Origin of the sequence: Burkholderia ubonensis, from assembly GCF_001718695.1 — a bacterium.
Taxonomy (GTDB): Bacteria; Pseudomonadota; Gammaproteobacteria; order Burkholderiales; family Burkholderiaceae; genus Burkholderia; species Burkholderia ubonensis_B.
In genome coordinates this window covers 450209-506228 of record NZ_CP013421.1, presented here as the reverse complement: position 1 = coordinate 506228, position 56020 = coordinate 450209, and the positions used below count along the sequence as shown (strand labels likewise).

51 protein-coding genes and 3 pseudogenes (2 of these 54 cut by a window edge) are annotated in these 56020 nt (G+C 69.2%); 33 read left to right on the top strand and 21 right to left on the bottom strand.

What is annotated here, in order from left to right; genetic code table 11:
* A protein-coding gene (locus tag WJ35_RS31365; protein ID WP_155121938.1) for a hypothetical protein crosses the window boundary here: on the top strand, positions 1-171 show its 3' portion. The gene continues 612 nt to the left of window position 1, outside the view; only the last 171 of its 783 coding nucleotides appear in the window; its start codon lies beyond the left edge, outside the window; the stop codon is at positions 169-171.
* Between the two features lie 756 nt (positions 172-927).
* Here WJ35_RS31365 and WJ35_RS17135 read toward each other — a convergent pair.
* Complete coding sequence (locus tag WJ35_RS17135) at positions 928-2373, bottom strand: MBL fold metallo-hydrolase RNA specificity domain-containing protein (protein ID WP_069239567.1); 1446 nt, start codon at positions 2371-2373, stop codon at positions 928-930.
* 285 nt (positions 2374-2658) lie between these two features.
* Here WJ35_RS17135 and WJ35_RS17130 point away from each other — a divergent pair, with 285 nt between their 5' ends.
* Positions 2659-3099: a hypothetical protein gene (locus tag WJ35_RS17130; RefSeq protein ID WP_069239566.1), complete on the top strand. Its 441-nt coding sequence runs from the start codon at positions 2659-2661 to the stop codon at positions 3097-3099.
* 44 nt (positions 3100-3143) lie between these two features.
* On the opposite strand, the gene WJ35_RS17125 is transcribed toward WJ35_RS17130, so the two are convergent.
* From WJ35_RS17125 to WJ35_RS17085, 9 genes are all read right to left on the bottom strand, one after another.
* Entirely contained in the window at positions 3144-4646 is a 1503-nt protein-coding gene (locus WJ35_RS17125) for an efflux transporter outer membrane subunit (RefSeq protein ID WP_011880381.1), read from the bottom strand.
* On the bottom strand, positions 4624-5709 hold the full coding sequence (locus tag WJ35_RS17120) for an HlyD family secretion protein (RefSeq protein ID WP_011880380.1): 1086 nt from the start codon (positions 5707-5709) through the stop codon (positions 4624-4626). The genes WJ35_RS17125 and WJ35_RS17120 overlap by 23 nt, the downstream gene beginning before the upstream one ends.
* Complete coding sequence (locus WJ35_RS17115) at positions 5706-6410, bottom strand: ABC transporter ATP-binding protein (RefSeq protein ID WP_172820474.1); 705 nt, start codon at positions 6408-6410, stop codon at positions 5706-5708. Before WJ35_RS17115 ends, WJ35_RS17120 begins: the two co-directional genes overlap by 4 nt.
* The gene (locus WJ35_RS17110; RefSeq protein ID WP_011880378.1) at positions 6407-7543 is read right to left on the bottom strand and encodes an ABC transporter permease; all 1137 of its coding nucleotides are present in this window, start codon (positions 7541-7543) and stop codon (positions 6407-6409) included. Before WJ35_RS17110 ends, WJ35_RS17115 begins: the two co-directional genes overlap by 4 nt.
* A gap of 36 nt (positions 7544-7579) precedes the next feature.
* Positions 7580-7759: a DUF2964 family protein gene (locus tag WJ35_RS17105; protein WP_069239565.1), complete on the bottom strand. Its 180-nt coding sequence runs from the start codon at positions 7757-7759 to the stop codon at positions 7580-7582.
* 150 nt (positions 7760-7909) lie between these two features.
* Positions 7910-9034, bottom strand: a complete 1125-nt coding sequence (locus WJ35_RS17100; RefSeq protein ID WP_069239564.1) for an ABC transporter permease — start codon at positions 9032-9034, stop codon at positions 7910-7912.
* A gap of 2 nt (positions 9035-9036) precedes the next feature.
* Positions 9037-11853, bottom strand: a complete 2817-nt coding sequence (rbbA, locus tag WJ35_RS17095; protein WP_069239563.1) for a ribosome-associated ATPase/putative transporter RbbA — start codon at positions 11851-11853, stop codon at positions 9037-9039.
* Positions 11850-12923, bottom strand: a complete 1074-nt coding sequence (locus WJ35_RS17090; RefSeq protein ID WP_069239562.1) for an HlyD family secretion protein — start codon at positions 12921-12923, stop codon at positions 11850-11852. Before WJ35_RS17090 ends, rbbA begins: the two co-directional genes overlap by 4 nt.
* The gene (locus WJ35_RS17085) at positions 12920-14416 is read right to left on the bottom strand and encodes an efflux transporter outer membrane subunit (protein ID WP_069239561.1); all 1497 of its coding nucleotides are present in this window, start codon (positions 14414-14416) and stop codon (positions 12920-12922) included. The genes WJ35_RS17090 and WJ35_RS17085 overlap by 4 nt, the downstream gene beginning before the upstream one ends.
* A 404-nt stretch (positions 14417-14820) precedes the next feature.
* Here WJ35_RS17085 and WJ35_RS17080 point away from each other — a divergent pair, with 404 nt between their 5' ends.
* The 3 genes and pseudogenes from WJ35_RS17080 (at position 14821) to ftsH (ending at position 17989) form a co-directional block, all read left to right on the top strand.
* Complete coding sequence (locus WJ35_RS17080; RefSeq protein ID WP_069239560.1) at positions 14821-15468, top strand: BON domain-containing protein; 648 nt, start codon at positions 14821-14823, stop codon at positions 15466-15468.
* Between the two features lie 71 nt (positions 15469-15539).
* Complete coding sequence (locus tag WJ35_RS17075) at positions 15540-16049, top strand: BCAM0308 family protein (protein ID WP_011880370.1); 510 nt, start codon at positions 15540-15542, stop codon at positions 16047-16049.
* A 33-nt stretch (positions 16050-16082) separates the two neighbouring features.
* Positions 16083-17989, top strand: a pseudogene (ftsH, locus tag WJ35_RS17070) (ATP-dependent zinc metalloprotease FtsH).
* Between the two features lie 88 nt (positions 17990-18077).
* Here ftsH and WJ35_RS17065 read toward each other — a convergent pair.
* Positions 18078-19873, bottom strand: a pseudogene (locus WJ35_RS17065) (adenosylcobalamin-dependent ribonucleoside-diphosphate reductase).
* A gap of 195 nt (positions 19874-20068) precedes the next feature.
* Between WJ35_RS17065 and WJ35_RS17060 the strand changes: the two are divergent.
* The 4 genes from WJ35_RS17060 to WJ35_RS31360 all read left to right on the top strand — a co-directional run bounded on the left by WJ35_RS17060 (position 20069) and on the right by WJ35_RS31360 (position 23359).
* A complete protein-coding gene (locus WJ35_RS17060) occupies positions 20069-21004 on the top strand; it encodes a 1-phosphofructokinase family hexose kinase (protein WP_069239559.1) in 936 nt (311 codons plus the stop codon).
* Between the two features lie 78 nt (positions 21005-21082).
* Positions 21083-21880, top strand: coding sequence for a polysaccharide deacetylase family protein (locus WJ35_RS17055; protein ID WP_080484366.1), 798 nt, complete (start codon positions 21083-21085; stop codon positions 21878-21880).
* On the top strand, positions 21873-23138 hold the full coding sequence (locus WJ35_RS17050; RefSeq protein WP_069239558.1) for a putative glycoside hydrolase: 1266 nt from the start codon (positions 21873-21875) through the stop codon (positions 23136-23138). The genes WJ35_RS17055 and WJ35_RS17050 overlap by 8 nt, the downstream gene beginning before the upstream one ends.
* Before the next feature lie 74 nt (positions 23139-23212).
* Positions 23213-23359, top strand: coding sequence for a hypothetical protein (locus WJ35_RS31360; RefSeq protein ID WP_155121937.1), 147 nt, complete (start codon positions 23213-23215; stop codon positions 23357-23359).
* A 13-nt stretch (positions 23360-23372) separates the two neighbouring features.
* On the opposite strand, the gene WJ35_RS17045 is transcribed toward WJ35_RS31360, so the two are convergent.
* Positions 23373-23849 carry a lecithin retinol acyltransferase family protein gene (locus WJ35_RS17045; protein ID WP_011880364.1) on the bottom strand — a complete coding sequence of 159 codons (477 nt, stop codon included), beginning with the start codon at positions 23847-23849 and terminating at the stop codon, positions 23373-23375.
* Between the two features lie 106 nt (positions 23850-23955).
* On the bottom strand, positions 23956-24291 hold the full coding sequence (locus WJ35_RS17040; protein ID WP_069223609.1) for a hypothetical protein: 336 nt from the start codon (positions 24289-24291) through the stop codon (positions 23956-23958).
* 24 nt (positions 24292-24315) lie between these two features.
* Here WJ35_RS17040 and WJ35_RS17035 point away from each other — a divergent pair, with 24 nt between their 5' ends.
* The gene (locus WJ35_RS17035) at positions 24316-24789 is read left to right on the top strand and encodes a hypothetical protein (RefSeq protein ID WP_011880362.1); all 474 of its coding nucleotides are present in this window, start codon (positions 24316-24318) and stop codon (positions 24787-24789) included.
* Positions 24790-24908: 119 nt separating this feature from the next.
* On the top strand, positions 24909-27305 hold the full coding sequence (locus WJ35_RS17030) for a serine hydrolase (RefSeq protein ID WP_196222103.1): 2397 nt from the start codon (positions 24909-24911) through the stop codon (positions 27303-27305).
* A 115-nt stretch (positions 27306-27420) separates the two neighbouring features.
* Here WJ35_RS17030 and WJ35_RS17025 read toward each other — a convergent pair whose 3' ends face one another.
* Positions 27421-27894: a hypothetical protein gene (locus WJ35_RS17025; RefSeq protein WP_011880360.1), complete on the bottom strand. Its 474-nt coding sequence runs from the start codon at positions 27892-27894 to the stop codon at positions 27421-27423.
* 399 nt (positions 27895-28293) lie between these two features.
* Between WJ35_RS17025 and WJ35_RS17020 the strand changes: the two genes are divergently transcribed.
* The 5 genes and pseudogenes from WJ35_RS17020 to WJ35_RS17005 all read left to right on the top strand — a co-directional run bounded on the left by WJ35_RS17020 (position 28294) and on the right by WJ35_RS17005 (position 31955).
* Positions 28294-28650: a DUF1924 domain-containing protein gene (locus WJ35_RS17020; protein ID WP_014725997.1), complete on the top strand. Its 357-nt coding sequence runs from the start codon at positions 28294-28296 to the stop codon at positions 28648-28650.
* A 12-nt stretch (positions 28651-28662) separates the two neighbouring features.
* A complete protein-coding gene (locus WJ35_RS17015; RefSeq protein WP_011880358.1) occupies positions 28663-29172 on the top strand; it encodes a diheme cytochrome c in 510 nt (169 codons plus the stop codon).
* Entirely contained in the window at positions 29138-29875 is a 738-nt protein-coding gene (locus WJ35_RS17010) for a cytochrome b/b6 domain-containing protein (RefSeq protein WP_043292681.1), read from the top strand. Before WJ35_RS17015 ends, WJ35_RS17010 begins: the two co-directional genes overlap by 35 nt.
* A gap of 28 nt (positions 29876-29903) precedes the next feature.
* Positions 29904-30570, top strand: a pseudogene (locus WJ35_RS30360) (response regulator).
* Complete coding sequence (locus WJ35_RS17005; RefSeq protein ID WP_069239798.1) at positions 30567-31955, top strand: ATP-binding protein; 1389 nt, start codon at positions 30567-30569, stop codon at positions 31953-31955. The pseudogene WJ35_RS30360 and the gene WJ35_RS17005 overlap by 4 nt, the downstream one beginning before the upstream one ends.
* Before the next feature lie 135 nt (positions 31956-32090).
* Here WJ35_RS17005 and WJ35_RS17000 read toward each other — a convergent pair whose 3' ends face one another.
* Entirely contained in the window at positions 32091-32516 is a 426-nt protein-coding gene (locus tag WJ35_RS17000; protein ID WP_069239557.1) for a hypothetical protein, read from the bottom strand.
* A gap of 221 nt (positions 32517-32737) precedes the next feature.
* On the opposite strand from WJ35_RS17000, the gene WJ35_RS16995 reads away from it, so the two are divergent.
* Both WJ35_RS16995 and WJ35_RS16990 read left to right on the top strand, forming a co-directional pair.
* Entirely contained in the window at positions 32738-33085 is a 348-nt protein-coding gene (locus WJ35_RS16995; protein WP_011880354.1) for a carboxymuconolactone decarboxylase family protein, read from the top strand.
* A gap of 120 nt (positions 33086-33205) precedes the next feature.
* Positions 33206-34102 carry a cation diffusion facilitator family transporter gene (locus tag WJ35_RS16990; RefSeq protein WP_085954532.1) on the top strand — a complete coding sequence of 299 codons (897 nt, stop codon included), beginning with the start codon at positions 33206-33208 and terminating at the stop codon, positions 34100-34102.
* Between the two features lie 44 nt (positions 34103-34146).
* Here the strand turns inward: WJ35_RS16990 and WJ35_RS16985 are convergent, their stop codons facing one another.
* Positions 34147-34764, bottom strand: a complete 618-nt coding sequence (locus WJ35_RS16985) for a VTT domain-containing protein (RefSeq protein ID WP_014725991.1) — start codon at positions 34762-34764, stop codon at positions 34147-34149.
* Positions 34765-34981: 217 nt separating this feature from the next.
* Here WJ35_RS16985 and WJ35_RS16980 point away from each other — a divergent pair, with 217 nt between their 5' ends.
* Positions 34982-37273, top strand: coding sequence for a heavy metal translocating P-type ATPase (locus WJ35_RS16980; RefSeq protein WP_069239556.1), 2292 nt, complete (start codon positions 34982-34984; stop codon positions 37271-37273).
* A 12-nt stretch (positions 37274-37285) separates the two neighbouring features.
* On the opposite strand, the gene WJ35_RS16975 is transcribed toward WJ35_RS16980, so the two are convergent.
* From WJ35_RS16975 to WJ35_RS16960, 4 genes are all read right to left on the bottom strand, one after another.
* Positions 37286-38236, bottom strand: a complete 951-nt coding sequence (locus tag WJ35_RS16975) for a universal stress protein (RefSeq protein ID WP_059463982.1) — start codon at positions 38234-38236, stop codon at positions 37286-37288.
* A 152-nt stretch (positions 38237-38388) separates the two neighbouring features.
* A complete protein-coding gene (locus WJ35_RS16970) occupies positions 38389-38973 on the bottom strand; it encodes a hemerythrin domain-containing protein (RefSeq protein ID WP_069239555.1) in 585 nt (194 codons plus the stop codon).
* A gap of 283 nt (positions 38974-39256) precedes the next feature.
* On the bottom strand, positions 39257-39823 hold the full coding sequence (locus tag WJ35_RS16965; protein WP_069239554.1) for a cytochrome b: 567 nt from the start codon (positions 39821-39823) through the stop codon (positions 39257-39259).
* A 38-nt stretch (positions 39824-39861) separates the two neighbouring features.
* On the bottom strand, positions 39862-40236 hold the full coding sequence (locus tag WJ35_RS16960) for a cytochrome b562 (RefSeq protein WP_011880347.1): 375 nt from the start codon (positions 40234-40236) through the stop codon (positions 39862-39864).
* A gap of 163 nt (positions 40237-40399) precedes the next feature.
* On the opposite strand from WJ35_RS16960, the gene WJ35_RS16955 reads away from it, so the two are divergent.
* From WJ35_RS16955 to WJ35_RS16920, 8 genes are all read left to right on the top strand, one after another.
* On the top strand, positions 40400-41062 hold the full coding sequence (locus tag WJ35_RS16955; RefSeq protein ID WP_011880346.1) for a response regulator transcription factor: 663 nt from the start codon (positions 40400-40402) through the stop codon (positions 41060-41062).
* On the top strand, positions 41062-42414 hold the full coding sequence (locus tag WJ35_RS16950) for an ATP-binding protein (RefSeq protein WP_045579780.1): 1353 nt from the start codon (positions 41062-41064) through the stop codon (positions 42412-42414). Before WJ35_RS16955 ends, WJ35_RS16950 begins: the two co-directional genes overlap by 1 nt.
* 421 nt (positions 42415-42835) lie before the next feature.
* Positions 42836-43642 (top strand): transporter substrate-binding domain-containing protein, encoded by an 807-nt coding sequence (locus WJ35_RS16945; protein WP_060234237.1) that lies wholly within the window; start codon positions 42836-42838, stop codon positions 43640-43642.
* Between the two features lie 89 nt (positions 43643-43731).
* A complete protein-coding gene (locus tag WJ35_RS16940) occupies positions 43732-44418 on the top strand; it encodes an amino acid ABC transporter permease (protein ID WP_010097592.1) in 687 nt (228 codons plus the stop codon).
* Positions 44415-45065: an amino acid ABC transporter permease gene (locus WJ35_RS16935; RefSeq protein ID WP_010097593.1), complete on the top strand. Its 651-nt coding sequence runs from the start codon at positions 44415-44417 to the stop codon at positions 45063-45065. The genes WJ35_RS16940 and WJ35_RS16935 overlap by 4 nt, the downstream gene beginning before the upstream one ends.
* On the top strand, positions 45052-45801 hold the full coding sequence (locus WJ35_RS16930) for an amino acid ABC transporter ATP-binding protein (protein WP_069239553.1): 750 nt from the start codon (positions 45052-45054) through the stop codon (positions 45799-45801). Before WJ35_RS16935 ends, WJ35_RS16930 begins: the two co-directional genes overlap by 14 nt.
* Positions 45802-46148: 347 nt before the next feature.
* Positions 46149-47714, top strand: coding sequence for a methyl-accepting chemotaxis protein (locus WJ35_RS16925; RefSeq protein WP_045579777.1), 1566 nt, complete (start codon positions 46149-46151; stop codon positions 47712-47714).
* A 341-nt stretch (positions 47715-48055) separates the two neighbouring features.
* On the top strand, positions 48056-49069 hold the full coding sequence (locus tag WJ35_RS16920) for a hypothetical protein (protein ID WP_045579776.1): 1014 nt from the start codon (positions 48056-48058) through the stop codon (positions 49067-49069).
* A gap of 446 nt (positions 49070-49515) precedes the next feature.
* Here the strand turns inward: WJ35_RS16920 and WJ35_RS16915 are convergent, their stop codons facing one another.
* Positions 49516-50370 (bottom strand): LysR family transcriptional regulator, encoded by an 855-nt coding sequence (locus tag WJ35_RS16915; protein WP_069239552.1) that lies wholly within the window; start codon positions 50368-50370, stop codon positions 49516-49518.
* A 169-nt stretch (positions 50371-50539) separates the two neighbouring features.
* Here WJ35_RS16915 and WJ35_RS16910 point away from each other — a divergent pair, with 169 nt between their 5' ends.
* From WJ35_RS16910 to dld, 6 genes are all read left to right on the top strand, one after another.
* Positions 50540-50854: an EthD family reductase gene (locus tag WJ35_RS16910; protein ID WP_011880337.1), complete on the top strand. Its 315-nt coding sequence runs from the start codon at positions 50540-50542 to the stop codon at positions 50852-50854.
* Between the two features lie 57 nt (positions 50855-50911).
* Positions 50912-51610 carry an alpha/beta fold hydrolase gene (locus tag WJ35_RS16905; protein ID WP_196773734.1) on the top strand — a complete coding sequence of 233 codons (699 nt, stop codon included), beginning with the start codon at positions 50912-50914 and terminating at the stop codon, positions 51608-51610.
* Positions 51611-51622: 12 nt separating this feature from the next.
* Entirely contained in the window at positions 51623-51925 is a 303-nt protein-coding gene (locus WJ35_RS32220) for a hypothetical protein (protein WP_196480568.1), read from the top strand.
* A complete protein-coding gene (locus WJ35_RS16900) occupies positions 51922-52815 on the top strand; it encodes an NAD(P)-dependent oxidoreductase (protein WP_230459712.1) in 894 nt (297 codons plus the stop codon). Before WJ35_RS32220 ends, WJ35_RS16900 begins: the two co-directional genes overlap by 4 nt.
* Positions 52816-53119: 304 nt before the next feature.
* Positions 53120-54031, top strand: a complete 912-nt coding sequence (locus tag WJ35_RS16895; protein ID WP_011880333.1) for a LysR family transcriptional regulator — start codon at positions 53120-53122, stop codon at positions 54029-54031.
* A 334-nt stretch (positions 54032-54365) separates the two neighbouring features.
* A protein-coding gene (gene dld, locus WJ35_RS16890; protein ID WP_069239550.1) for a D-lactate dehydrogenase crosses the window boundary here: on the top strand, positions 54366-56020 show its 5' portion. 94 nt of this gene lie beyond the right edge of the window; only the first 1655 of its 1749 coding nucleotides appear in the window; it begins with the start codon at positions 54366-54368; its stop codon lies off the right edge, out of view.

Below are 56020 nucleotides of genomic sequence, written 5' to 3'. Positions count from 1 at the left end.
AAAGCGACAGATGTTCCATTCGATGCGCCAACGGATAGCGAACCGAAGGCGAGTGATCTCTATTTTGGATTGCCAAATGGAGCCAGACGCTGGCGTACGATAGCAGATTTTACGAAATATAATGAAATTGACCTTCACGCAGCATGTTTATCGGGGGCTAAACCGAGGTAGGACGTGATCCTGAAATTATACTTATTTTTCGTAACTGAGCGCCTTGATTGTCGCTTCCGGGTCCGATTTATGCTTCTTATGCATCACGCGCATAGCCAAGATGGTAGTCACGCTCGATCATGGAACGTTGGCCGGCAGGGCCAATATCGCATTCGTTCCTGTCGTCACGACGCCGTCGACAGTGCCTGCCGTTTCGCCAGTATTGCCACCCGTAGAGCAAAGCAAAGATGTCAATTCGAGGTGCCCATCGCACGTGGCTCTTGGCTCCCGAGTTGACGACATCATCGACAATCTCTCCGAAATAATGCCGTCACTTCGTCTATGTCCGAAGCAACGTCGTCAATTCACGTCGCACACTCCCCTGCACGACCGTAGAGGCATGATTTATATACGATTCTCGGTATGCGAATCGTTCACACGCCCTGGACGACTGCATGGGCGGTGGCGGCTCGGCCGCTACCGACGGCTTCCGGCCGAGGCTATGTGAAAACTCGAAACTATCCGGTTTTCGAGTGTCGCTTTACCCCTCCCGAACCGCTTCGAAACCCGTACGTGGCGATCTGGCGAGCCGAGTTTGTCGGCCGGTGCGTTCGGCGCGGGTTGCTGACCGAAACCCGAACGGCTGCAATGGGTCGATCACCGCCAACGGCGACGAACAGTCGTATTGTCCGAGACTTAACCTGACGTTGACTGACCGGTCAGGTCTCGGCCTATACGCGTCATGCGTATGCGGCGCTTCACCGGCGCCGCTAAGCGTCAGGACGAGCGCGCAGCGGGCTGCTGCGTGCCATCGGCCGGCGCGGCTGCGGTTCCGCCTTCGTCGCGCCCGCCCATCTCATCCCCCTCATTCAAATCGACACACTGCTCATAAACCGGCACCTCACAAGTCCAGTGCAGCGTATCAGCGATGCGCCGGCGCAGCGCATCCGCGGCGGCCGGCTCCCCATGTGTGACGAAGGTTCGCACCGGCGCACCCTGCATCGTGCCGAGCCATTTGAGCACGTCCTCGTAATCGCCATGAGCCGACAGCGTCGTGATCGATTCGATCTGCGCGCGCACCCGCACGTATTCGCCGTGGATCTTCAGGGTCGGCTCGTGTGCGGCGAGCGCCGCGCCGCGCGTGCCGGCGGCCTGGTAGCCGACCAGCGCGATCGTGTTCCGCGCGTCGGGGGCGTAGCGGGTCAGGTGATGCAGCACCCGCCCGCCCGTCGCCATCCCGCTTCCGGCAATGATCACCATCGGGCCTTGGTGCCCGGCGATGGCCTTCGACTGATCGACCGTGCGCACCATGGTCGCCGCATGGCCGAGCGCGTCCGATTCGGACAGGGTCAGCCGGTGCTCGAGAAGGTGATGGCGATAGACCTCGGTCACGTCCGTCGCCATCGGGCTGTCGAGATACACCGGGACGTGCGCCATGCGGCCGGTCGCCTTCAGCCGGGCGATGTAATGCAGGATCTGCTGCGCCCGGCCGACGGTGAAGCAGGGCATCACGACCACGCCGCCCCGCGCGAAAGTCTTCTCGAACAGCGCGGCCAGTTCGCTTTCGGGATCCGAATCGGGATGCAGACGGTCGCCGTAGGTCGACTCGACGACCACGTAGTCCGCATGGGCCGGCGGCGTCGGCGCGCGCATGATCGGGTCGTGGCGGCGGCCGAGGTCGCCAGAGAAAGCGAGCACCTTGTGATTCCAGTTCATCACGACGCTCGCCGCGCCGAGAATGTGGCCGGCGGGCAGCAGCCGGAACGACAGCGCGCCGCCCAGCGGCACGCATTCGTCGAACGCGCGCGGCGTCAGCAGGCGCAGCGCGCGCAGCGCGTCGTCCATCGTGTAGAGCGGCCGCGCCGGATGGTGTTTCGAGTAGCCGTGGCGGTTCGCGAAATCGGCTTCCTCCTCCTGCAGCCGCGCGCTGTCGCGCAGCATGATTTCGCACAGTTCGGCGGTCGCCGCCGTGCAGTACACCGGCCCGTGATAGCCGTCGCTCGCCAGCACCGGCAGGTAGCCGCTGTGGTCGAGGTGCGCGTGCGTGAGAATGACCGCGTCCAGCGTGTCGGGCGGGAACGGCAGCGGGCTCCAGTTGCGCAGGCGCAGGTTCTTCGTGCCCTGGAACAGGCCGCAGTCGACCAGCACGCGCCGGCCGCCATGCTCGACCAGGTATTTCGAGCCGGTGACGGTTTCGGTCGCGCCGAGAAAAGTCAGTTTCATGAGATAGCCTCGCCGGGAATCGACGGATCGGTAAGGCGATTACAGCGCGAACGCGCGGGCGCCGCTTGACCGAAGTCAGCAATTGCAGGATTCCATGCCCCGCCGGCCGTACCGCCGGCGCCGCCCAATGAGGCTGCTCGCGCGGTTTGACTACGATCAATCGTCAGTCGCGTCGGCCCGCGCATGGCGGTCCGGCGCGCGGACGCGGTGTCATGATTCGATGATCCGCGCCTGCCGTGCGCGCGCTGCGCATCGGCATCGCGAGTCTCTCGGGATCGATCCATCATGACGCTGATCGCCAATCTGGACGGCGCCGCGCACCTGTACCGGTTGTGCTTCGTTCGTTCGCCATGGGCGTGGTTTACGTGCCTGCCGCTCAATCAGCAATGCGGCGAGAACTGGGCCGACGTGCCGTATCAGAACGCGGCGAAGCCGCCTTACAGCGATTCGCGCACGCAGGTGCTGAAGGTCGCGTTCGACGCGCCCGGGCTGTTGTCACCCGAAGCCGGCCGCCACGCCTGCGCGTGCAGCGTCGAGCAGATCAATCGCGGCGCGGCGCCGTGGCTGCGCAGCGAGGATTTCGTCGATGCGACCACGCTCACGGTACCGGCCGGCGCGACGCTCGCCGCATTCGTCGAAACGATCGACGCGGCCGGCGGCACCGTGTACGCGCCGCTCGGCTGGGCCGAACTGCCGCGCTGGGAACGGCCCGACATCATCGCCTGAGCGCATCGCACCGTCGAGCAGCCGGCCGGCCCGCGCCATGTCCGTCAACCAGCTTCGCCCCAGCCGCCGCCGAGCGCGACGTAGAACGCGACCGTATCCTGCAGGCGTTGCGCGAGCGCCTGAAGCCACGCGATGCGGGCCTGGTGATATTGCACGTCGGCGACCAGCAACGGCACGTAGCCGGTGATCCCCGCGTCGTAGCCGGCCTGCGCGAGCCGCAGCGCATCGCGGGCGGCGGCCATCGCGCGAGCCTGCGCATCGAGCGCCGCGGCGTCGTTCGCGAGCGCGCGCAGCGCGTCGGCCACCTGGGAGAACGCGGCCAGCACGACCTGCCGGTAGGACGCGTCGGCCTCGTCGTAGGCATCCTGGGCGGCGCGCCGCTGGTTCAGCAGCGTGCCGCCGTGAAACAGCGGTGCGGTGACGCCGGCGCCGACGCTCCAAGCACGGCCGGCCGGCGAGAACAGATTGGCCGCGACGCCGCTGTCGAAGCCGCCCGACGCGGACAGCGTCAGGTTCGGGTAGAGCGCGGCGGTGGCGACGCCCACCTGGGCGCTCGCCACGTGCAGTTCGGCTTCCGCCTGCTGAATGTCCGGACGGCGGCGCACCAGCGACGACGGCGCGGTATCGGGCAGGCTCGCCGGCAGTTCGATCGCGGCGAGCGACAGCTCCGGCGTCCGCCAGTCGGCCGGATATCGGCCGGCCAGCAGCGCCAGCAGATCGTCGGCTTGCGCGCGCTTCTGGTCGAGCGCCGGCAAGGTTGCCTGCAGCGTCGCCCGCTGCGACTCGAGCGTCAGCACCGCGACGTAGGCCGCCGCGCCGGCCGTCACCTGCGCGCGCGTCAGGCGAATCTGCTCGTCGACGAGACCGATCGTCTCGCGCGTGGCGGCGGCTTCGTCGCGATACGCGGCGCGCGCGATCATCGTGTTGACGACGTTGGCGCTCAGCATCAGATACGCGCCGGCCAGCGCGTGGCGCTGCGCGTCGACGCCGGCGGCCAGCGCCTCCACCTGGCGCCGTTCGCCGCCCCAAAGGTCGAGGGTGTAGCTGACGGTCGCCGACAGCGTAAACAGGTTGAAGATCGACGCCGGCAGCGCCGGGCCGCGCGACGGCGTCGCGCGCTCGCGCGCCGCGCCGGCCTGCGCGTCGATCTGCGGGAAGAACACGCCCTGGCCTGCGCGCAACGCGTGCTCGCTGCGCCGCAGCGTCGCTTCGGCGAGCGCGAGCGTCGGGCTGCCGGTCAGCGCGGCGTCGACGCTCGCGTCGATCGCGCGGCTGCCGAAGCGCGTCCACCAGTCGCGCGTGAGCGGCGCGTCGGGCGACAACGCTTGCGTGCGGCCGTCGCCGGTCCACGGGCCGGACGCCGCGTGCGGATCGTCGGGCGCGATGAAGCGCTCGACGCGCGGCGCGGGCGGTGGCACGAAGTTCGGCCCGACCGTGCAGCCGCCCGCGAGCAGCGCGGCGAGCAGCCCGGCGGCCAAGCGCGCAGCGGTTCGGCGCCGCGACGTACGGCCGCCGCACGCGCGGTCATTTGCCGGCGACGTACACATCGACGATCTGCCCGGGGAACAGCCGCACGTTGCGGTTCGGCACGATACGGAAAATCAGCGGCAGCACGCGCACGTCGACGCGCTCGGTGCGCTGGTCAGACAATTCGATCTTCGGCGTCACGTACGGCTGCACGCGCACGAACTGCAGATCGGCCTCGACCGACGTGCCGCGCACGAACATGTGCGCCTTCAGCGCATGCAGGTCGGGCAGTTGCGGGATCAGGATCTCGTCGATGTAGCAGCGCACCTGCAGCCGGTCGACCGGCGCGCCGAGCACCGCGACCGGCGCGCTGGCCCGCGTGTAGGTGTCGTAGATCCCCTGCGGGCTCAGGTACGAGCCGAGCGCCGCGTTCATCGCCAGCACGATGCCGTCCGCCGGCGCGCGCAGCGTGTAGCGGGCCAGCAGCGCGGCGGCCGCATCGGCCGCGCGCCGCAGCGCGACGACCTGCGCACGCTGGTTGCGCACGTCGTAGCTCCATGCGCCGGCCTTGGTCAGACGATACTGGCGCGTCACGACGTCCAGGTTGGCGGCCGCGACGCGCACCGCGTTCGCGGCCGTATCGAGCGCGTCGCGGCTCACTGCTTTCGGATCGATGTCGTACGCGCGCCGCTGCTTGTCGTACTGATCCTGCGCGAGCTTGAGGCTCGCCTGCGCGGCCCGGGTCTGCGCACCGGCCACGTCGAGCACCTCGCGGCGCGGCTGCGCGTTCAGCTCGTCGAGCAGCGCAGCCGCCGCATCGGCCTGCGCTGCGAGCTGCGCGGCGCTCGCGCGCTGCACGGCGTCGTCGATCGTCAGCAGCACGTCGCCGGCCTTCACCGGATCGCCGTCGTGCACGTAGATGCGCGTCACCGCTCCCGACACGTCCGGATAGACGTTCACGTTCGCGCCGGCCGGCTGCTCGCTTTCGACGATGCCGTTCGCATAGACGCCCCGCGCGTACGGATTGGCGGCCGGCTTGAACACCGGCGGCTGCGGCGGCTCCTGGCGGCCGTAGAGCCACGCGGCGACGACGCTCGCCAGGAAGCCGAGCACGGCCGCGACGAACACGAGCCGGCGCTTCATCGCACGCCTCCGCGCTCGATGCCGGTCAGCTTGCCGTCTTCCATGCGCAGGATGCGATCCGCGTATTCGAAGATCCGCGCGTCGTGCGTGACGATCACGATGCAGCGCGTGTCGTTCAGCACCTCGTGCTTGACGAACTCCATGATCATGCGGCCGGTGTCGCCGTCGAGCGACGCGGTCGGCTCGTCGAGGATCAGCAGGTCGGGCTGGCTGACGATCGCGCGCGCGATCGCCACGCGCTGCTGCTCGCCGCCGGACAGCTTGACGGGCGGCAGCTGCGCGCGATTGGCGAGGCCGACGACGCCCAGGTAGGTGTGCGCGGCCTGGATCGCGTCGTCCCACGGCTGGCGCTTCAGGATCAGCGGAATTGCGACGTTCTCGGCGGTCGTGAGCCGCGGGAACAGGTGGTAGTCCTGGAACACGAAGCCGATCCGGTTGAGCCGGAACTCGGCGATCGCGTCGTTCGGCTGCGCCCACAGGTCGACGCCGTCGATCGACACCGAGCCGCCGTCCGGCCGCAGGATGCCGGAGATTACGCTGAGCAGCGTGGTCTTGCCGCTGCCGGATGGTCCGACGATCAGCAGCATCTCACCGAAGTGCGCCTGCATCGACACGTCGCGCAGCGCTTGCGTGCGTGCTTCGCCTTCGCCGAACCATTTGTCGACGCCGCGCGCGTCGATCGCGATGCCGGCCATCGTCAGCCCCGGAAGATGTCGAAGGGCTCGATGCGCAGCACGCGCCGCACGCCGAGATAGCTCGAGATCGCCGCGATCACGACGACCATCCCGAACGCGAGCGACAGGTTGCCGTACGTGATGAGCGCCGCGTAGTCGGGGATGCGCAGCTTGGCGAGCGAGATCATCAGCACGCACAGCCCGACGCCGATGCCGTAGCCGGTCAGCGCGGTGAAGGTCGCCTGGAACAGGATCATCGCGACCAGCTCGCGGCTCTTCGCGCCGATCGCCTTCAGCGCGCCGAACTTGTCGAGGTTCTCGACGATGAACGCGTAGAAGGTCTGCCCGGAAATCGACAGGCCGATGATGAAGCTGATGATCGTCATCAGCATGATGTTGGTGCCGAGCCCGGTTTCGTACTTGTAGAAGCGCGAGATCTGCGCGATGAACTCGTCGCGCGTGTACGCGCGGTAGCCGAGCGACTTCACGACGGCCTGGATGTGCGCGATGTCCGCATCGGACTTCGGCTCGACGAGGATGTACGAGGTCGTGAAGCGCGGCGACGGGATGTAGCGGATCGCGCGTGCGTAGGTGGTGTAGAGCGTCGGCGTGCCGAACAGGCCGCTCGCGGCGACCTTCGCGATGCCGACGATCACGCCGCGATGATCGTTCAGCTCGAAATCGGTGCCGATGGTCGGGTTCTCCAGCTTCGCGAACTCCGGGTCCTGAATCGCGATGAAGCCGTTTTCCGCGTAGATGTCTTCGATGCGGCCCTGGAGCATCGTGGGCCGGCCGAGCAGGCTCGCGTCGTCGAGGCCGACCACCGTGACCGCCTGATACGCGCCCGAGCGCAGCTTCACCAGCGCGCCGCCGGAGTAGAGCGGAACCGCGTACTTGACGCCGTCGATGCTGCGCACGGCGTCGAGCACGTAGCCGGGCATGCCGATGCTGTTCGCGATCGTCTTGACGGCCGGGTCCATCACCCAGACCTTCGCGCCGATGTTGATCACCGACGCCGACGACTTGTTGAGAATGCCGGCGAACAGCGACGTCATCTCGATCATCAGCAGCACCGAGAACGTGATGCCGACGATCAGCGCGGTGAACTTCGCGCCGTCGTTGACGAGCAGCTTGAAGGCGAGGCGCAGGATGCCGTTCATGGTGCCGGTGCGAAGCGCGCAGCCGTCCGGCTAGCGCTAGCTCGACGCCGGGTTCAGCTGGGCGACGAAGCCGACGATGCCCGACACCAGCGCGACGATCGCATACGGCGCGACCTGCTCGTCGATCAGCATCGCGTGGACGACGCCGAGCAGCGATGCGAGCGCGATGAACACGCAGGACGTCGCCAGCGTGCTTCGATATTGCAGTCGAATCATGACGTTCTCCGGTTGAGCGGCGGCCGATGGCACGGCGGGGCCGCAGGCGATGGCGCCGCTGGTTGCGGCACATGGCGTCATGATCGCGTGCGGCGTCGCGTCGCAGTTGATCTGTGTCAACGGACCCGGGGGCGCCGCGCGCCGGACCCCTCAGGCCATCTGGCCGATCGTCTTGCGAAAGCGCGTCAGCGACAGCAGGAACAGTGCGCAGCCGATCGCGAACAGCGCGGCAAACTGCATCCACACCGCGTCGAGGCCCGCGCCGCGATAGAGGATGCGCTGCGCAAGCTCGACGAAATGGGTCGTCGGCGCGGCGAACATCACGTCCTGCACCGCCTGCGGCATGCTCTCGCGCGGCGTGAGCCCGCCGGACAGCAACTGCAGCGGCAGCAGCACCAGCACGAGCAGCATCCCGAACTGCGGCATGCTGCGCACGAGCGTCGCGAGGAAGATCCCCATCGACGTCGTCGCGAACAGGTGCAGCGCCATGCCGGCGACGAACAGCCCGAGCGAGCCCGCGATCGGCACCTGCAGCGCGCCGCGCACGACGAACACGAGCGAGGCCAGCGCCGCCACCGTCACGACGAGCCCCATCGACCAGACTTTCGCGAGCATGATCTCGGCGGGGGTGACGGGCATCACGAGCAGGTGCTCGATCGTCCCGTGCTCGCGCTCGCGGATCAGCGCCGCGCCCGTGAGGATCATCGACAGCATCGTGACGTTGTTGATGACTTCCATCAGCGCGCCGAACCACACCTCGTCGAGATTCGGGTTGAAGCGCATGTGCACCGCGAGATCGACCGGCAGGTCGGGGCCGCCGCGATAGCGGCGCACGAACGCGTCGATCTCGCCCGACACGATCTGCTGCACGTAGCCGCTGCCGGTGAACGCCTGGCTCATCCGCGTCGCGTCGACGTCGAGGCGGATCGTCGCCGGGCGTCCGGCCAGCACGTCGCGCTGGAAGTTCGGCGGGATGTCGAGCGCGAACGTGTAGTCGCCGTCGTCGAGGCCGCGATCGACCGACGCGGCGCCGACCATCGCGGGCAGCGTGAACTGCGGCGGAAAGAACGCGGACGCGATGCGCGCCGACAGCGGCGACGCGTCCTCGTCGACGATCGCGATGGGCGCCTTGTGCAGGGTGTCGGGCCGCGCGGTGGCGGCCGCGTAGATCGACGCGCTGAACGTGTAGACGATCAGCACGAGCATGATCGGGTCGCGCGCGAGGCTCCACAGTTCCTTGACGCCGAGCCGGTAGATCGTGAGCAGACGCTGCATGGTCAGGTTTCCTGCTTGCGGAGCAGCGCGACGGTGGCGGCCAGCAGGACCGGCACCGACGCGAGCATCGGCCAGAACTGCGGCCACAGGTCGGCGAGGCCGAGCGCCTTGTTGTACACGCCGCGGCTGATCGCGAGCATGTAGGTGGCCGGATAGAGCGTGCCGATCCACTTGCCGGCGCCTTCGAGCGACGACAGCGGCGTGAGCAGCCCGGAGAACTGCACGACCGGGATCAGCGTGCCGATGATCGTCATGAAGATCGCCGCGATCTGGCTGCGCGTGAACGTGGACGCGAGCAGCCCGACGCCGGTCGCCACCACGTTGAAGATCAGCACGGCGAGCAGCAGCGTCGCGAAGCTGCCCTTGATCCGCACGCCGAACGCGAGATCGGCGAGCACCACCATCAGCAGGAAGTTCAGCATCGCGAGCACGATGTACGGCGCCTGCTTGCCGATCAGGAATTCGGTGCGCGTGACGGGCGTCACGTACAGGTTGACGATCGAGCCGAGCTCGCGCTCGCGCACGACGGCGAGCGCGGTCAGCATCGCCGGCAGCATCAGCAGCAGCATCGGCATGATGGCCGGGATCATCGCGGGCAGGCTCTTCACGTCGGGGTTGTAGCGATAGCGCACCGCGATCTCGACCGCCGGCGCGAGCGACACGCCGAGCCGGCGTTTCGCCTCGTCGCGCAGCCAGTTCTCGTGCATGCCCGCCACGTAGCCGCGGATCGTCTCCGCGCGCAGCGGCATCGCGCCGTCGATCCACATGCCGATCTGCACGCGCCGGCCGCGCGCGACGTCCCGCGCGAAATCCGGCGGAATCTCGATCGCGAGCGACAGCTGCCCGCTGCGCATGCGCCGGTCGAGGTCGTCGTAGCCCGTCAGCGCGTCGCGCTGCACGAAGTAGCGCGAACCGGCGATGTTCTGCGTGTAGCCCTGGCTCAGCATCGTCTGGTCGCGATCCAGCACCGCGAACGTGAGGTTGTCGACGTCGAGGCTGATGCCGATGCTGATCACGCACATCAGCACCAGCGAGCCGAGCAGCGCGAGCGTCGCGCGCACCGGGTCGCGGCGCAGCTCCAGCACTTCGCGCCACGTATAGCTGCCGGCGCGCGCGAGGCTGAAGCGCGGCGCGGGCCGGGCGGCGGCGGTGGACGGCGGCGCGCCGGCATCCCCGCCGGCATCCCATGAAGCATCGTCCGGCGCGGCCTGCGGCGCGTCGCCCGCGCGCTGCGCGTCGACGAGGTAGCCGATGAACGCTTCCTCCAGCGTGGCCGCGCCGCGCTGCCGCACCAGCTCGGCGGGCGCATCGCTCGCGAGCACGCGGCCCGCATGCATCAGCGAAATGCGGTCGCAGCGCTCGGCCTCGTTCATGAAGTGCGTCGAGATGAAGATCGTCACGCGGTCGCGCCGCGCCAGCTCGATCATCAACTGCCAGAAACTGTCGCGCGCCACCGGATCGACGCCGGAAGTGGGCTCGTCGAGAATCAGCAGCTCCGGCTTGTGCACCATCGCGACCGCCAGCGACAGCCGCTGCCGCATGCCGAGCGGCAGGCGCTCGGGCAGCGCGTCGAGCGCGTCGGCCAGGCCGAAGCGCGCGGTCATCTCGGCCACGCGCGCGGCGACGTCCGCCTCCTGCACGCCGAACAGGCGTGCATGCAGCACGAGGTTCTGCCGCACGGTCAGCTCGCCGTACAGCGAGAAGCCCTGCGACATGTAGCCGACCCGGCGGCGCGTGTTGATGTCGCCGGCCGCGACGGGCCGGCCGAACAGCTTCGCGTCGCCCTCGGTCGCGGGCAGCAGGCCGGTCAGCATCTTCATCGTCGTCGACTTGCCGCAGCCGTTCGAGCCGAGAAAGCCGAAGATCTCCCCGCGCCGGATCCGGAAGCTCACGTGATCGACCGCGACGAAATCGCCGAACCGCATCGTCAGGTCGCGCGCCTCGATCGCGTAGCCGGCGGCGTCGTCGGCCTGCAGCGGCGTCACCCGCACCGGCACGTAGCCGCGCCGCTTCTCGTCCGGCAGCAGCGCGATGAACGCCGATTCGAGCCGGTCGCAGCCGGTGCGCGCGAGCAGCTCGTCAGGCGTGCCGGTGGCCAGCACGCGGCCGGCGTCCATCGCGATCAGCCAGTCGAAGCGCTGCGCCTCGTCCATGTAAGCGGTCGCGACCACCACGCTCATCGCCGGGCGCGCCGCGCGGATCCGGCCGATCAGCTCCCAGAACTGCGCGCGGGCGAGCGGGTCGACGCCGGTCGTCGGCTCGTCGAGGATCAGCAGGTCGGGATCGTGGATCAGCGCGCAGCACAGGCCGAGCTTCTGCTTCATGCCGCCCGACAGCTTGCCTGCCGGGCGGTCGAGGAACGGATCGAGGCCGGTGCTGCGCGTCAGGCTGTCGATCCGGCGCCGCCGCTCGGCCGCGTCGTGGCCGAACAGCCGCGCGAAAAACTGCAGGTTTTCCTCGACCGACAGCGTCGCATACAGGTTCTTGCCGAGGCCCTGCGGCATGTACGCGATCCGGCCGCACACGCGATCGCGGTGCGCGGCCGACGCCATGTCGCCGCCGAGCACGCTCACCTGGCCTTGCTGGATCGCCCGCGCGCCCGACGCGAGCGCGAGCAGGCTCGACTTGCCGACGCCGTCCGGGCCGATCAGCCCGATCATGCGTCCGGCGGGCACCGCGAGCGTCACGCCGTCGAGCGCCGCCTTGCCGCCGTAGCGCAGCGACACGCCCGACAGCCGGGCGACCGGCGCCGGGCCGGCCGCGCCCGGCGCGCCGTCGGTCGCGCGGCTGTCGGTATCTGCGCGCGTCGTCGTGTTCACTGCGGCACCTTGATCGCGAGGCGCTCGGGCCACGCCGCGTGCGAATCGGTCTTCAGCCACGCGACACCCGGCAGCCCGGTCTTGACGAGCCGGAGATGGCGCAGCAGCAGGTCGCGGTCGATGCGCGCCTTCACGCGGAACATCAGCTTCTGCCGTTCGTTGGCCGTCTCGACCGTCTTCGGCGTGAACTGCGCGGTGCTCGACACGAACGACACCCGCGCGGGGATCACGTACTGCGGCGCGGCGTCGAGCACGATCCGCACGTCGGCGCCGAGCGGCACCTTGCCGACCACGGTCTCCGGCAGGAAGAACGTCATGTACACGTCGGACAGGTCGACGACGTTGAGCACCTTGCCGCCGGCAGGCAGCACTTCGCCGGCCTCGGCCACCCGATACTGCACGCGGCCGTCGCGCGGCGAGGTCAGCTCGCTGTCAGAGAGGTCGGCCTGCACCCGCGCGACGGTCGCCTGCGCGGCCGCGACGGCGGAGTGCGCGGCGACGAGCTGCGCCTTCGTCGCATCGATCGCGGCCTGCGCCGCATCGACCTGCGCGCGGGCGGCCCGCACGGTCGCCTCCATGCTGCGCGCGCGGGCGCGATCGTCATCGAGCTCCTGCATCGACGACGCGCCTTCGCGCGACAGTGTTTCGGAGCGCGCGAGCCGGCGCCGGGCGGCGTCCAGCTCGCTTTCGCGCTGCACGACGGCCGCCTCGGCTGCCGCCTTGTCGCTGCGGCGCTGCGCGACCTGCGCGTCGACGCTCGCGGCCGTGTTCAACGCCTGCTGCTCCTTCGCGCGCGCCTCGTCGAGCTGCGCGTGCAGCACGAGCACGTCCATGCTGGCGAGCGGCTGGCCGGCCTTCACGAAATCGCCTTCGTCGACGAGCATCGCGCCGACGCGCCCCGGCAGCTTGGTCGCGACGTCGATCTCGGTCGCCTCGATGCGGCCGTTGCCGCTCACGAGCCCCGCGTCGGCCCGGCCGTCGCGCCAGCGCGACCAGCCGTAATAGGCGACGCAGACGGCGAGCACGGCCGCACCGGCACCGATCAGAAGAGGGCGCGGGATGGTTTTCATTGTCTGTTTTCCGAGTCAGTCGAATGGATAGGCTGCTGCGCCGTCGGCGGCACGCGCGGATCGTCGGGGCCGCCGCCGAGCGCGCCGTACAGCGCGACGCGGCTCGACAGCAGCGCGCGGCGCGTCTGCACGAGCTGCTGCTCGGCATTCAGCAGGTCGCGCTGCGCGTCGAGCACTTCGAGAAAGCGCACCGCGCCGCTGTCGTAGCGCAGCTTCGCGAGCCGCGCGCGCTCCGTCTGCGACGCGAGCGTCGCGCGTTCGACGCGCAGCTGCTCGGCCAGCCAGTCGCACGCCGCGAGCGCGTCGGACACGTCGCGGAACGCGCTTTGCACGGTTTTCTCGTATTGCGCGACGGCCTCGTCGCGCTGTGCGTTCGCGAGTGCGAGGTTCGAACGGTTGCGGCCGCCGTCGATGAGCGGCAGCGTGGCGCTGGGGATCAGCGACCACACGCCCGTTCCCGACGTCAGCAGGTCGTGCAGCGCCGAGCTGCCCGAGCCGATCGCGCTCGTGAGCGCGATGCGCGGGAAGAACGCCGCGCGCGCCGCGCCGATGTTCGCGTGCGCCGCGCGCAACTGGTGCTCGGCCGCGATCACGTCGGGACGGTTTTCGAGCAGCGCGGACGGCAGCCCGGGCGCGAGCGCCGGCATCACGGCCTGGTCGTCGAGCGTGAGCGGCGTGGCGGGCAGCTCGGGCGACGCGCCGACCAGCAGCGCGAGCGCATCGGCCGCCGTGGCGCGCGCCTGCTGCAACTGGACGCCGAGCGATTCGGCCTGCTGCAGCAGGATTTCCGATTGCGTCAGGTCCAGCCGCGAGATCGCGCCGGCCGCGTAACGCAGCCGGAAAATCCGCAGCGACTCGCGCCGGCTGTCGATCGTCGCGCGGGTCAGCACGATCCGCTCGTCGATCTCGCACAGCGTCAGATACGCGTTCGCGACGCCGGTGACGACGCTCAGCGTGGTCGCCTGGCGGGCCGCATCGCTCGCCAGATACCGTTCGCGCGCCGCGTCCTTCAGGTTGCGCACACGGCCCCAGAAGTCGATCTCCCATTGCGTTTCCGCGAGCTGCACGTCGTAGAGCCGGCCGATGAACGGCGACGGCGCGAGCAGGCCGCCGGGCGTGCGAAAGCGCGCGTACGCGGCGCCGGCGTTGATCGACGGCCATTGATCCGCGCGCCGGATGCCATGGACGGCGCGCGCTTCCTCGACCCGCGCGACGGCTGCGCGCAGGTCGCGGTTGTTCGCGAGCGCCTGCTCGATCAGCGCCTGAAGGCGCGTGTCGACGAAGTAGGCTTGCCAGTCGGGCGCCTGCGCGGCGGGCGCCGCGGCGGCCGACGGATCGGGGAAGGCGGCGGGAATCGGTGCGGGCGGGCGCGTGTCGGCAGGCGCGAGCGACAGGCAGCCCGACAGCAGTCCCAGGCCCGCCAACAGCACGGCGACACGCATGCGCCGCACGACGGTCGGGTGAAACGGAGCGGCAAGCGCGGCAGCGCGCATGGAAGGCCTCGACGAATGCAGGAATACGGGATGGCGGCGCCCTCGGGCGTCGCCGCTTCGGCCTCGTTTATATCCGACGATTACCGGGTTTCCCCTTGATCTGGGTCACTCGGGCCGGATTGCGTGTCGAGCGGCCCCTCGATTGACGCGCGCACCGAGACGTGGCCGCGATGCGGGCGCGTCGACGCGGCCGGCTGTGCCGCCGCGGCGTCGTCCTTTTTGGCCGAGCGGGGCGATCGAAGCAGCGCGGGGCGGACGGCGGCGCACCGACGCGCGGCCGCCGCGAGCCGGCCGTTGCTTGATCCTCGTCAAGCCGTCGCGGCCGCCGTGCGCGATGCTGATCGCGATGGTGCACGGATCCGGTCGCAAACGTCGCGGCCGGCATGCGCCGACGGGAGACCGGCATGAAGTCCGACGCCGTACTGAAGCAGGATGTCGAGCAGGCGCTGTTCTGGGACCCGGCGCTCGACGCGCGCCGGATCGACGTCGACGTCCGTGATCGCGTCGTCACGCTGCGCGGCACGGTCGCGAGCTGGGCGCAGAAGCTGGAAGCGCAGAAAACCGCTTTGCATGTCGCCGATGCGCGCGCGCTGGTGCTCGAACTGAGCGTCACGCCGCCGGCAAGCGCATGCGCCGACCACGAGCTGGCGATCGCGATCACGTTCGCGCTCGGCTGGCAGGAGGCGCTGCGCGATCACAAGATCGCGGTCGAGGTCGACCACGGCTGCGTTACCCTCGACGGCGAAGTCGACCATGCGTATCAGAGCCGCGCGGCGGAAACGATCGTGAGCCGGATGGCCGGCGTCGTCGGCGTCGCGAACCGCATCCAGGTGCGCGCCGCGCACACGGCGTCGGACGTCGGCGCGCAGATCGCCGCCGCGTTCGCGCGCCGCGCGCAGCGCGAATCCGCCGCGATCTCGGTCGACGCGGTCGACGGCGTCGTCACGCTGTCGGGCACCGTCGATTCGCTGGCCGACAGGCGCGCCGCGTGCGGCGCGGCTGGCGCAGTGCGCGGCGTACGGCAGGTCGTGGACCGGCTGACCGTCGCCTGAGCGTTGCATGACCGGTGCGCGAGCGTCGCACGACCGTCGCGCTGGTGTTGTCCACTGTCAGGAGAAATGCGATGAACCGTTCGAATGGCGGCTCCGGCCGCAACCCTCTGCGCCGCGACAAGCGGATGCAACCGCATACGAAGGACAGCTATCGCGAGCCGAAGCGGCCCAAAGGCGACCGGATCTGCGAGGGCTGCGGCGCGGTCTGCGACGCGGGCCGCTGGACCTGGTACGCGACGCCGCGCGATCGGCGCCAGCTCGAATGCCCGGCCTGCAAGCGCATGCGCGAAAACGTGCCGGCCGGCGAGCTGGTGCTGCACGGCGCGTATCTGCACGCGCATCGCGGGATGATCCTCGAGCTGCTGCAGCGTCAGGCCGACATGGAGACGAGCGAGCACGCGCTCGAGCGCATCATGGAGATCGAGCGATCCGCCGATTCGGTCACTGTGCGCACGACCGGCGCACACATGGTCAGGCGCCTGGCCGACGCGCTGCTGCATGCGCATCACGGCAGTCTCGCGATCAACTATCGCGACGGCGAAGACATGCTGCGTGCGCACTGGACGCGCGACGATGCGTGAACCGGTGCTGGGCCGCCCGGCAGGGTCTAGCCGATGAAAAAAACCTTCGACTACTCCGGCCTGCTGATTCCGATCGCGTTCGCGGTACTGATCGCGGTTCAACTGTTCGGGCGTCAGCCGGCGGCGACCGCGATCTCCTACAGCGATTTCCACCACCTCGTGGAAGCGCGGCTCGTCGACGATCTCGAGATCGGCCAGGCGTCGATCTCGGGCACGCTGAACATGCCCGAGGCCGGCGCGGCGCTGCCGGCTTCCGAGACGTCCGACGTGAAGGAGGCCGGCGCGCCGTGGCGCTTCACCACGAACCGCGTGAGCGACGACAATCTGGTTGCGGCGCTGACCGCGGCCGGGATTCGCTACCGCGGCGCGGCCGATACTGGCTGGATCGGCACGCTCGCGACCTGGATCTTTCCGTTGATCGGCTTCGTCGTGATCTGGACGTTCATGACGCGCCGGCCGGGCGGGATGCGCGACCTGAGCGGCATGGGCAAGAGCCAGGCGCGCGTGTACGTGCAGCAGGCGACCGGCATCACGTTCGACGACATCGCGGGCATCGACGAGGCGAAGGCCGAGCTGCAGCAGCTCGTCGCGTTCCTGCGCAACCCGGAGCGCTACCAGCGGCTCGGCGGCAAGATCCCGAAGGGCGTGCTGATCGTCGGCGCGCCGGGCACCGGCAAGACGCTGCTCGCGCGCGCGGTCGCCGGCGAGGCGGCGGTGCCGTTCTTCTCGATCAGCGGCTCGGCGTTCGTCGAGATGTTCGTCGGCGTCGGCGCGGCGCGCGTGCGCGACCTGTTCGAGCAGGCGCAGCAGAAGGCGCCGTGCATCGTGTTCGTCGACGAGCTCGACGCGCTCGGCAAGGTGCGCGGCGTCGGCATGATGTCCGGCAACGACGAGCGCGAACAGACGCTGAACCAGCTGCTCGTCGAGATGGACGGCTTCCAGGCCAATTCCGGCGTGATCATCATGGCCGCGACCAACCGGCCCGAAATCCTCGATCCCGCCTTGCTGCGCCCTGGCCGCTTCGATCGGCACATCGCGATCGACCGGCCCGATCTCAACGGCCGCAGGCAGATCCTCGGCGTGCACGTGAAGCGCGTGAAGCTCGCGGCCGGCGTCGATCTCGCCGAGCTGGCGTCGCGCACGCCGGGCTTCGTCGGCGCGGATCTCGCGAACGTGGTCAACGAGGCCGCGCTGCACGCGGCGGAGCACGGCAAGCCCGCGATCGAAATGATCGATTTCGACGAGGCGATCGATCGCGCGATGACCGGCATGGAGCGCAAGAGCCGCGTGATGAACGAGCAGGAGAAGGTGACGATCGCTTATCACGAGGCCGGGCATGCGCTCGTCGCGCAATGCCGCACGCATTGCGACCCGGTGAAGAAAGTGTCGATCATTCCGCGCGGCGTCGCGGCGCTCGGCTATACGCAGCAGGTGCCGACCGAGGACCGCTACGTGTTGCGCAAGAGCGAGCTGCTCGACCGGCTCGACGCGCTGCTCGGCGGGCGGGTTGCCGAGGAGCTGGTGTTCGGCGACGTGTCGACGGGCGCGCAGAACGATCTCGAACGCGCGACCGCGATGGTGCGCCACATGGTCATGCAATACGGGATGAGCGAGAGCATCGGCCTCGCGACGTTCGACGACGGCGCGCCGCGCGCGGGCTTGCCCGGCGCGTGGAACGCCGCGAAGGGCGCTGCAGCGAGCACACCGCGCAGCTGATCGACGACGAAGTGCGCGCGCTGCTCGCCGACGCGCACGCGCGGGTCGCCGCGACGCTCGCCGGGCATCGCGACGCGCTCGAACGGATCGCGCGGCGGCTGCTGCAGCGCGAGGCGATCGATCACGACACGCTGGTGGCGCTGATCGCGACGCCGGTCGACGCCGGCCCGACGTCGGGCGCCGCATCGACCGATACTGAAAGCGTCAGCGGCACGTCCGCCTGACGGCCGGAGCGCGGCGGGGCGGCGTTCATCGCTATCGCGTCGCATGTGGACCGCGGGCTGTCGTCCGCCGGCTGTCGCGCGGTTCGGTTCAACAACCGATGCAGACCGGCCCGTCGCGGCGCGCTTGCGTCGCGTCGTCCATGACGACCGCCGCGAGCCGCGGGTCGGGCCGGAACACCGTGATGCCTTTCAGACCGTCGCGCCACGCCTGCACGAACAGCGCGTCGACCTGCGCGAGCGAACACCGGTCGGGCAGCGTCACCGTCTTCGAGATGCCGGCGTCGACGCAGGGCTGCAGCGCCGCGAGCATCGCGACGTGATCGGCCGGCGCGACTTGCGCCGCCGTCACGAAGTAGTCGGGCAGCCGTTCGTGCTCGCCATGCAGCGCGCGAAACAGCCGGTAAGCGTGATTCTGCGCATGAAACTGGCGGACCCGACCGTCGGCCGTATGCACCATCCTGCGCTGGGTCCAGCCGACGGCCGGCTCGATGCCGTTCGAGCAGTTGTCGCAGAACGCGAGGCTCACGCTGCCGGCGGGCGCGAACGACAGCAGATGGCTGTTGCGCAGCCCGTGCCGCGCGATCGCGTGGTGCACGGCCAGCGGCAGCGGCGCGCGGTGTGCCGGCCCATCGAGATAGTCGGCCGGGTCGTAGGCCGGAAACGCGCCGCGCTCGGCGGCGAGGGCCGCCGACGCGGCAAACGCATGTTCGCGCATCGACAGCACGATCGAGCGCGCGAAGGCGCGGGCGTCGGCGCTGTCGTAACGCAGCCGCAGCATCGTCAGCGCGTCGGCCAGCCCGGTTACGCCGACGCCGATGCGGCGCGTGCGCCGCGCCTCGCGCTGGTGCGCGGCGAGCGGCCACGTCGTCAGGTCGAGCACGTTGTCGAGCAGGCGCACCTGCACGCGCACGAGTTCCGCGAGCAGCGCGAAATCGAAGCGCGGCGCGCCGTCGATGCCGAACGGATGCCGCACGAGCCGTGACAGATCGATCGGCCCGAGCACGCAGCTGCCGTATGCGGGCAGCGGCTGCTCGCCGCACGGGTTCGTCGCGTCGATCCGTTCGTGCTCGCGCAGCGGATTCGCGTCGCGGATCGTATCGAGAAACAGCAGCCCGGGTTCGGAACTGTCGCGCGCCGCGTTGACGATCGCCTGCCACAGCGTGCGCGCCGCGACCGTCGTGTAAACATGATTTCCGTCCGGCTGGCGTGGCGCCGCGACGGACGCTCGGTGCGGCGGCGCACGATGGACGAGCGCCCACGGCCGGTCGTGCACGACGGCTTCCATGAACGCGTCCGTCACGCCGACCGACAGGTTGAACGTCGGCCAGCGCCGCCGGCCGTGTTTGGCCGTGACGAACGCGAGCAGGTCCGGATGATCGCAGCGCAGGACGGCCATCTGCGCGCCGCGGCGCGGGCCGGTGAACGGCAGCGCGCGGCACATCGCGTCGAAGCGGTCGATCGCCGCGCACGCGCCGGCGTCTCGGCGCCGCGCCGCTCGTAGGCCGTGGCCGGCGGCACCGGCGAGAAGTCGTAGCCGATGCCGCCGCCCATCAGCAGCGTGATCCGCGCCTCGTCGAGCGCTTGCGCGAGCGCTGCGTCGACCGCGTGCACGGCCGCTTCGCCGGGCATGGCGAGCGGGTGCACGAAGCAGTTGACCATCGTGCAGTCGGTCCCGGCGCCCGCATTGGCGAGGATGCGCCCGGCGCCGATCGCGCCGCGCTGCAGGTTCTGGAAGAACGCACGCTCGCACTGCGCGCGCAGCTCGGGCGGCTCGGCGAGCGACAGCGCGCGCGCGACGCGCTGGAATACGGCCGCACGCGACGTCTCGCCGGGCCGCGCATAGCGGTCGGCGAACACGGTGCTGCACAGCGGCTGCTCATCCATGGAGGGCTCGGCGGCGAAGAATGATTTACTGTAGGAGCTTGCACGCGTGCGTCGTTGATCGAGCGCAATCGTGTGCGGTTGCGGGATCGATTGACTGGCATCAACGCCGCGACCGTCGCCGCACGTATGGTGGAGCCACGGCCGGCGCGCGCACCGTCGCGGCGCGCGTGCCATCGACTGCACAAGACCCACACCATGACAGATATCGTTACCGTTACCCTGAACCCGGCCGTCGATGTCGCGACATCGGTCGAGCACATCGTCGATACGCACAAGCTGCGCTGCGCGGCGCCGAGGCGCGACCCCGGCGGCGGCGGGATCAACGTCGCGCGGACCATCCACCGGCTCGGCGGCGACTGCATCGCGCTGTACCTGGCCGGCGGCCCGACCGGCGACGTGCTGACGTTGTTGCTCGAGGCCGAGCGCCTGCCGAGCGTGCGCATCCGGATCGTCGGCGAGACACGCGAGAACTTCTGCGTGCACGAAACTTCGACCGGACGCGAATTCCGCTTCCTGATGCCGGGGCCATCGGTGAGCGACGCCGAGTGGCGCGACTGCGCGGCCCGCCTCGACGCGATGCAGCCGGCGCCGCGCTATCTGGTGCTGAGCGGCAGCCTGCCGCCCGGCGCGCCCGACGATCTGTACGCGACGCTCGCACGGGCCGCGAAGGCGCGGGGCAGTCGCGTCGTCGTCGACGCGTCGGGCCGTGCGCTGGGCGCGGCGCTGGAGGAGGGCGTTCATCTCGTGAAGCCCAGTATCGGCGAACTCAGCGCGCTGGCCGGCGAAGCGCTCGACGATGCGTCCGCGTGCCGAGTGGCGAGCGAACTCGTCGCGCGCGGCCAGGCCGAGATCGTCGCGTTGACGCTCGGCGCGCGCGGCGCGTGGGTCGTCACGCGCGATCGGTCGTTGCGTCTGCCCGGGCGGCCGGCAGCGGTATGCAGCACGGTCGGCGCCGGCGACAGTTTCGTCGGCGGCATGGTGTGGGCGCTGGCGCGCGGCGTGCCGCTCGACGACGCGTGCCGCTATGCGCTCGCCGCATCGGCTTCGTCGGTCGAGCATCCGGGCACCGCCCTGTGCACGCGCGCGGACGTCGAGCGCATCCACGACGAAATCGTTGCGCTTGCAAGCTGATCGGTGACCGTTGATCTGGCTCAGCGGCATCCGCGCCGCGATCGCGAACAATGGGGCAGCCCGTCTACGAGGACCGCCATGGCCTTGCGCATGCTCGTCTGTCTACTCCTGCTGTCGTGCGTGCCGCCGCTGTGGGCGGCGGACGATGAAGGCGCCGGTGCGCCGCAGCCGCCGCGCGTGCTGATCCTCGCCTATCACCGGTTCGCGACGACGCGCGTCGATTCGATGACGGTGCGCGTCGACACGCTGCGCGACCAGCTGCAGGCGATCGACGCGGCCGGCTACCAGATCGTGCCGCTCGCCGACGTGGTGCGCTGGCATGCCGGCGATCCCGGCGCGGTTCCGGCGCGCGCGGTCGCGATCACGGTCGACGACGGCCATCGCTCCGTCTACGACGTGCTGCGCCCGCTGCTCGCGCAGCATCCGGCGCCGGTGACGCTGTTCATCTATCCGTCGGCGATCTCCAACGCAAGCTACGCGATGACCTGGGACGAACTGCGCGCGCTCGGGCAATCCGCCGACGTCGCCATCGAGTCCCATACGTACTGGCATCCGAATTTCCATACCGAGCGGGCGCGGCAGACGCCGGCCGACTACCGGCGCTTCGTGTCGTTCCAGTTGCGGCGCTCGCGCGAACGGCTCGAGGCCGAGATCGGCCGGCCCGTCACGCTGCTGGCCTGGCCGTTCGGCATTCACGATGCGCAGACCGACGAGCAGGCGGCGGCCGAGGGCTACGTCGCCGCCTTCACGATCGATGCGCGCCCGGTCCGGCGCACCGATTCCGCGATGGCGCTGCCGCGCTACCTGATGACCGATGCGTGCGACACGCGCTGCATCAACGGTCTGCTGAGAAGCGCCGGAGGAAGCCATGATTGAGCGCGTGATCGCGTGTCTGCTCGTATTGTTTGCCGGTGTCGCCGCGGTCGCCGCGCATGCGGCGCCGGTGTCGATCACCGTGGTCGATGCGACCAACGGTCATCCGCTGGCCGGCGCGTTCGGCCATGCCGGCGGCGTGAACCGGACCGCGGATCGCGACGGCGCGTTTTCGCTGGAGCTCGATGCGGCCGGTACGCGCGTGAGCGTGCGCGCGCCCGGCTACGCGCGCGCCGAGCTCACGCTGGCGCCGACCGACGCGGCCCATACGATCCGGCTGGCGCCGGTGCGTCCGAAAGCGGTTTACCTGTCGGCATACGGCGTCACGGACCGCACGCTGCGCGACGCGGCGCTGGCGCTGCAGGGCAGGACCGCCATCAACGCGCTCGTCATCGACGTGAAGGGCGACAGCGGCGTCACGCCGTATCGCAGCCTCGCGCGCGAAGTGTCCGGTGCGGCGAGTCATGCGGCGGGCGCGATCGTGCATCCGCCCGATCTGCCGGAGCTGCTGCGGACGTTCCACGCGCGCGGCCTCTACCTGATCGCGCGCATCGTCGTGTTCAAGGACGACCGCCTGGCGGGCGCGCATCCCGACTGGGCGGTGCGTGACGCCGCCGGCGAAATCTGGCGCGACCGCGAGCACCAGCGCTGGATCGATCCGACCGCGCGCGCCGCATGGGCGCACAACTACGACGTCGCGGAGGAGGCCGCCCGCATGGACTTCGACGAGATCCAGTTCGACTATCTGCGCTTTCCGGACGCGAACGGGCTGCGGTTCGGCGAGCCCAACACCGAGGCCAACCGCGTGGCGGCGATCACCGGGTTCCTCGCGGGCGCGCGCGAGCGGCTGCGGCCGTACAACGTCTACCTGTCGGCGGACATCTTTGGCTACGTGTGCTGGAACTTCAACGACACCGCGATCGGGCAGCGGATCGAGACGTTCGGGCGGATCGTCGACTACATTTCGCCGATGCTGTATCCGTCCGGGTTCACGTGGGGGCTGCCGGGCTGCCGCAAGCCGACCGACCGGCCGGGGGAGATCGTGTCCCGCTCGCTTGCGGAAGCCATGCGCCGCACCGGCCTGGACGGCGTGCGTTTCCGGCCGTGGCTGCAGGCATTTCGCGACTACGCGTTCGATCATCGCGTATTCGACGCCGACGAGATTCGCGCACAAGTGAACGCCGCCGACGCGGCCGGCACCGATGGGTGGATGCTGTGGAATCCGCGTAATCGCTATGATCCGGCGGCGTTGCCGCGGTGAGTGGGAGGTTGCGGCGGGTGGCCGGGGCGGCGCGAATCGGTGCCGCGATGGGACGGAGAGGCTATCCGTGAGCGATGCGCGACAATGCGGTCGTGATGGCGAACGGGTCGGTCGGCATCGGCATCGGCATCGGCGAGTCGAATTGCGAGCGGGCGGGTGAAGCGCTGTGCGGTCCGGCGCGACCGCCGGTGATGCGGCGGCAGTTGCTGGCAGGCCAGTAACGCGCCATGCCGTTTACCCCCGCCCACCCATCCCCGGATACAACCGCGCAGCCAGCACCCAGGCGATCAGCATCGCCGCGACCGCGAGGCCATGCGCCGGATTGCGCAGGCACGACGCCACCTGTTCGCTCCGGCCGACGCCGAACAGGCACCACAGGCAGAAATGCTCGCAGTTGTTCGTCAGCAGCCGGTAGCGGCATTCGCCGAGGCGCGACGCCGCGCGGCGCGCGGCCTGCATCCCGTCGTAGGGCGCATGCGCGTGGCGCACCACCGCGAGCGCGCGGCCGGCCCGGAAGCCGTCGAGCGTGACCACTTCGACCGGGCCGCCGCTCGGATCGCGCGACCAACCTGCGTAGTGAATCACGTTGCCGTCGCCGATATAGATGCCGTGATGCAGATAGCCGGGTCGGCGCGTCACGAGGTGCGCACCGACCGGCGGTTCGCCATTGGAATCGGCGGCGTCGGCGTGCGCTGCGGTCGGATCGATCATCGCGGGCTCCCAGTGCGGCGGCGGCGCGGACCAACCGTGCGCCAACCGCTCGATGCATGGCGTACTGCCATGTTTTGAGTATTGGCGGCGACGCCGCGCGGCACAATCAGCGCGGCCTGAGCTTGCTGTCCGACGTCGGGCGGCCGTGTCGGCAATTTCCGACGGCCTGCGCAGGATCGCCTGACAGCGCGCGCCGACACCATGCCGCCGCCCGCCATTCGCCCGTGATATGCGGCTCGGCGGCGTGCGTGCGCGCCCGCCGCGACGCGATCGCGGTAACGCTTGCGCTTCGTCCGGTTTTGCGCGCCTCGACCGGAACGCCGTTGACTTGCATCAATGGGAAATCGACGTTCCGCGCGACGCTCACAGCATCGCCAAAGCGAACGCACGACGCCGTCGCACGCAGCACCGCGCCGCGATCGACGGGCGGCCGTGCAGCCACGCGTGCTCAATCAGGAGAGTGAAGATGCGGACCACCACCATCAAGATGCTGTTGGCAGCCTGCGTGCTGACGCTCGGCGCGAACGCGCTGGCCGACACCGCGAACGAGCCGATCTCGCGTAACGGCGTCGTGTACATCACCGGCGGCATCGGCAGCGACGAAGTCACCGCGTTTCGCGACGTCGCGCCGCGCTACAACCTGCGGATGACGTTCACGTCGAAGGCCGGCCACTATCTGTCCGACGTCGACGTGAAGCTGGCGTCCGGCAAGTCGGCGCTTCTCGACGTACGCACCGGCGGCCCGTTCCTGTTCGCTCGCGTGCCGCCGGGCAGGTACACGATCACCGCGCGCGACCGCGCGGTGCAGGAGGTCCGGCACGTGGTCGTGCCGGCGCGCGGCGGCGTCGAGGTCCGCTTTGCCTGGCGCGACCCCGAACGCGAAGGCGCGATGCGCCTCTGCACCGGCTGCCCGGCCCCGCAGCAGCAACCGGCGCGCTAGCCGCGCGGCGGGTCGGCGCCGACCCGAAGGTAGGCGTGCAGGACTCCCGGCCTCGGCTCGGCAGCGACGCGCTCGCATGCCGGCCTCGATCCATCCGCCGCCACGAAGGAGGCGATCCAGTGGAACGCGTTCGATCGGCACGATTGCGCCGTGCTGTCGCGCTGAGCGGCGCGTTGTTGCTCGCGTTCGGCCCACTCGGCTCATTCTGCCCATTCGGCGCGGCCGACGCGTGGGCGCAAGCCGACGCGCCCGCTGCGTCGCAGCAGGCGGCCGCGATCGACGCGGCAATCGCCGCGGAGATCGCGGACGGGCATCTCGCGGGCGCCGTGGTCGTGACCGGCGACGCGGACGGCGCGCGCGTGCGGGTCGCCCGCGGTGCGCGCGTGACGGGCGAGCAGGCCGAGCCGATGACGGCCGACACCGTGTTCGACCTCGCGTCGCTGACCAAGCCGTTGGCAACGGCCGTCGCGATCATGCAGCTCGCGGAGCGCGGCATGCTCGGCCTCGACATGCCGGCCGCGCACTACTGGCCGGCGTTCGGCACGAACGAGAAGGCCGGCATCACGATCCGCCAGTTGCTCGCGCACGTGTCGGGCCTGCCCGCCGGTGTGTCGTCGGCGCGGGCGTTGCGCACGCGCGCGGCGGTCCTGGCCGACGTCGCCGCGATGCCGCCGGTCGCGGAGCCGGGCGCGCGCGTGATCTACAGCGACGTCAACTACGTGGCGCTCGGCGAAATCGTCCGGCGCGTGTCGCACCGACCGCTCGACGCGTGGTGCGCCGAGCACGTGTTCGGGCCGCTCGGGATGACGAGCGCCACGTTCCGCCCAGCCGCCCCGCTGAGCGCGCGCGTGGCGCCCACCGTCGTACGCGACGGCCGCCTGCTGCGAGGCCGCGTGCACGATCCGGTCGCGGCGGCGCTGGGCGGCGTCTCGGGCAACGCGGGTCTCTACTCGAGCGCCGACGATCTCGCGCGCTTCGCGCGCATGCTGCTGCACGGCGGCACGCTCGGTGCAACGCGGGTGCTGAGCGCGCGCAGCGTCGCCGAACTCGAAACACCGCTCCCGGCCGACACGCCAAGCGAGCTGCACACGCCCGGCTGGGCGGTCGGGCCGCCGCTCGTGGCGAACCGCTACCGGCTGCCGCCGGTCGGCGCGCTGCAACACCTCGGCTACACGGGCACGGCGCTATGGATCGATCCCGTGACGCGTCGCTTCGCGATCGTGCTGACGAGCCGCCTGTATCCGGACGAAACCGGCACCGCGATGCCGTTGCGCGCGCTCGTGGTCGGCATCGTATCGAGCGCGGCGGCGCCGGTGACGCCGGCGCAGATCGCCGCGCGCGTGCCGCCGATGGCGGACGCGCTCGCCGCAGCCGTCCGGCCGCCGCCATCGCGCGGGCCGGTGCTGGCGGGCATCGATGTGCTTGCGTCGAGCGGCTTCGCGGCGGTCGCCGGAAAGCGCATCGGTCTCGTCACGAATCGCAGCGGCTTCGACCGGTTCGGCCGGCGCACGGCCGACCTGCTCGCGCACGCGCCGGGCGCACGGCTCGTTGCGCTGTTCGCGCCCGAGCACGGGCTCGGCACCGACGTGGACGACACGTTCGGCGACAGCGTCGATGCGGCGACCGGCGCGGTCGTTCACAGCCTGTACGGCGAGCGCCGCACGATCGCGCCCGCGCTGCTGGCCGACGTCGACGTGCTGGTGGTCGACCTGCAGGACGCCGGCGTGCGCTTCTTCACCTACGTTGCGACGCTCGGCTACGCACTCGAAGCCGGCGCGGCCGCGCATCGTCCGGTGATCGTGCTCGACCGTCCCGATCCGCTCGGCGCCGACGCGTTCGGCGGGCCCGTCGCCGACGCGGGGCCGTCGACCTTCACGCGCTACTACGCGCTGCCGCTCGCGCCCGGCATGACGATCGGCGAACTGGCCCGGCTGTTCAACGACCGGTTGCAGATCGGCGCGACGCTCAGCGTGGTGCCGCTGGCGAACTACGCGCGCACGATGCGCTTCGAGGACACCGGGCTCGGCTGGGTGCCGCCGTCGCCGAACCTGCGCGACGCGACCGCGTTGTCGCTGTATCCGGACCTGGGGCTCGTCGAGGGCGCGGACGTGAGCGTCGGACGCGGCACCGCGACCCCGTTCGGCGTGATCGGCGCGCCGTGGATCGACGCGCGCAGCGTCGCGGACGATTTGCGCGCGATGCGGCTCGCCGCGACGTTCTCGCCGGTCCGCTTCGTGCCGACCGAGGGCCCCTATCGCGGCAGGCTCTGCGAAGGCGTGCGCATCGAACGGCTGCCGGGCGCGACGCGGCCCGGCGAGATCGGGCTGGCGCTCGCGCTGGCATTGCACCGCCGTTATCCGGCGCGGTTCCGGATCGATGCGATCCGCGCGTCGGTCGGCTCGCGCGAGGTGGCCGACATGCTGGAAGCGGGGCGCTCGCTCGACGACATCGAAGCGCTCGCCGCTGCGCAAAATGCCGCGTTCGCGCCCGAGCGGGCGGCGTTCCTGCTGTATTAAGCGCGGGTCGGCGTGCGGCGTCGGGTGTTCGGCCGGCTGCGCAACGGAACGGCGTCGCCGTGGCCGCCGCACGTCGCGGCGGCGCACCCTTGGCGCTGCCGACCCGGTCGGAAGCTCAGAACTGCTGGTCGTAGTTCAGGCGGACATGCTCGACATGCGTCGAGCCGTCTCGCGTAATCGCGAGGTCGATGTGATAGATGCCTTTCCAGCGTGCGTCGAACACGTGCCCGTACGTGACCGCATTGCCGTCCCGCGCCGGTTCGAGCTGCATCTGCTTCGGCTTCGTGTGAAACGAGCTGGCTTCGCTGCGCGGGCCCTTCACTACGGCCGTGATGTGCGCGTTTTCGATGCGCTTGCCGGTCGACCGGTCGAACAGCGCGACGGTCAGCAGATACAGGTTCACGTTCGACGACGCGTCGGCGGCGCTGCCGCCCGCTGCGGCAGTCTGATTCGCCGGCACCACGCCGAAGTTGACGGCAATGTCGCCGGACGTCACGCTGCGCGTCAGGTCGTTCGCAGCGGCAGGCGCTACCTGTCCGACCAGCAATGCCAGCCACGCAAGCAGTACAACGAAAGGTCTCGATCGCATCGAAGTCTCCTCGGGGATTGGGCTGCCGCATCGGCCGTGCACGTGCGGAGCAAACGGTAGCGTGTCCATGCTGACGCGGAACGCGCGTGCCGGCTTGATGCAGGTCAAGCGCCACCACGCCATCGGGCCGGCGCGCCGCTCGTTTCGGTGCGCGAGCGGCCGCATCGCGTCCGACGCCGGCTCCAGTTCCGGCTTCGGCAGGTGTCGCAACGTTTGACGTGCGTCAAGGCGGCACGAGTGTATGACCGTCAGCTCGCCGCCGAACGGTGACACGCCGCTTCCTTAAGAATCCGGTAAGGAACGCGCCCGAAGATGAATGCATCGCTCAGGAGGATCACGATGCGTCTATCTGACTCGGTTCGCATGCTGCGCCGGTCCTGCGCGGCGGCCGCGATATGCATGGCCGCCGGCGCCGGCGCGCATGCCGAAACACCGGCCGCGTTGCTGGCCGGCTACACGGCGCAGGCGGGCACGGCCGCGGTGCCGTTGCGCGGACAACAGTTCTTCACGTCCCGCCACGGACGCGAATGGAGTTGCGCGAGCTGTCACGGTAGCTCGCCGACCGGTGCAGGGCGGCACGTCGTGACCGGCAAGACGATCGAGCCGCTCGCGCCCGCGTTCAACCCGGCGCGGTTCTCGGACGGCGCACGCTCCGAAAAATGGTTTCGCCGAAATTGCAAGGACGTCGTCGGGCGCGAATGCTCGGCTGCCGAAAAGGCCGACATCCTCGCGTGGTTGATCACGTTGAAACCCTGAAGGGGAACGCAGATGAACCGTGTCGAACCGACGATCTCGTCGTGGCGCCCCGCGCTGCGGGCCGGCATCGCCGCGGCGCTGCTGGTTTCGCTGCTGCCGCACACCGTCCTCGCCGAAGACGAAATGCGCGGCATGGCCGTGCCGCTGCTGCCCCGCTACAAGCAGGAGTGCGCGACCTGCCATGTCGCCTATCCGCCCGGCGCGCTGCCGGCCGAGTCGTGGCGTCGCATCCTCAACGGTCTCGAGCATCACTTCGGCACCGACGCGACGCTCGATGCGGCCACCGTCGCGCAACTGCAGACCTGGCTGAGCGCGCACGCGGCGACGGGCGCTGCGGCGCGGCGGCCGCCCGACGACAGGATCACGCGCTCGTCGTGGTTCATCTCGACCCACGACGAAGTACCGGCCGCGGTGTGGAACAGCCCGGCAGTGAAGCGGCCGTCCAATTGCGCCGCATGTCATACGCAGGCAGACAAGGGAAATTTCGATGAACGATTCGTCCGCATTCCAGGCGCCCGCTGAACCGGCCACGCCGCGCGCCGAACGCGTGCTGGTGTGGGACGCGCCGGTGCGCGCGTTTCACTGGCTGATGGTGATCGCATTTGCCGGCGCGTGGCTGAGCGCCGAAAGCGAACGATGGCGGCTGATGCACGTCGCGTTCGGCTACACGATGCTGGCGCTCGTCGCGTTTCGCGTCGTCTGGGGCTTGGCCGGCACGCGCCATGCGCGCTTCTCGTCGTTCGTGCGCTCGCCGGCGGCCGTGGGCCGCTATCTGCTGAGCCTCGCGAAAGGCCGGCCCGAACATCACGTCGGCCACAACCCGGCCGGCGCGATCGCGATCGTCGCGATGCTGGCGATGACGGCCGCGCTCGGCGCGAGCGGCTGGGCCGCGTACAACGGTAACGGCGAAGCGTTCGGCGAGCTGCATGAAGGCGTGGCGAACGCGATGCTCGTGCTGGTCGCCGTGCACGTCGGCGCGGTGTTCGTCAGCAGCATCGTGCATCGCGAGAATCTGGCCCGCGCGATGGTGACGGGTTACAAGCGCGGTGCGCCGGCCGACGGCATCCGGCGCGCGTGGTGGAGCGTCGCCGCGATCATGACGGCCGCGGCGATCGGCTGGTGGTGGACGCAATGGCACGCGGCGCCGCAACCCGCGCCGGGCGACGGCCCGGTCGCGGCCGACATCGGACGCCCCGCGCACGGCGCGGACCGCGACGACGATTGACGGCCGCCGGCTGAGTGAGTGCCCGATCGTGCGCATCCTGCTCGTGGAAGACGATGTCCTGCTCGGCGACGGCATCCGCGCCGGGTTGCGCCAGCAAGGGTTCCAGGTCGACTGGGTCCGCGACGGCGACGCGGCGCAGCGCGAGCTGCGCGCGCACGTTCATGCGGCCGCGGTGCTCGACCTTGGGTTGCCGCTCGTCGACGGCATGGACGTGCTGCAACGCATTCGCCGCGACGGCATTGCGCTGCCGATCCTCGTGCTGACCGCGCGCGACGCGGTGCCCGACCGCATCCGAGCGCTCGACGCGGGCGCCGACGACTACGTGATCAAGCCCATCGACCTGTACGAGCTCGGCGCACGCCTCCGCGCGCTGGTGCGGCGCGCGCACGGCCGGCCGACCGAACGGCTGCGCGCGCACGACGTCGAGCTGGAGCCCGCGTCGCGCACCGCGCGCCGCGCGGGCGTGGCCGTTGCGCTGTCGACGCGCGAGTTCGACCTGCTGCACATCCTGATGCTCAACGCCGGGCGGGTGCTGTCGCGCGAGCAGATCGAGCAGTATCTGTACAGCTTGGGGGCAGGAAGTCGAGAGCAATGCGGTGGAGGTCCACATCCATCGGCTGCGCGCGAAGCTCGGCAGCGAAGTGATCCGCACCGTGCGCGGCGTGGGCTACGTGCTGATGCGGGACGCCGCATGAAGGCGCTGCTGCCCGCACGCTCGCTGCACGGCCGGCTGCTGACGCTGGTGCCGGCCGTGGTGCTCGGCGTCTGGCTCGCGACGCTGATGCTGACGTGGCTCGATGCGCAGCGCGAGATCGACCGGCTGCTCGACGGTCACCTCGCGCAGGCCGCCGCGCTGCTGGTCGCGCAGCAGGCGCGCGGGCCGGACGACGACGACACCGCGATCGACGCGCCGATGCTTCATCCGTACGGACCGCGTGTGGCGTTCCAGGTATTCCACGACGGCCGGCTCGGCCTGCATTCGGAAAACGCGCCGTCGCAGCCGATGGTGGCGCCCGAGCTGACCGGGCAGGCTCGCGCGTCGGGATTCTGGACCGTTGCGATCGACGGCGATGCGTGGCGCGTCTTCGTCGTGCACGGCGTGCGCCACGACGTCCAGGTGTTCGTCGGCGAACGGATCGATTCGCGCAAGTCGATCCTCGGCGCGGTCATGCGCAGCGCGTTCTGGCCGATGGCGGCCGCGCTGCCGCTGCTGGTGCTGGCGATCGGCTGGGCCGTGCGCCGCGGCACGTCGCCGCTGCGCGATTTCGGCCGCGCGCTCGCCAGGCGCAACCCGCAGGCGCTCGACACGATTCGGCTCGAGCGCACGCCGCTCGAAATGCAGCCGATGCTCGACGCGCTGAACCGCCTGTTCGAACGGATTCGCGCGGTGATGGACGCCGAGCGGCGCTTCACCGCCGATGCGGCGCACGAGCTGCGCACGCCGATCGCGGCCGTCAGCGCGCAGGCGCAGGTCGCGCTGGCCGAGCGCCACGACGCGCCGCGCCGGCATGCGCTGCGCGGCGTGCTCGAAGGCTGCGATCGAGCCGCGCGGCTCGTCGATCAGCTGTTGTTGCTGTCGCGTCTCGATGCGGGCGCGCTGGCCCAGCGCGCCACGGTGGACCTGGCGGCGCTCGCGAAACGCGTGGTCGCGGAAGCCGCGCCACGGTCGATCGACATGCGGCAGCGGCTGGAGCTCGACGCGCGAGCGCCGTGCCTCGTCGGCGGCAACGAGCCGTTGCTCGAGTCGATGGTGCGCAATCTGGTGGACAACGCGATTCGCTACAGCCCGGCCGACGCGTGCATCACCGTGTCGGTCGCGCGATGCGACGGGCGCACGACGCTGCGCGTCGAGGACAGCGGCCCGGGCATCGGCGACGACGATCTGCGCCGGCTGGGCGAGCGGTTCTTTCGGCCGGCGGGAAGCCGGCCGGGCGGCAGCGGCCTGGGCTGGTCGATCGTGCGGCGCATCGCGGCCGCGCATGAAGCGGACCTCGAGGTCGGGCGTTCGGCGGCGTTGGGCGGGTTGTGCGTCGTCGTGTCTTGGCCGGCCGCCGATGCAGCCGGCACAGCCGCGCACTAGGCAATCATGTCCGTCGCGAATCACACCGCACAGCGTCGGCGCGTGACCGAAGGTCACCGCAGCGGCCTTTCGTGGCCGGCTCGGCGCGCATGTCAGGCTGGCCTCGGTCCTCGCCCGGCGCACCGCGCCGCGCGGTCATTGGCCGGCAGCGCCGCTGGCGGGGCCGCCGGGCTGCCCCTGCATGTAGCCGGGGCCCATGCCGGACCCCATCCCCGAACCTGGCCCCATCCCGGACCCCATTCCCATCCCTTGGCCGCGATGCATGCCGCGCATCGGCGGCGCGTCGGGGAGCGTGATGCCGCGCGCCTTCGCACGCTTCTGCATCTGCGCGTGATGCTCTGCGCGGATCTTGTCGCGCTCGGCGTCCGACGCTGCCGCGAGCATCCGCGTCCGGTATTCGGTGCGCTCCGCCGGCGTCATCAGCTGACTGCCGTAGATCATGTGCCCCGATTCGACGCCGCCGCGTGCAGGCTGGCTCGCCTGCGCGTGGGCCAGCCCGGCCGACATCGCGATCGCGACGCCGATCACGCAGTGTGCGGTGAAGGTATTCAAGCGAAACATGGCAGTCTCCCGACGGTTTGCATGCGTTCAACGGTACACGTGAGCGCAGCCTGTCCATTGCGGCAGATCAAGGGCCGTCCGGGAGCCGCTCATACCATCGAAACGTGTGCCGGCCGTCATGGCGATGTCGCTCCTGCGGTGCATCATCGTGCGTCGCGTGCAGCGACCGCGGCGCGACGCCGTGAGCCGGTCCGATTTCCCCAACGCGGAGGCGACCTGCCATGACCGATTCACTGAACTATCGTCAACGAACCGCCGAGATTACCGAGCAGATGCGCAAGCTGCGGCAGTCGCAGCCCGATCTGATGTCGGCGTTCGGCGCATTGGCGGCGGCCGGCACGCGCGACGGCGCGCTGACGAAGAAGACGCGCGAGCTGATCGCGCTGGGCATCGCGATATCATCGCGCTGCGACGACTGCATCGGCTTCCACGTGCAGGCGCTGATCAAGCTGAAGGCGACGCGCGAGGAAGTCGAGGAGGTGGCCGGCGTCGCCGTGTACATGGGCGGCGGCCCGTCGATGATGTACGCGGCCCATGCGCTGATCGCTTACGACCAGCTGGCCGCTTGAGCGCCGCTGTCGGGTGCTGCCAGCGACATTCGAATTTGCTAACCCTGTAACGTGAACTGAATCGTGATCCAGAACAACCCCGACGCCGTACCCGAAACTGTCGCCGAAGCGACGCCCGCCATGGCCGCCGCGGCTACCCGAAGCACCTGGGTGAGCGTCGCGGTGAACCTCACGCTGAGCATCGGCCAGGTGGTGATCGGCATCCTGTCGCGCTCGCAGGGCCTCGTCGCGGACGGCATTCATTCGCTGTCCGATCTGGTCGCGGATTTCGTCGTGCTGCTGGCCGGTCATCACAGCCGCAAGCCGGTCGATGAAAAGCATCCTTACGGCCATCAACGCTTCGAAACCGGCGCGTCGCTCGCGCTGGCCGCGATCCTGCTGGTGGTCGGCGGCGGGATGCTGTGGTCGGCGGTGCAGAAGCTCGAGCATCCGGAGGCGATCGAGCGCGTCCACGTCGCGGCGCTGTGGGTGGCGCTCGTCGCGCTGGTCGCGAAGGAGAGCCTGTTCCGCTACATGCTCGCGGTCGCGACGCGCGTGAAGTCGAGCATGCTGGTGGCCAACGCGTGGCATGCGCGGTCGGACGCCGCGTCGTCGCTGGTGGTCGGATGCGGGATCGTGGGCAACCTGCTCGGCTATCCGCTGCTCGATCCGGTCGCCGCGCTGATCGTCGGCGGGATGATCGTGAAAATGGGCGCGACGTTCGGCTGGAACGCGTTGCACGATCTGATGGACCGCGCGGCCGACGCCGAGGACGTGCAGGCGATCCGCGCGACGCTGCTCGCCACGCCCGGCGTGCTCGACCTGCACGACCTGCGCACGCGCAAGACCGGCGATCTGATCCTGGTCGACGTGCATCTCGACATCGACGCCGATCTCACCGTCGCGCAAGGGCACGACATCGCGGTGGACGCGCGCGCGCGCGTGCTGCGCCATCATCGGGTGCTGAACGTGATGACGCACGTCGATCCGCGCAAGCGCGAAACGGCGCTCGAAGCCGCAGCGCTTCACCGAAATTAAGAGGGGACGGGCGGCGTATCGGCCAACGCACGCCCGCGCCGGCTTCAATCGGAGCGGCGCACGCGCTGGCCGCGCCGGAACGTCAATCGACGTTCGTGGACGAGCGCGTGCCAGTCGAGCTTCATCAACACGACGATGCATGCGAGCAGCACGAGCTGCGTGACGATGAAGTAGCCGCCGAGATAGCTGCCGCCGAGTTCGGACTCGGCGTCGAGCTGCGTGGACGCGAAGCGGCCGACGTGCGCCCAGATCGCATAGGTCGTCACGCGGCCGATGAAGAACGCCGCGGCGATGATCCTGAGCGGCAAGCCGGACAGCCCGTATGCGATGAACAGATAGTTCGACGGCAGCGGGCTCAGCGCATAGAGGAAGAACGCCCCGGCGGTCAGCGTGCCGTGCTTGCGCAGCCAGCGCGTCGCCACGGCGATGTTCTCGCGATCGGCGTCCCGCACCCAGCGCGAGCGCACCAGCGAGCGCGCGAAGGTCGCGAGGATCACGCGGCCGATGGTGGCCGCGGCCGCCGCGACGACGGCGAACACGAACGGATTGCCGTCGGGCAGGTTGAAGCCCACCCACGACATCGCCATCCAGGTGGGCGGCGCGAATGCCGGCACGAGATTCAGCAGCAGAATCAGCAGGAACAGCACAGCCAGCGTCAGCACGATATCGGCTCCAGACCATCCGGTGTCACGTTTCGATTGTGCTGAAGAGGCGGGCCGCGCCGTTGACTCACGTCAAGCAACGCACCGCGCGGGCACGCGCGTCGGGCTGACCCACGTCAACGGTCGAAGCGCGGCATTTTCTAGACTGATGCCACGCCGTCGTCAACGGCGCCCGACGCAACGCTCGGGCCCACGCGCGGCAACCGGAAAACTCGTCATGCCCCGAATGCGCTGGTCGCTCGATTTCACGTTGCTGGTTCTGTCTGCCGTCACGCTCGCCGCCGGCGGCGCGTGCGTCGCGTTCGGCCTGCCTGCGCTCGCGCGCCTCGTGTGGCTGCTCGGCGCGCTGCCCGTGCTGCTCGCGTTGACGGTCACCGTCGCCAAGGCGGTCGCGCGCCGGCAGCCCGGCATCGACATACTCGCGTGGCTCGCGATCGGCCTCGCGCTAGCGCTCGACGAGACGCTGACCGCCGCGGTCATCGCATTGATGCTCGCGAGCGGGCGGACGCTGGAGCAGCACGCGCAGCGCCGCGCGCAACGCGAGATGACGGCGCTGCTCGGCCGCGCGCCGCGGCAGGCGACGCGGTTCGAGCATGGCGAATGGCGGCCCGTCGCTCCGGGTGCGATCGTCCCCGGCGACCGGCTGCTGGTGCGCAGCGGCGAGTGCGTCGCGGTCGACGGCACACTCACCGGCGACGCGGAACTGGACGAATCGATGCTGACCGGCGAATCGTCCACGCAGCGGCGACGTTCGGGCGAAACCGCATGCAGCGGCGTAGTCAATGCGGGCGCGCCGTTCGAGATGGTGGCGCGCACGACCGCCGGCGACAGCACGTTTGCCGGCATCGTACGGATGGTCGAGCGCGCGCAGCGCGAGCGCAGCCCGTCCGTGCGCGTCGCGGATCGCTACGCGGCGGGCTTCGTCGTGATTGCGCTGCTCGTCGCGGGCGGCGCGTGGCTCGCGACCGGCGACGTCGGGCGTGCGCTCGCCGTGCTGGTCGTCGCGACACCGTGCCCGCTGATCCTGGCTGTGCCGGTCGCCATCGTCTCCGGCATGTCGCGTTGCGCCGGGCGCGGCATTCTGGTCAAGGGCGGCGGCGCCCTGGAGCGGCTCGCACAAGCGTCCATTCTCTTCTTCGACAAGACCGGCACGCTGACCGGCGGGCGCGCACGCATCGTCGCGATCGAATGCGGCGCGCAGGTCGCCGCCGCCGACGTGCTGCGCTTCGCGGCGTCGCTCGCACAGGCGTCGGCGCACGTGATTTCGGACGCGCTGACGGTTGCCGCACGGGAGCGCGGCGTCGGTCTGTCGGCGCCGTCGGCCGTACTGGAGACGCCCGGCGAAGGCGTGACGGGCAGCGTCGACGGTCACGCGGTCACGATCGGCAAGTTTGGTTTCGTCGCGGCGTGCTCGACGCCGGCGCCGTGGAGCGATGCGTTCGTCGCGCGCGTCGGCGGCCAGGGCGGCGCGGCGGTATTCGTCGGCGTGGATGGCGCGATGATCGGCGCGATCGAGCTGGCCGACGAACTGCGGCTGGAGACGCCGCGCGCCTTGCGGCTACTCAAGCGCGAAGGCGTCGAGCGCCTCGTGATGCTGACCGGCGACCGGCGCGATATCGCGCTGGCGGTCGGCGAACTGCTCGGCGTGACCGACGTGCGCGCCGAGCAAACGCCGACGGACAAGCTCGCCGCGATCCAGTCGGCTCGCAAGGACGGCGTGACGATCATGGTCGGCGACGGCGTGAACGACGCGCCAGCGCTCGCGGCCGCCGACGTCGGCATCGCGATGGGCGCGCGTGGCGCGGCCGCGTCGTCCGAGGCCGCCGACGTGGTGCTGCTGGTCGACCGGCTCGACCGCCTCGTGGACGCGATCCGGATTGCGCGCCGCGCGCGCCGCATCGCGCTCGAGAGCGTGGTGGCCGGCATGTCGTTGTCGGCGCTCGCGATGGCGGTCGCGGCGGCCGGATTACTGCCGCCGATTGCGGGCGCGGTGATTCAGGAGGTGATCGACGTCGTCGTGATCGTCAATGCGCTGCGCGTGTTGCTGGTCCGCGCGAAGCCGTCGGAGGCGCGGCCGAGCGGCCTCGACGTCGAGCAGCTCAAGCGCGAGCACGCCGCGTTGTCGCCGCTGCTCGACCAGTTGCGGGATCTCGCCGATCGCATCCCCGGCTTGCCGGCCGCGACCATCGCGAGCGAATCGGCGCGGCTGATCGGCGTGCTGGACGCGCGGCTGCTGCCGCACGAGCGCGCGGACGACCGCGACGTCTACGCGCGTCTCGCGCCGCTGCTCGGCGGCGAGGATCCGCTTGCGGCGATGAGCGGCGCGCACCGCGAGATCTTCCGGATGGTCAGGGCGCTCAGGCAGATGGTCGCCGATCTCCCGCGCGAACACGCCGACGCCGCGCGCGCTCAGGCGATCCAGCGGACGCTGTACGGGCTCGAAGCGATCGTCCGCCTGCATTGCGCGCAGGAGGAGGAGCTGTTCCACGCGGTGGGCGCGGACGTGTGACGCGCTAGCGCGCTACGCGTGCGGCGCGTTCACGAGCAGGACCGGCGTCGGCGCGATCCGCGCGACGCGGCGCGCCACGCTGCCGAGCACCCAGCTCGTGACGCCGCGCCGTCCGTGGGTGCCCATCACGATCAGGTCGGCATGCCAGCCGCTCGCGTCGTGCACGATCCGTTGCGATACGTCGTCGCCGGTGCGGTCGGTTTGAATCAGCTGCGACTGCGCGTGTCGGGCCGCGCCGTCGAACAGCGCGACGGCTTTTTGCAGGACGCGGCGGCCTTCGTCGATCGACGCCTGTTCCAGCGTCTCGACGGGAACGAAATCGCCCAGCGATACGGGCCGGTCCACGACGTGGATCACGCGGAATTCGGTGTCCGGCCGCGCGAATTTGAGGCCCGCGCGCAGTGCGTTGAGGGCGATCGCACTGCCGTCGACGGCGAACAGCATGCGCGCCGGCACATGCTCGGCGGCCGGCTGGAACCCTTCCGGGACGATCAGCAGCGGACAGCCGGCGAGGTGGCCGAGCGGGCCGGACACCGTGCCTTCGATCCACCGCAGCAGGCCGTGATGCTGACGCGCGCCGACGATCAGCAGATCGGCGCGCCACGCCTGCGCGGTTTCGGCCAGCGCATGGGCGATATCGGCGCCGTGCACGGACAGGTCGATGACTTCGCTGTCGATCGCGATGTCGTCGCGCCGCAATGCGCCGGTGGCGCGCGACAGCGCGTCGGCGGCGTCGTGCAGCAATTCGTCGCGCGCCGCTTCGAAGAACGCGGCCGATTTCGAGCCGCGCGGAACGAGTGTGCGCGGGTTTTCCGCGACGCTGACCACGTGCACCGACGCATTCGGCGCAATGAGGTTACGCGCATACGCGAGCGCATGATCGGACGCGGCGGAGCCGTCGATCGCGATCAGCACCCGTTGGGGCGCGTGGTGGGGGTGGAGGGGTGAGTTGCTGGCGCTCATGAAGGTCTCCCGGTCCGGTGGCAACCGGCGATCGTGCATACGGCCATTGTTCGCACGCGAGGCGCGCGCGGCTTGACCTTCGTCAAGCGCGTTCATGTTCGCCGGGTAATGCGTGCCGCTGGCTTTCCAGCGGCCGAAGGGCGGCCGCGCTGCTAATCGGGCGCCCGATCGGGGATCGCCTGGACGATCATCGAAAACAGCCGGTCGAGATCCTCGTCGAGCGGCTGGCCGTCGAACGGATCGCGATTCGCGGCGAACGCCGCGTCGATCCCGACCCAGTCGTCGGGCATCAACACGCGGGTGGCGGCCGGCAGGATCACGGTCTCTTCTAGACAGCGATGGTCCGCATGGAACTCCGCGTAATCGTCCATCAGCGCGCCGAGCGTATGCAGCGCGCTCGCGCCTTTCAACTCGTAGCGCGTCAGCGCGTGCTCGAGATTCCGCAGCTTCATGTCGCTCTTGTCGTGCTGCGCCTCGAGCTGGTCGAGCACGCTGTCGAACTCGCCGGTGCGCGCCCGCAACGGCGCGAACAGGTAGCGGTCTTCGTTCGGATGATGAATGCGCTGCGGGTATTCCCGGATGTAATAGAGCATCGCGCGGAACACGATCACGCCCGGCACCGGCTCACCCGCCACGAGCAGACGGACGAAGTGCCGCATGCCGTCGATCACGGTCGACAACTGCGCATGTTCGTGGCGGATGATGGCGACGGCGCTACGTGGCCCGGGCATCGACATTTCACACCCCGCAGCGGTAACGGAATGACCGGCGTGCTCGCGGCTCGCTTCGGCTGCGCGCATGAAGCCCGGTTGCGATACGTCGATATTGATCGACCGCCGCCCGTCGTTGAAGGGTGTGGACACCGAGGCGTTGACGAAGATCAACGGTCGCGTGGAGCGTGTGGGTCTGCTGATCGCGTTCGGTCTGCCGCGTGGCTGCCGACACGTGCGGGCGACGCGCGACGCCGGTTTTCCGCCGGATTTCGAAGCGGTCCGGCCGCCGCGCATCGCAATGCCGGCGTCAGCCGATATCCTTCGCCTGCAGCGCGCGCTGGCCGGAACGGGCCGCCCACGGCAGGATGCGCGGCAGGACGTTTTCCGCATGGAGCACGCGGTGCGCCACGGCCGCGGCGACGTGCAGGCCGACCAGCGCGACGAGCGCGTAGGCGGCGAGTGCGTGCAGTTCGCCGAGCCAGCGCGACAGCTCGCGGTTCTTCGCGACCAGCGTCGGCAGCGAAAAGAGTCCGAAGCAGCTGGCCGGGTGCCCGGCCGCGTTCGTCTTCAGCCAGCCGAGCACCGGGATCGCCAGCATCAGCGCATACAGCAGCCCGTGGATGGCGCGTTCGGCCGAATGCCGCAGCGTGCCGGCGGGATTGACCGACGGCGGCAGCCGGTCGCGCGCGCGCAGCCGGTTGCCGAGACGCAGCGCCACGAGCAAGAGAATGGCGACGCCGATCGACTTGTGCAGGCCGACCAGGTCTTCGTTGTCGTCTAGCAGCAGGCCGACGATCAGGTTGCCGATCAGTGCGACGGCCAGCAGCCAATGGAGCAGGCTGATCGACAGCGGATAACGGGTAGCGGTCTTCATGACGGAATATCGTTCAGTGGCAAGCGGGTGCGGTCGGCTCAGCCGAGCAGGTCGTGGTAGTGCTTCTTCGTGTCGTTGATGCGGCGCAATGCCTGCTTGGCGGCCGGCAGATCGTTCGCCGCGATCGCGCGATCGACTTCGGTCAGTTCGCGCTGCAAGGTGCGCATGCCTTCGTCGTAGGTTGACTGGTCGCTGCGATAGCGCTGGCGGCTCGCCTGTTGCGCGTCGCTTTCGAGCCGGGTGACGTAGCCGCGCATCTCGGCGGTCGTCCGGCTGTTCAGCGCGCGTTGCATCGTCTGCTTCATGTCGCGCATCAGCGGCTTGATCTCGCCCGCCTGCGCGGGCGCGGCGGTCACGACGAGCAGCGCGGCGAGCGCGGCGCAGAATCGGAATCGGAATGCGGGCGTCTTCATGGGCGTTTCGGGTCGGCAGTATCGGTGAGCGCGACGATAGGGCGCCGACGTTAACGGATTCTTAAGGCCCGATTTCGGCCGCGACCCGCTTGATGCGCGGGCACGCCTGCGGTTATCGTGCCGCAACGGACGCGAGGTCCGGATCAAAGAGGAGTTGCGAATCATGCGGGTATTGCTCGTGGAGGACGACAAGCTGATCGGCAGCGGCGTGGAGGACGGGCTGAGCGAGGCCGGCATGACGGTCGACTGGGCGCACGACGGCCGGCATGCGCAACTGGCGCTCGAAACCACGCCGTACGACCTCGTCGTGCTGGATCTGGGCTTGCCGCGCATGTCCGGCGTCGAGCTGCTCGCGTGGCTTCGCAAGCGTCGCGACCATACGCCGGTGCTGGTGATGACCGCGCGCGACACGGTGGCCGATCGCGTGAGCGGCCTGAGCGCGGGCGCCGACGATTATCTCGGCAAGCCGTTCGACCTGACCGAGCTGGTTGCGCGCTGCCGTGCGCTCGTGCGGCGTTCGCAGGGGCGCAGCACCGACACGATCGAATACGGCGACCTGTCGGTCGATCCCGCGTTGATGACGGCCACCCGCGGCGCCGAGCGAATCGCGCTGACGTCGCGCGAATGCGCGTTGCTGGTCGAACTGCTGTCGAACCAGGGCCGCCCGCTGTCGCGCGCGCAGCTGCAGGACAGCCTGTACGGCTGGAACGAGGAGATCGAGAGCAATGCGATCGAGGTGCACGTTTCGAACCTGCGCAAGAAGCTCGGCGCCGACCTGATCCGCACGATCCGCGGCGTGGGCTACGTGGTGGAGAAGGCGTCGTGATGCGTTCGATCCGGCAACGGCTGACCTTGCTCGTGCTGTCGGGCGTGGTGGTGGTGTGGGCCTATTCGCTCGTGTCGAGCTATCGTCAGGCGATTCACGAAGCGGACGAATGGTACGAAACGCGCGTCGAGCAGATCGCCCGGACCTTCGCGGTGCTCGACGCGCGCGACCTGCCGCGCTTCGCCGAGATCGTGCTCGCCGGCCGCGACGACGACGACGGCGACAACGATGCCGCGCCGCCGATGCTGTACCAGGTCAGCGATGCCGACGGGCGCGTCCTCGCGGCCAGTCCGGGTCTCGCGGCGCTCGACGTGCCGGCGTCTGCGGCTGCTGCATCCGGCGCGGCCGAGTCGGGCAATCCGAAGTGGCACGCGTACGTGCTGACCGATGCCGCGCGCGGCCGGACGGTGCGCATCTTCGAGCAGCGCACGCGCCGCTCGGACCTGTCCGCCGAAGTCGCGCGGCGCGTGGCGCGGCCGCTGGCGTTCGCGCTGCCGGTGCTGGCGGTGTTGATCTGGTTCGCGATCGGCCGCAGCCTGACGCCGCTGCGCACGCTGTCCGACGCGATCGAAGCGCGCTCGGCCGACAACCTCGACGCAATCGGCACGCGCGGCATTCCCGATGAAGTGCGTCCGCTGGTCGCCGCGCTCAATACGTTGCTGCAACGCCTGCGCGACTCGCTCGTTCGCGAGCGCGCGTTCACCAGCGACGCGGCGCACGAGCTGAAGACGCCGCTCGCCGCCATCAAGGTCCAGGCGCAGGTAGCGCTCACCGCGCGCGATCCGGAGCGCCAGCGGCGCGCGATGCAGCGGGTCGTCGAGGGCGTCGACCGCAGCACGCATCTGGCCGATCAGTTGCTCGCGCTGGCGCGGCTCGACGAGACGGTTCCGCTGGACGGCGCGGACGTCGATCTTCGTCAATTGATCGCCGCATGCGTGAACGATCATCAGGCGCGCGCCGAGCGCAAGGAGATGTCCGTGACGTCGCGGGTCGATGGCCGCGTCGTCATGCACGCGCCGCCCACGCTGCTTCGCGTGCTGCTCGACAACCTCGTCGATAACGCGATCAAGTACGGCCGCGAGCATGGGCACGTCGAAATCGCATCTTGGCAGGACGCCGACGCGGTCACGCTACAGGTGTGCGACGACGGCCCCGGCGTGCCGACCGAGGATCTGGCGCGCTTGCAGGACCGGTTCTTTCGCGGTGCCGATCATGACGCGAGCGGCAGCGGCCTGGGGCTGTCGATCGTCGCGCGGATCGTGGCCAAGCTCGGCGGGCGTCTGACCTACGTCGACGGGCTGAACGGCGGCGGATTCGGCGTGCGGGTGACCTTGCCGGTGCAGGGTCGATAGGTATCCCGAGCGCGCATCGGCCGCGGTATTTCGGGCGGGATGCGCGCGGCCGGCCGCGCACGGCGCGCGTAATGCCGCCCGCTCGCCGTCGCGTTCCGGGCCGGTCGGTCCAACCGACGCGCCGCGCCGCGCACACCCATGGCCATCGACGTTCGATCCGCATGCAACCCGATCCCCATCGTCGCGCCGCGCGTGAACCAGCCGGTTAATTTGGTGCGCTCGCGCGCGCTGCGAATGGGCAACGGCCGCGTGCCGCGTCGGGCGATGCACCGAAATGAGGAATGCAGATCGCCGGCGCGTGCGTCCGATGCCGACGCGACAGCCGATTCACCACGATGGCCCGGTTTTTGCTGGAGTTGTGTCGGCAGCGCAATCGTTACGCACTGCCAGACGACGACATATCAGACAAGGAAGATTCACCGTGAGCCCGACGACCCGACCGTTTCCCCGACGCACCTGGCTGGCTGCGTTGATCGCCGCACCCGTGATGGCGCTGTTCGCCGCCGCGCCGGCCCATGCCGATGCGCTCGATACCATCGCGAAAAACGGCGCGCTGCGCGTCGCGGTGCCCGAGGACTATCCGCCTTTCGGCTCGGTCGGCACGGACATGCAGCCGCAGGGCTATGACATCGACATGGCCGGCGTGCTCGCCAAGGCGCTCGGCGTCAAGCTGAAGCTGGTGCCCGTGAACAGCGCCAACCGGATTCCGTACCTGACGACCAACAAGGTCGACGTGGTGATCTCGTCGCTCGGCAAGACCCCGGAGCGCGAGAAGGTCATCGACTTCTCGACCGCGTACGCGCCGTATTTCCAGGGCGTGTTCGGGCCGGCGGACGTGAAGGTGAGCGTACCCGACGACCTGACCGGCAAGACGGTCGGCGCCACGCGCGGCGCGCTCGAGGAGATTGCGCTGTCGCAGCTCGCGCCGAACGCGACGATCAAGCGCTTCGACGACAACAATGCGACGATCCAGGCGTTCCTGTCGGGGCAAGTGCAACTGATCGCCGCCGGCAACATCGTCGCGGCGGCGATTCTCGCGAAGAATCCGCCGCGTCGGCCCGAGGTCAAGTTCGTGATCAAGAATTCGCCATGCTTCGTCGGCGTCAACAAGAACGAACCGCGCCTGCTCGCGAAGATCGACGATGCGATCGCGCATGCGAAGCAGGACGGCACGCTGGGCGCGATGTCGAGGAAGTGGCTTGGCCAGCCACTGCCGGCCGGCCTGTGACGGATCGCCGTGTCGCCTGATACATCGCGGCGGCCGGCACCGCCGGCGCGGCGGGTGTCATTGTCCGAACCCGAATTTACTCAATCGTCATGAGCTATCAGCTTCAATTCGGCGAGCTTGCCGAATACGCCGGCGTGTTCGCGAGCGGCGCGACGATCACGCTCGCGCTGACCGCGGTCGCAACCGTGCTCGGCGTGGCGATCGGCGTGCTCGGCGCGGCCGCGTACAGCGCCGACGCGCCCGTGGCCATGCGGCTGCGCCCGCTGATCGGCGCGTACGTCGAGGCGATCCGCAATACGCCGTTCGTCGTCCAGCTGTTCTTCATCTTCTTCGGATTGCCCGCGCTCGGCGTGCACATCGACGAATACACGGCCGCGATTCTCGCGATGACGCTCAATCTCGGCGCGTACTCGGTCGAGATCGTGCGCGCGGGCGTCGCCGCCGTCCCGAACGGGCATCTGGAGGCGGCATCCGCGCTTGCGATGTCGCGCGCGCAGATGCTGCGCCACGTTGTGCTGCCGCAGGCGCTCGCGAAGGTGTTTCCCGCGCTCTCGAGCCAGATCGTGATCACGATGCTCGGTTCGGCGGTGGTGTCGCAGATCTCGGTGGCCGACCTGACCTATGCGGCGGGCTACATCCAGTCGCGCAACTTCCGCGCATTCGAGACGTATTTCGTCATCACGCTCGCGTATCTGGCGATGGCGCTGCTGCTGCGTGGCGCGCTCGGCACGATGGGGCGCCGGCTGTTCTCCCGCCGCGTGCGAGGTGCGCGATGACCGATTTCACGTTCGGGCAGATTCTCGCGAACCTGCTGCTGGCCGCGCGCTGGACGATCGTGCTGTCGATCGTGTCGTTCGTGTCCGGCGGCCTCGTCGGCCTCGGGCTGCTCGTGATGCGCGTGTCGAGTTCGACGGTGCTGCGCGGCAGCGCGAAGCTGTACATCGAGGTATTCCAGGGCACCCCGTTGCTGATGCAACTGTTCATCGTGTTCTTCGGCCTGCCGCTCGTCGGGCTCGACGTTCCGCCGTGGGTCGCGGCCACGGCAGGGCTCACGTTCTTCACCAGCGCGTATCTCGCGGAAATCTGGCGCGGCTGCGTCGAGGCGGTGCCGAAAGGGCAGTGGGAGGCGTCGGCGAGCCTGGCCATGAGCTATATCGAGCAGTTGCGTCACGTGATCCTCCCGCAGGCCGCGCGCATCGCGATCGCGCCGACGGTCGGCTTCGGCGTGCAGGCCGTGAAGGATACGGCGCTGGTGTCGATCATCGGCTTCACCGAGCTGACGAAGGTCGGCATCGCGATCTCGAACGCGACGTTCCGGCCGTTCGTCGTGTACGGGCTCGTCGCGCTGATCTATTTCGCGCTCTGTTATCCGCTTACCCGTTATGCGCGCACGTTGCAAAGGAGATGGCATGCCGCTCGTTGAAACCCGTGGTCTCGAAAAGAACTTCGGCACCCATCATGTGCTCAAGGGGATCGATTTCTCCGTCGAGCGCGGGCAGGTCGTCTCGATCATCGGCCGCAGCGGCTCGGGCAAGAGCACGTTGCTGCGCACGCTCAACGGGCTCGAGAGCATCGACGCGGGCACGATCTCGATCGACGGCGAGCGCGTCGATGCGCGGCACGCGGACCTGCGTGCGCTGCGGCTCAAGGTCGGGATGGTGTTCCAGCAGTACAACCTGTTTCCGCACCTGAGCGCCGGACAGAACGTGATGCTCGCGCAGTCGGTCGTGAAGAAGGCGCATCGCCAGCAGGCGCGCGCGATCGCGGAATTGATGCTCGAGCGCGTCGGCCTCGGCGACAAGTTCGACGCGTTTCCGGAACAGTTGTCGGGCGGCCAGCAGCAGCGCGTCGCGATCGCGCGGGCGCTCGCGATGAAGCCGAGCGTGCTGCTGTGCGACGAGATCACGTCCGCACTCGATCCCGAGCTCGTCGGCGAGGTACTGGGCGTCGTCGAGCAACTCGCGCGCGAGGACATGACGCTGATCATGGTCACGCACGAGATGAACTTCGCGCGTGCGGTCAGCGACAGGATCGTGTTCATGCACCAGGGCAGGGTGTGGGAGAGCGGGACGGCCGAAGAGATCTTCGAGCGGCCGCAGACGGTGGAGTTGGGGCGCTTCCTCGGCAGCGTGCGCAGTACGGAGGCCGCTGCGCGCTGAGCATGCATGCCGGCGCGGTCATCACGTCGTCGTGCGGATCGTCGCTGCGCGATTTCGCGTTCCGAAAAAAATCGTGTTGTTGTAGGATTGGTCGGATGAATGTCATCGCGTGACCTGCGCCACGCCGTCACCCACGCAAGTGCGAGCAATGAACCGGCTCGCGCTGCTGCTACCACGCCAAATTCACCCCATTAATCGCGGCTTCAGGAAACGTCCATTACGGGCTCCGCACTAATTCGCGCGCCGCTTTGGTCGTTATCGAGGCATCGGTCCCGCACGTGCCGCTTCGATCGGCTTCACACGCATGCGCCGCATGCAACGGTTTCGTGCTCAACGTTCGCCTCTTCATGATCAGAAATTTAAGCATTCGCGTCCGGCTGGCGCTCGCAATGGGCTTTCTCGGGGTGTTGCTCGTCATCGGCGGCTTCATCGGCGTCATCGGCGTCGCGATCAGCAACGACGATGTGAAGACGCTCTATTCGGAACGGCTGGCGTCGTCGGAGGCGCTCGGGCAGGCCAACGTCGCGCTGTCGAGAACGCGTCTGTGGCTGTATCGCATCGCGCTCGATCCGGACAGCCCCGACGTCGCGCAAGAGAGCGCCACGGCCCGCGAGCTGCTCGCCGCGTCGAAGAAGGCATGGGACACCTATCGTGGGCTGCGGCTTTCCGGCCCTGAGGAAGCGCGTCGCGCAGCCGACGCGAATACGAAGTTCAACGCGCTCGTCGAGCACGGCCTCGAACCGATGTTCACCGCGATCGCCGCGCACGATCCGGCGAACATCCCGAACGTGTGGCGGCACATTCCGCCGTCGCTGTTCATCGACGCATCGGATTCGATGGATGCGCTCGGCCGGATCCAGATGAGCGCGTCGCGCGTGACGTTCGATGCCGCGCAGGCCCGCTTTCACTGGTTCGTCGGCTTCGCGATCGCGGGCATCGCGGTCGCGCTGGGCGCGGCGGCGTTCACGTGGTGGTCGCTGCAGAACGCGATCGGCGTGCCGCTGGCGCGTGCGCTCGGTCACTTCAGCGCAATCGCCGAGGGTGACCTGACGACGCGGATCGACGTCGAATCGTCAGATGAAATGGGCCAATTGATGAGCGGCCTGCAGACGATGCAGAGCAAGCTGCTGCAGACCATCCGGATCGTGCGCGAAGGCTCCCGGTCCATCGAGACGTCCGCGCATGAGATCACGGCCGGCAACCTGGACCTGTCGCAGCGCACGGAGGAGCAGGCCGCGTCGCTGGAAGAAACGGCTGCATCGATGGAGCAGCTCACGTCGACCGTGCGCCAGAACGCCGACAACGCGAAGCAGGCGAACGAGGTGGTGCACAACGCGGCAATGCTGACCGAAGAGGGCAATCAGGCGACGCAGGAAGTGGTCGGCACGATGCGCGGCTTGTCCGACGCGTCCGGCAAGATCGCTGAAATCACCTCGGTCATCGAAGGCATCGCATTCCAGACCAACATCCTGTCGCTGAACGCGGCCGTCGAAGCGGCGCGAGCCGGCGAGCAGGGCCGCGGATTCGCGGTCGTCGCGGGCGAGGTGCGCTCGCTCGCGCAGCGCAGCGCCACCGCGTCGCGCGAGATCAAGGAGTTGATCAACGATTCGCTGCGGCGCGTCGAGACGGGCGCGCGCCAGGTCGACCGTGCGACCGACCGGATGTCGGAGATCCTTGCGTCGGTGCAGCGCGTGCAGGTGTTGATGGGCGAGATCGCAGCTGCATCCGACGAGCAGTCGAAAGGCATCGAGCAGGTGAATCAGGCGGTGACGCAGATGGATCAGGTCACGCAGCAGAACGCGGCGCTGGTTCAGCAGGCGTCGTCGTCGGCGCTGTCGCTGAAGGAGCAGGCCGAGCAGCTCGCGGCGACCGTCTCGGTATTTCGGATCGGCTCGGCGCAGGGCGACGCCTGAGCGTTTGCCGGCGCGGCGCGGAACGTAGCGAGCCGCGGCCGTCGATCATTTCGTATGACCAAAGTCGAGCGCTTCGCGCGGCGCTAGGCAGTTCGCGATCCGGCGCGTTGACGCTGTGCGCCGAGTGCCCGGCAGGAAGGCCGGACGCCACGTTCGGCGACACGCGCCGATAGACCGCGCGGCCCTCACTATCACCACTACCGCGCCTGCGTTCATCGCAGGCGCGCTGCTATTCGCGCTCCTACGTGCATCTCCGGGCTGGTCCTCACGGCCCGGCGCCACCTATAATCGCCAGCGACTTGTCCACGAAACCGCGGTGCCCAACGTGAGGGGGTGTCGAAATGGGACGATATCGTCGCGTCTGCTTGCGCTTCGTTGTCACGAGTTCGATCGCCGGTTTCGCATTGCTGGCGTCTCCACTGCATGCACGGGCCGCCGACGGCGCGCCGGACTTGCCTGCCGCCCCCAAGCCAGCTGACCGGACGATCGACGTCTACGCGGTGTATGGCGACGGCCGCGCGACCGAGGGCGGCGATATGCACTGGCGCGCCTACGAAGTCGGTTTCGGCGACGTGTTGAACGACTACCTGTCGGTCTATGTCGCGTACCTGAACGAAGGGCATCCGCTCGACCATCACCGCGACGGCTTCGCGGCGCTCGGCTCGTTTCGGTGGCCACTCGCCAATCGGTGGGTGCTCGAACTGTCGGCGGGGCCGTACTTCAGCATGGACACCACGCACGTCGACAACGAGGCGCGCAACGACAAGCGATGGGGCGTGCGCGCGTCGGCGGCGATGCGCTATTACGTCGTTGCCGATCGCTTCTTCGTCAAGGTGCAATACAACCACGTGCAGATGCTCGGCGGCTTCAATTCCGACGCGCTGCTGTTCGGCATCGGCTCCGACTTCGGCGGCCAGTTGCATCCGGCGGTATCCGACGGCAAGACGCAGGTCGCGGTATGGGCAGGCACGTCGCAGACAAACCGTCCGCAAGTGCCGATGGAAAAGGGCTACATGGTCGAAGTCCGCCGGCCGTTCGGCACGGCGTGGGCCTATTCGGCGAGCTTCGTCTACGAAGGCAACAATGGCGTCGCGGGCCGGCGCGGCGTGGCCGCGCAATTCTGGTACGTCGCGCCGGTCGGCAGCAAATGGACGCTGTCGGCCGGCGTCGGCCCGTATCTGTCACGCGATCGCGACGAAGCGTCGAGCCAGACGCGGCTCAATGCGTTGCTCAGCGCGCAGGTAAGTTATCAGGTGGCCGAGGATTGGGCGGCGAGCCTGCGCTTCAACCGTGTCGCGACCCGCAATGACAAGGACCAGGACATGTTCATGGTCGGCGTGGCGCACAAGTTCTGAGGCTCGGCGCGCGTGCGTCCGCAGCACGTCGGCCGATGTCGCAAGGGCATCGGTGAATGGGTTCGGGGTGCTATTGGGGAGATTGCGGGAGGCGTGGACGGTGGATATTCGCGTTCTTGACGTCGGCCGTGGCGCTGCGGATGTGGTCGTGAGCAAGGCGACGCGCACCCGTACCGGTTGAATGCTTTACCGATCGCCGTTCCGTGGATTGGTCCAGAACAGGACGACGATTGCGCGGCACAACAAACCAAACTAATGGGTGATTGAGTCAGGCATGAAGCGTCGTTCTATACGCGTCGAAGCCGACACGTAAAGGACCGCCGCGCTGCGGATAGGTGGGTGCCGTCGCGTCCGTTTGGCCGCGAATGTTTAGTGGTATGCGGTGAATTATCGGGCTCGACGTCAGATTGCCGCGTGAGCCTTTCACGGCTGCCGGTCGTTGCGATTCATTCGCTCCCAATATGCTTGACCGCGAGATCGACGAACGCGCGCAAGCGATGCAGCCGCCTGAGATCGCGGTGGTAGCCCATCCAGATATCGCGTTGCGGCGGCTCGTCGCGTAACTCGAGCCTGCGAATGGTCGCGAGCTGATCGCCGACCGGCCGCGGCAATACGGCAATGCCCAAACCGCGGCCGCACATCTGGGCCTGGACATTCCGGTTATTCGATTGCAATACCACGCCCGCGTTCGGAAAGCGCGCTTTCAGCCAGTCGATGTCGGGGAAGCTGCCGGTCGACGTATCCATCGCGATCAGGCGGTGGCCGGCGCCGTCGCCTTCGACCGGATCGGCATGCGCGGCCGCCACGTAGACACCGTAGCGCATCCGCGTCAGCCGGCGCTGCACGATGTCCTGCCCGGTGAATGGAACGATCCGGAACGCGACGTCCGCTTCACGCTGGGCGAGATTGAACAGGCGCGTGCCGGTCAGCACGTCGATTTCAACCAGCGGATAGTCGCGCGAATACTCGGCGATCACGGGCGGCAACACGTACGCGCCGAACCAGTCGGACGACGATATCTTCAGCGTGCCTTCGAGCTTCTGCTGCTCGCCGGTCAGCCGGCGCTCCATCGTCAGCGCGCTTTCTTCCATCTGCTCGGCGAGCGGCAGGATGGCGACGCCTTCCTCTGTTAGAACGAAGCCATCCGCGGTTCGCTGAAACAGCACTTGCCCCATCGACGCCTCCAGCGCGCGCAGGCGCCGCCCGATCGTCGGGTGACTCAGCGCCAGCGCGCGTGCCGCCGCGCCCAGCGTGCCCGTACGCGCAATCGCGAGGAAGATCCGCACGTCGCTCCACTCCATATCGATGTACCCACAAAAGTGAACGGATGCTGTTCATTATATTGAATTGCCGTACGAAACTGAATTTGACAGACTGCGATCCACCGCATGTCGTCGCGATCGATTGCGGCTTCGGCCGGGCCGCCGCACGTCGGGCGGCGGGCACTAACCACGCAGAACGGAGCGCGTCATGTCATGCAGCACCACCGCCACGGTGTATGTCACCTACGACGGCACGCCGGCCCAGCGCTTCCACCGGCGCTACTACGTTGAACGTCATCTGCCGCTCGTGATGCACGCATGGCGGCGCTACGGTCTCGAGCGTGCGACCGCTTTCTTTCCGGCGCCGACGCATGTCGGCACGCTGGCGATCTGCGAATGCATTTTTCGCGACGATGCTGCGATCGACGCCGCGTTCGGCTCGCCGGAGGCCGCGCTGGTCATGGCCGACGTTGCGGCCTTTACCGACATTGCACCGACGCGCCTGCGCGTAGCGCGGCGCTGACCGGCTGACTGCGCGACGCGCGCGCGAGCGGCGGACATCAACGACAGGAACACGACCATGTCCTTCTGGAAACATGCAGCCCCGCGCACCGTACGACGCGGCCATCTGTGGATTGCCGGCGACCGCATCGAACGAGGCGGGCAGACCGACCAATGCGGGCCGCTCTTCGTCGAATGGGAGACGCCGGTCGAGGTGACTTGCCCGTGGCCGATCGTGCTGCTGCATGGCGGCGGCTTTCAAGGCACCGAATGGTTCGACACGCCGGACGGCCGGCCCGGCTGGGCGCAGCGTCTCGTGGAAGCTGGCTATGCCGTGCTCGTCGCCGACCGCCCCGGACACGGACGCTCGCCGTTCCACGTCGACACGATGGGACCGATGGGGCCGCCGTTCTCGTACGAACACGGCCGCTACATCTACTTCCCGCGCGAATACGAAGACCGGCACACGCAATGGCCGTTTGCCGCGGACAACGAAGCGGCAATGGACGCTTTCATCGCTGGATACGGCCCGCTTCCCGCTGACCTCGCGTTCTCGCAGGACATGGAGGCCGACCGGATCGCGAAGCTGCTCGACCGCGTCGGGCCGGCGATCCTGCTGACGCACTCGGCGTCGGGGCCGGTCGGCTGGCTGGTTGCCGATCGCCGGCCCGGCCTGGTGAAAGCGATTGTCGCCGTCGAGCCGATGGGGCCGCCGTTTGCGGAGATTCCGAACATCGGGACGCTGACCTGGGGGCTCGCCGCGGCGCCGCTCGGCTGAGAGCCGCCCGTCGTGTCGCCCGACGCGCTGCGCGCGGCTGCGCCCGGTACGCACCGGCTGCCGGCGCTGGCCGGCTTGCCGATCGTCGCCGTCACGGCCGAGGCTTCCGCGTTCGCCGCGGCCAGTGCGCCAGCCGTCGCGCAACTCAACGCCGCCGGCAGCCGGGCTGAAGTGCTGCATCTGCCCGACCATCGGGTGTTCGGCAACGGTCACGGGCTCATCTACGAGAAGAACTCCGATGAGGCGCTGGCGCCGGTGTTGAGCTGGCTCGTCGAACATACCGAGGCAGCCGAGCCGCTGCACAGCACCTCGTGAACGCGCGCTTGAGCAAGGAGAGTCGAATGGAAATCGGCATCATCGGGATGGGTTCCATGGGGCGCGAGATGGCCCGCAATCTGGTCGCCGCCGGCCATGCGGTGACGGCGTGGAATCGGTCGGGCGGCGCCGTCGACGGCGTGCGCATGGTCGACGCGCCGGTGCATGCGCTGCAGGCCGACATCGCGTTGACGATGCTGTCCGACGACGCGGCGATCCGCGCCGTGCTGCTCGACGCGAAGCTGTTGCAGCAGGCGCGGCCGGGCCTCGTGCATGTGGTCGCATCGACAATTTCGGTCGCGTTCGCGCACGAGCTCGTCGCGCTTCATCGCTCGGCGGGCGTCGCTTATGTGGCTGCGCCGGTGCTCGGGCGACCCGACATCGCGGCGAAGGGCGAACTGAACGTGCTGGCCGCAGGCGCCCCGGCGGCGCTCGCGCGCGTCATGCCGGCGCTCGACGCCATCGGCAAGCAGGTATGGGACATGGGCGAAGCGCCGCCCGCCGCTTATGCCGCGAAACTCGCGTGCAACATGATGATCACGATGGCGATCGAAGCGATGGCCGAAGCGGTCGTGCTCACCGAGGCGAACGGGCTTTCTCGCACGCGGTTCTTCGAGTTGATCCTCGGCACGCTGTTCGGCAGCCGTCCGTATCGGACCTATTCGCGCAATATCGTCGAGAACGCGTATCGGCCCGGCTTCAAGGCGTCGCTCGGATTGAAGGATCTGCGCCTCGCGGGCGACGCCGCCGCGCAGGCGGGTCGCACGTTGCCGATGCTCGCGGTGGTGCGGGATCGAATGGCGGAAGCCGTCGAGGTGGGCATGGGCGATTGCGATTGGTCGGTGTTTGCGGGGTTGACGGTCGAGGCGGGTGGGTTTCGGGTGGGGTGAGCGGGTGGCGGCGAAGTGGGGCGAGGCTGTCCGCACGTGCCGCGCCTCGCGACGACGAACACGGCATCGAAACATGCGTGCCACCGCGGACGACGACTCGCACAGCGTCGGCTCCTTGCGCGGTGGTCTCGCCGCCACCGAATCGACCGCATTGGTCACGCGATCTCGCGCCGGTCCAGATAGCGAATTCTGTTGGAGGGCCCCCATACCCCGCCAAAACCCACCCCCCGCCCGCCCGAGTTAAAATCGCCCCCCAAGCCTTCCTCCGGCCCCGAGCCCCACGCTTTTCCGACCCGACACCCGCATGGAATTCCGTCAGCTACGCTACTTCCTCGCGGTGGCCGAGTATCTGCATTTCACCGAGGCCGCCGAGTTTCTCGGCATCGCGCAGCCGCCGCTGAGTCAGCAGATCCTGAAGCTCGAGCGCGAGATCGGCACACGCCTGTTCATCCGCCATCCGCGGCGCGTCGAACTGACCGACGCCGGCCGCCTGTTCCGCGAGCGCGCGAAGCACATCGTCGAAGAAGCCGAGCTCGCGCTCGCCGAAGCGCAGAACGCCGGGCGCGGCCTGAGCGGCCGGCTCGTGCTGGGCTTTGCCGGCTCGATCGTGTTCCATCCATTCGTCGCGTCGCTGATGCAACGCTTCCGGCGCGACTATCCGGACGTCCTGATCCACTGCGAAGAGAGCAACAGCCCGGCGCTGATCGACAAGGTGCTCGAGGCGCGCGTCGATGCCGCGCTGGTGCGCCTGCCGCTCGATTGCCGCGGCCTGGCCGTGCAGCCGCTGGTCGAAGAGCGCTTTCTGGCCGTGCTGCCGTCCGGCCACCGCCACGGCGCGGAGCCGGTGCTCGCGCTGCACGCGCTGTCCGACGACCCGCTGGTGTTGTTCCCGCGCGCGATCGGCCCCGCGTTGTACGACGCGATCGTCGGCGCGTGCTGGGCAGCCGGCTTCACGCCGACCGTCGAAATGGAGTCGCCGCAGATCCCCGCGTCGGTGAACCTCGTCGCGGCCGGCTTCGGCGTGACGCTGATCCCCGAGTCGGTGCGCCAGGCGCCGACGGATCGCGTCACCTACCACGGCTTGCAGGGCGAGCCGCTGCGCTCGCCGATCGTGCTCGTTCACCGCCCGCGCGAAAAATCGCCGGTGATTCAGAATCTCGTGCGCGCCGTCCGCACGCTCGCGCGCGAAACGGCCGACAGCGCCGCGACGCCGTGAAAGCCATAAGCGCCGGCGCCCACGGGCGCCGCTAGCGGCGTCGGCCCGTCGGATTCGACGCGGCACGCCGCGCGGAAGCCGCAATCCGCAGGCAAACCGCTCGCAAACCACCCGCATTCCACCCGCATTCCACCCCGCACCACGCCCCAATCGCCGCCGCTGCGCGGTCTGCACGCTCGCTCGCCGCGCGAGCGATATGCATTTCGTCTTGAAATCGCGTCCACGCGATATTGGACTTCACCGCCCCGCACGCCTAGCCTTACGGCATTCCGATCGGACGCCGCTGCGGCGCCGTTCAATCCCTCTTCCGCGCTCGGCCAACAGGAGAATTCACGTGTCAACCGTATCAGGCGAATCGTCTTCGCCGCTTGCGCCGCCCACCGGGCGGCATGAGGCGTTCATCCGTTCGCTGACGGAAATCGTCGGCCAGCAGGACGTGCTGACGAACGAGCGGGACACGCGGCGCTACCGGACCGGCTTCCGGTTCGGCGAAGGCCGGACGCTCGCGGTGGTGCGGCCCGGCACGCTGCTCCAGCAATGGAAGGTGCTGCAGGCCTGCGTGGCCGCGAACGTGATCGTGATCTGCCAGGCGTCGAACACGGGCCTCACCGGCGGCTCGACGCCCGACGGCGACGACTACGACCGCGACATCGTGATCGTCAGCACCGCGCGGATCCGCAAGGTGCACGTCATCAAAAGCGGCAAGCAGGTGATCTGCCTGCCGGGCGCGACGCTCGATCAGCTCGAGCAGACGCTGAAACCGCTCGGACGCGAGCCGCACTCGGTGATCGGCTCGTCGTGCATCGGCGCGTCGGTGATCGGTGGCGTCTGCAACAACTCCGGCGGCGCGCTGGTGCAGCGCGGCCCGGCTTATACGGAGATGGCGGTGTTCGCCCAGGTCGGTGCGGACGGGCGCCTGAAGCTCGTGAACCATCTCGACGTGCGCCTGGGCGCGGTGCCGGAGGAAATCCTCGCGCGCCTCGACAACGGCGACTTCTCGGAGCGCGACATCGTCGACGGCGATGCGTCCGGTTCCGATCACCACTACGCCGAGCACGTGCGCGACGTCGATGCCGACACGCCCGCGCGCTACAACGCCGATCCGCTGCGGCTGCACGAAGCATCGGGCTCGGCCGGCAAGGTGATGGTGTTCGCGGTGCGCCTCGACACGTTTCCGATCGAAGCCGGTGCGAAGGTGTTCTACATCGGCACCAACGACATCGACGAGCTGACCGACATCCGCCGCCACGCGCTCACGCAGTTCAAGCGCCTGCCGATCGCGGGCGAATACCTGCACCGCGACGCGTTCGACATCGCGCAGAAGTACGGCAAGGACACGTTCCTGATGATCCGCCACTTCGGCACGAAGCGCATGCCGATGCTGTTCGGCTTCAAGAGCAAATGCGACGCGTGGTTCGACCGGCTCGGCTTCCTGCCGCGGCATCTGAGCGATCGCGTGATGCAGGCCGTCAGCAACCTGTTTCCGAATCACCTGCCGCCGCGCATTCGCGACTACGGCAAGCGCTACGAACATCATCTGATGCTGAAGGTATCGGCCGATACCGCGGAGGAAGCGCGCAGCTTCCTGACGTCGTTCTTCGCGAAGCGCACGGGCGCGTTCTTCGAATGCACGCCGGCGGAAGGCGACAAGGCGTTCCTGCACCGGTTCGCGGCGGCCGGCGCGGCGATCCGCTACCGCAACGTGCATACCCGCGACGTGGAGGACATCGTCGCGCTCGACATCGCGCTTCGCCGCAACGATCGCGACTGGTTCGAGACGCTGCCGCCCGACATCGACGCGCCGATCGCGATCAAGCTGTATTACGGCCACTTCCTGTGCCACGTGTTCCACCAGGACTACATCGTCAAGAAGGGCAACGACTGCCTCGCGCTCGAACACGCGATGTGGAAGCTGCTCGACGCGCGCCGCGCCGAATATCCGGCCGAGCACAACGTCGGGCACCTGTACCACGCGAAGCCGGCGCTCAA

What these genes read in the sequence shown, in the direction of transcription:
- WJ35_RS17130 (WP_069239566.1), top strand. Translation starts at nt 2,659, where the DNA reads ATGACGCTGATCGCCAATCTGGACGGCGCCGCGCACCTGTACCGGTTG.
- WJ35_RS17080 (WP_069239560.1), top strand. Translation starts at nt 14,821, where the DNA reads ATGAAGTCCGACGCCGTACTGAAGCAGGATGTCGAGCAGGCGCTGTTC.
- WJ35_RS17035 (WP_011880362.1), top strand. Translation starts at nt 24,316, where the DNA reads ATGCGGACCACCACCATCAAGATGCTGTTGGCAGCCTGCGTGCTGACG.
- WJ35_RS16925 (WP_045579777.1), top strand. Translation starts at nt 46,149, where the DNA reads ATGATCAGAAATTTAAGCATTCGCGTCCGGCTGGCGCTCGCAATGGGC.
- WJ35_RS17055 (WP_080484366.1), top strand. Translation starts at nt 21,083, where the DNA reads ATGGCCTTGCGCATGCTCGTCTGTCTACTCCTGCTGTCGTGCGTGCCG.
- WJ35_RS16895 (WP_011880333.1), top strand. Translation starts at nt 53,120, where the DNA reads ATGGAATTCCGTCAGCTACGCTACTTCCTCGCGGTGGCCGAGTATCTG.
- WJ35_RS17015 (WP_011880358.1), top strand. Translation starts at nt 28,663, where the DNA reads ATGAACCGTGTCGAACCGACGATCTCGTCGTGGCGCCCCGCGCTGCGG.
- WJ35_RS31360 (WP_155121937.1), top strand. Translation starts at nt 23,213, where the DNA reads ATGCGCGACAATGCGGTCGTGATGGCGAACGGGTCGGTCGGCATCGGC.
- WJ35_RS16965 (WP_069239554.1), bottom strand. Translation starts at nt 39,823, where the DNA reads ATGAAGACCGCTACCCGTTATCCGCTGTCGATCAGCCTGCTCCATTGG.
- WJ35_RS17135 (WP_069239567.1), bottom strand. Translation starts at nt 2,373, where the DNA reads ATGAAACTGACTTTTCTCGGCGCGACCGAAACCGTCACCGGCTCGAAA.
- WJ35_RS16980 (WP_069239556.1), top strand. Translation starts at nt 34,982, where the DNA reads ATGCCCCGAATGCGCTGGTCGCTCGATTTCACGTTGCTGGTTCTGTCT.
- WJ35_RS17005 (WP_069239798.1), top strand. Translation starts at nt 30,567, where the DNA reads ATGAAGGCGCTGCTGCCCGCACGCTCGCTGCACGGCCGGCTGCTGACG.
- WJ35_RS16915 (WP_069239552.1), bottom strand. Translation starts at nt 50,370, where the DNA reads ATGGAGTGGAGCGACGTGCGGATCTTCCTCGCGATTGCGCGTACGGGC.
- WJ35_RS16955 (WP_011880346.1), top strand. Translation starts at nt 40,400, where the DNA reads ATGCGGGTATTGCTCGTGGAGGACGACAAGCTGATCGGCAGCGGCGTG.
- WJ35_RS16975 (WP_059463982.1), bottom strand. Translation starts at nt 38,236, where the DNA reads ATGAGCGCCAGCAACTCACCCCTCCACCCCCACCACGCGCCCCAACGG.
- WJ35_RS16935 (WP_010097593.1), top strand. Translation starts at nt 44,415, where the DNA reads ATGACCGATTTCACGTTCGGGCAGATTCTCGCGAACCTGCTGCTGGCC.
- WJ35_RS17125 (WP_011880381.1), bottom strand. Translation starts at nt 4,646, where the DNA reads ATGTGTACGTCGCCGGCAAATGACCGCGCGTGCGGCGGCCGTACGTCG.
- WJ35_RS16950 (WP_045579780.1), top strand. Translation starts at nt 41,062, where the DNA reads ATGCGTTCGATCCGGCAACGGCTGACCTTGCTCGTGCTGTCGGGCGTG.
- WJ35_RS16910 (WP_011880337.1), top strand. Translation starts at nt 50,540, where the DNA reads ATGTCATGCAGCACCACCGCCACGGTGTATGTCACCTACGACGGCACG.
- WJ35_RS17025 (WP_011880360.1), bottom strand. Translation starts at nt 27,894, where the DNA reads ATGCGATCGAGACCTTTCGTTGTACTGCTTGCGTGGCTGGCATTGCTG.
- WJ35_RS16930 (WP_069239553.1), top strand. Translation starts at nt 45,052, where the DNA reads ATGCCGCTCGTTGAAACCCGTGGTCTCGAAAAGAACTTCGGCACCCAT.
- WJ35_RS16905 (WP_196773734.1), top strand. Translation starts at nt 50,912, where the DNA reads ATGTCCTTCTGGAAACATGCAGCCCCGCGCACCGTACGACGCGGCCAT.
- WJ35_RS17010 (WP_043292681.1), top strand. Translation starts at nt 29,138, where the DNA reads ATGAACGATTCGTCCGCATTCCAGGCGCCCGCTGAACCGGCCACGCCG.
- WJ35_RS16920 (WP_045579776.1), top strand. Translation starts at nt 48,056, where the DNA reads ATGGGACGATATCGTCGCGTCTGCTTGCGCTTCGTTGTCACGAGTTCG.
- WJ35_RS17105 (WP_069239565.1), bottom strand. Translation starts at nt 7,759, where the DNA reads ATGATTCGACTGCAATATCGAAGCACGCTGGCGACGTCCTGCGTGTTC.
- WJ35_RS17085 (WP_069239561.1), bottom strand. Translation starts at nt 14,416, where the DNA reads ATGCGCGCTGCCGCGCTTGCCGCTCCGTTTCACCCGACCGTCGTGCGG.
- WJ35_RS17020 (WP_014725997.1), top strand. Translation starts at nt 28,294, where the DNA reads ATGGCCGCCGGCGCCGGCGCGCATGCCGAAACACCGGCCGCGTTGCTG.
- WJ35_RS17050 (WP_069239558.1), top strand. Translation starts at nt 21,873, where the DNA reads ATGATTGAGCGCGTGATCGCGTGTCTGCTCGTATTGTTTGCCGGTGTC.
- WJ35_RS17110 (WP_011880378.1), bottom strand. Translation starts at nt 7,543, where the DNA reads ATGAACGGCATCCTGCGCCTCGCCTTCAAGCTGCTCGTCAACGACGGC.
- WJ35_RS17045 (WP_011880364.1), bottom strand. Translation starts at nt 23,849, where the DNA reads ATGATCGATCCGACCGCAGCGCACGCCGACGCCGCCGATTCCAATGGC.
- WJ35_RS16960 (WP_011880347.1), bottom strand. Translation starts at nt 40,236, where the DNA reads ATGAAGACGCCCGCATTCCGATTCCGATTCTGCGCCGCGCTCGCCGCG.
- WJ35_RS16970 (WP_069239555.1), bottom strand. Translation starts at nt 38,973, where the DNA reads ATGTCGATGCCCGGGCCACGTAGCGCCGTCGCCATCATCCGCCACGAA.
- WJ35_RS16940 (WP_010097592.1), top strand. Translation starts at nt 43,732, where the DNA reads ATGAGCTATCAGCTTCAATTCGGCGAGCTTGCCGAATACGCCGGCGTG.
- WJ35_RS17075 (WP_011880370.1), top strand. Translation starts at nt 15,540, where the DNA reads ATGAACCGTTCGAATGGCGGCTCCGGCCGCAACCCTCTGCGCCGCGAC.
- WJ35_RS17120 (WP_011880380.1), bottom strand. Translation starts at nt 5,709, where the DNA reads ATGAAGCGCCGGCTCGTGTTCGTCGCGGCCGTGCTCGGCTTCCTGGCG.
- WJ35_RS17100 (WP_069239564.1), bottom strand. Translation starts at nt 9,034, where the DNA reads ATGCAGCGTCTGCTCACGATCTACCGGCTCGGCGTCAAGGAACTGTGG.
- WJ35_RS17090 (WP_069239562.1), bottom strand. Translation starts at nt 12,923, where the DNA reads ATGAAAACCATCCCGCGCCCTCTTCTGATCGGTGCCGGTGCGGCCGTG.
- WJ35_RS17000 (WP_069239557.1), bottom strand. Translation starts at nt 32,516, where the DNA reads ATGTTTCGCTTGAATACCTTCACCGCACACTGCGTGATCGGCGTCGCG.
- WJ35_RS16995 (WP_011880354.1), top strand. Translation starts at nt 32,738, where the DNA reads ATGACCGATTCACTGAACTATCGTCAACGAACCGCCGAGATTACCGAG.
- WJ35_RS16990 (WP_085954532.1), top strand. Translation starts at nt 33,206, where the DNA reads ATGGCCGCCGCGGCTACCCGAAGCACCTGGGTGAGCGTCGCGGTGAAC.
- WJ35_RS17060 (WP_069239559.1), top strand. Translation starts at nt 20,069, where the DNA reads ATGACAGATATCGTTACCGTTACCCTGAACCCGGCCGTCGATGTCGCG.